This window comes from Bradyrhizobium viridifuturi (assembly GCF_001238275.1).
In the GTDB taxonomy this organism is placed as follows: domain Bacteria; phylum Pseudomonadota; class Alphaproteobacteria; order Rhizobiales; family Xanthobacteraceae; genus Bradyrhizobium; species Bradyrhizobium viridifuturi.
This window is the reverse complement of the sequence record NZ_LGTB01000038.1, coordinates 1-54592: the sequence shown is the minus strand read 5'-3', so window position 1 is coordinate 54592 and position 54592 is coordinate 1. Positions and strand designations below refer to the sequence as shown.

The window sequence follows — 54592 nt, the reverse complement described above, 5'->3', positions numbered from 1 at the left end:
ATTGGCAGCCTGGTCCCGAGACGGCGCCCCAAGCTCGCCTCGTCGCCGGGGCCTGAATTCCGGGAATAGCGGGGAAATTGCCCAAATAGCGGGCAAAACTCCCGCATAGGCCGCATTTTCGCCGTTTTTGGAGGGCGCCGCGGCCGCAATGTTGCCGGTGACGGTCGGCAGATTCGCTCGGATGTCGCGAGTGATTCGCTCGCGACCTGAGGGATTTAGACCATGAAACGGTGGTCCGGCACGGCAGGCTTCCATGGCCGCCCTGCCCCGGTGGCGTCATCCCGGCTGACCAACGCGATCGCCGCGTCGCTCGCGCTTGGCGCGCTGACGCTGTGCCTGGTCGTCGCCGTCACGGTGCTGTCGAGCAACATTGGCGTGGCAACATCGATCCCGGCGTAATCAAGCAAATTTTCTTTGGCACCTTCATCCGCGGCAAGGCGCGGGAAAGACAGCGGCACGACATGATGAAGACCCCCGTGGGACTTGTGACCGTGACGCTGTCGGCGGCGATCCTGCTGGCGGCTTCGCTCCTGATTGTGACCGGCACGCAGGGCGAAGACCGCGCGCACCCCGCGCAGGTGACGACGCCTGCCGCCAAACCGGCACCGCACCACTAGCGCAGATGCGCTAGCTCCATTTGTGGAAGATGAAGAACGCGCCGGCCGCGATGAAGGCAAATCCGAGCGCGTGATTCCAGCCCAGCGGCTCCTTCAGGTACAAGACCGAGAAGGCCGCGAACACCACCAGCGTGATCACCTCCTGCATGGTCTTGAGCTGCGCCGCGCTATAGACCTCGCTGCCCCAGCGATTGGCCGGCACCGCCAGCCAGTATTCGAAGAAGGCGATGCCCCAGCTCACCATGATGACCATAGGGAGCGAATGATCCTTGAACTTGAGATGGCCGTACCAGGCGAAGGTCATGAAGACGTTCGAGGCAAACAGCATCAGGATCGGCAGCAGTGACGGCGAAATGGCGGGCATCGATGTCCTCTTGCAAGCAAAGCACGCGGTAACCCGCGGGCCCGGAACCTGGTTCCATGCCGATCTGCATAACATTTGATTTGAAAGCAACGAAATCTGGTTCGGCACGCGCAAGGGCCGCTTAACGGTCGGCGCGGAAATCCCGGCATGGTTGCGGCTCTGTCGTCAAACTGCGGCTTTATCGTTTGTTTGATGGATAGCGAGAACGCCCATGCGGTTTGAATGGCGTGTCATTTCAGGTCCGGCTCTAACGGCGATCACGGGGCTTGCCGCCTTCCTGATCGATCGCCACATTGCCGCCGTCCCCAACCCCGCGCCGCTGTTCGTCTGCATCGTGGCGCTGGCGAGCTCGATCAGCGGCATCACCTCCGGGCTGATCTCCGCCGCGATCGCGGTGGCCGCATCGGCGCTGTTCTTTCTCGATCATCGCGCGCTGCCCGGCTACGACACGGCCGACGTCGCGCGGATGCTGATGCTGGCGGCGACCGCGGCCGGCACCGCCGTGATCACCGGCATGCTGCGGCAGAAATGGATCGACGCCTTTGCCGCGGACAAGCAGCATCACGCCACCTCCGAGCGGCTCGCCGCCGCGCTCGACCAGGTCGACATCGGCATCGTGCTGCTCGATGCCGACACCCGCGCCGAATTCATCAACCGCGCCTTCCGCGACTATTTCGCGCTCTCAGACGCACAGGCCGACAGCAAGCCGCCTTTCGTCGCGCTGATGTATCATGGCCGCGACACCGGCGCCTACGAGTTGCCGGAAGACGAGATGAGCGCGTTCGTCACCAAACGCATCGAGATGATGCGTGCAGGCGATTCCACGCCGATCAACCTCAATCTCGCCGACGGCCAGGTGCTGCGCTTCAGCTGCACGGCGCTGCCGGACGGCGGCCGCATGCTGAGCTACACGCCGGTCACCGACCTCGTTCGGCATACCGATGATCCCGCCCGCGCCGACGAATACCGGGCACAACGCGCCGGGCGCGAACGCCATCTCGCGAGGCTGCTGCGCGCCGCCGAGTGACGCGCGGCCTCCCGATTGATCCCCCACATTGACGACGCCTTCTTTGGCATGATCTCTTCGGAAAACCGCTTCACACTTTTCCGGATCATGCTCTAGAACGTTGCGAGGCGATGCGCAGACATCGCGCAACGCAGGATCATCCGGGGATCGCTCATGTCCGACGACGTCACCATCCGCTTCGTCACGCGCGACGATTACGCCCAGTGGCTGCCCTTGTGGGACGGCTACAATGCTTTCTACGAGCGGTCCGGTCCGACCGCGCTCGCGCCCGCGATCACGGCGATGACGTGGGAGCGCTTCTTCGACGCCTACGAGCCGGTGCATGCGCTGGTCGCCGATGCCGGCGGCAGGCTGGTCGGGCTGACGCATTATCTGTTTCACCGCTCGACCACGGCGATCGCGCCGACCTGCTATTTGCAGGATCTTTTCACCAGCGAGGCCGCGCGCGGCAAGGGCGTCGGCCGCGCCTTGATCAACGGCGTCTACGCGCAGGCGAAGCTCGTCGGATCGCCGCGCGTCTACTGGCAGACGCATGAGACCAACCGCACCGCAATGCAGCTTTATGACAAGGTCGCGGACAGGCCGGGCTTCGTCATCTATCGCAAGATTCTCTGAGCGCGCATTCGCAGCCTGTGGATTGCACAGAGGTGTCACCGGCGCGTTACAAAGCCCGGCTACGCTTCCGCTCGCGTAAGATCAGGCCCCCCGTCTCAGATCTTCGCCCCGAGCGGTCCCCGTCAGTCGCCGCGTCTGACCGGGACCGCTTTTTTTCGACATTGCTTTTTTGCGACATTGCCATGCGTGACCGGCGGTAGGGCGACACCTTGCCGGCCTGCGTCGTGCGCGTCACAATCCGCGGACTCCCTCGCCTATCCCACAGGATTGTCCCATGGAAATTCGTAATCTCGGCAGTTCCGGCCTGCGCGTGTCCGCGGTCGGCATCGGCTGCAACAATTTCGGCCAGCGCACCGATCTGGAAACCTCGCGCAAGGTGATCCACAAGGCGATCGATCTCGGCATCACGCTGTTCGACACCGCCGACATCTATGCGGGCATGGGCGGCTCGGAAACCGTGCTCGGCACCGTGCTGGGCGATCGCCGCAAGGACATCGTGCTCGCCACCAAATTCTCCAAGCCGATGGCGACCGACGGCACCAAGCAGGGCGCCTCGCGGCGCTACATCATGTCGGCCGTCGAGGCGAGCCTCACCCGCCTGAAGACGGACTACATCGATCTCTACCAGCAGCACGACTACGATCCGCTGACGCCAATCGACGAGACTCTGCGCGCGCTCGACGATCTCGTGCGCCAGGGCAAGGTGCGCTACATCGGCAACTCCAACTTCCCGGCATGGCGGATCACGGAAGCCGAATACGTCGCGCGTCAGATGAACGTGAACCGCTTCGTGTCCTGCCAGGACGAATACAGCCTCGTGGTGCGCGGCATCGAGAAGGATTTGTTGCCGGCAGCGCAGCAATACAATCTCGGCCTGCTGCCATTCTTTCCGCTCGCCAGCGGCCTCTTGACCGGCAAGTACCAGCGCGGCGCGGCTGCGCCCGCCGACAGTCGGTTCGCCAAGGCGCCGGCCTTGAAGGACCGCTACGTCACGCCACGCAACGAGGACATCGTCGAGCAGTTGCAAACGTTCGCGCGGGAGCGCGGCCACAGCATGCTCGAGCTCGCCTTCTCCTGGCTCGCCGCCCGCCCGCAAGTCGCAAGCGTCATCGCCGGCGCGACACGCGTCGAGCAGATCGAGCAGAACGTCAAGGCGATCAGCTGGAAGCTGACGGCGGAGGAGATGGCGGAGATCGACCGGATCACAAAGGGGTAATTACTTGCGTCGTCCCGGCGAAGGCCGGGACCCATAACCACAAGTCTTCGTGGTCGCGCAGCGCTGTGGCTCCAGCTCGTTCCAACAATGATCAGCGGTGGCAATGGGTCCCGGCCTTCGCCGGGACGACACCGTGGTTGGGACACTCGCTTTAAGTAATCAACCCCTTCATCGGCCTTGCCGGCGCGCTGTCCGGAAACACCGTCTCGGCCAGCACGCGCTCGCCGAGGCCGAACTGATCGTGCAGCACGCCCTTGATCACGGCGCGCAGGTCGGTGGTCGGGGCGAGGTCGCGGGCCTGGTAGAGGTTGGCGGGCTTGAGGCCCGGCCAGTCGGTGATCATGCGGCCGCCATTGACAGCGCCGCCGGCGAGCAGCGCGATGGTGCCGGTGCCGTGGTCGGTGCCTTCGGTGCCATTGATGCGCGCGGTGCGGCCGAATTCGGTCGCCACCACGATCACGGTGTCGCGCCAGCGCGCGCCGAGACCGCTCTGGAATTCCGCCAGCGCGCCGTCGAGACCGCCGAGCAGCTGCGCAAGGCGGCCGACCGCGCCGCCCTCATTGGCATGGGTATCCCAGCCTTCGAAGGCGAGCGCACCGATCCGCGGTCCGTCATCGGCGGCCATCAGCTTGGCGGCGCCGCGCGCCACCAACCGCATCGCCGCCACGCCGCCGCCGGGCTTCGGCTTCATCTCATCGCCCTGCGCCTGCTTATCGAGTTGCAAGCCTTGCGTTAGCGCGCTGGCCAGCGTCGGATCGCGATGCTGATAGAGATCTAGCAGCCGCATCGCGGTGTCGTCGGCAGCCTGCGGCAGCGCGGACGGGGCCCAGCCGACGGTCGGCGCTGCGCCGCGCAGCACCAGCGGCGTGGTCGGGCCGACCGCCAGCGCGCTCGTCACCCGCTCGCCCTTCGGCAATGCTTCGAGCGCGCGGTTGAGCCAGCCGGACTGCACGCGGCCGGGACCGGGGAAGCCGCTCTCCAGCACATCCTGGCCGTCAAAATGCGAGCGGTCGCGATAGGAAGTCGCCACCGCATGAACCACCGCGGCCTGTTTGGCGCGATACATCCGCGCGAATTCCGGCATCGCCGGATGCAGGCCGAAGAATTGATCCAGCATCAGAGCCGCGTTCGGTCCATCGGCCCTCAGCGCGATCGCGCCATGCAGGCCGGCATAATCGGGATCGCCGACCGGCGCGACAGTTGCAAGGCCGTCGAGCGCGCCGCGCAGGATGATGGTGACGAAGCGCGGATCGCGGCCATCCGCGGCGCGCGCGAATTTCGGCAAATAGGCCCAGGCGGCAAACGAGGCGCCGCCGAGCAGCAGCGCGCGCCGCGACGTCGCCTGCATCCTCAGGCTCTCGGAGCAATCCATCGTCATCTCCTCTGGAATTCCGGCGACATCAGCAGCAGCGCCAGCGCCTGCTGCCGCGATTCCGCACGCTCGATGGTGCGCCGCGTCTCCGGCGCGGCGGCATCCGCGGCAACCAGCTCGAGCAATTCGCGCGGGTCGAACCGGTCGGCGAGTTGCGAGGCAAGCTGCGCCGAGATGTCGAGCCTGAGCTTGAGGCCTTCGGGCGCCGCCCAGGCCGCAGTGGTATCCGGAAAACCGTTCGGCCCGGCCGGCGACCACAGCGGCTGGCCGAGCAAATTGAGGCCGTTGAGATAGCGGCCAGGGTCCTCGGGATTGCGCGCCAGCAGCCGGCCGGAGGCGAGCAGGAATTCGTAAGGAGAGCGCATTTTCGTCAACGTCGCCTGCCACGCCTCGCTGGAGCCGACCAGTGTCGTGGCGAGCGCCCTGAGATCACCGTCGGTCTTGGTAAAGCTATCCTGCAGCTTCGCTACCAACGCCGGCGGCGGATCGTCGGCGACGAAATGACGGGCGAATTTGGTCGCGATGAATTTCGCGGTCGAGGGATGCCGCGCGATATCGGACAGCACCGCCTCGCCCTGCGCAACGCCGGCCTGCGCATAGGTCTTGCCCAGCACCTGCTGCGGCCCCGGCTGATGCGCATTGGCGTTGAACACGAAGCTGCCGGGCGTGCCGAGCTGGCCGCGGCGGCCGGCAAAGGTCCAGCCCGTGATGACGCGCGCCAGCGCCGTCACGTCGTCCTGGGTGTAGCCACCGCCGACGCCGAGCGTGTGCAGCTCCATGATCTCGCGCGCGAGGTTCTCGTTCAGGCCGCGATTGCGGTTGATGCCGGCGCGCGACTCCGGCCCGAGCGATTGCTGGTTGTCGAGGAAGAACAGCATCGCCGGATGCTGCTCGACCGCCTTCAGCATGTCCGAGAAGCGGCCGAGCACGTGCGGGCGGATCGCCTCGCGCTCGAACGAGCCGGCCCACATCCGCGCCAGCGCGCCCTTGTTGGCGGAGATGCAGAAGTGGTTGGACCAGAACACCACGAGCCGCTCGACGAAGCCGCAATCGGCAACCACGCCGCGCTGCAGCCGCGCCAAGGCCTCGGCGCGGAACGTCTTCTGGATGATGTTGAGCGGCTGCGCCGGCGGCTTCGGCGGACCTGCCATCGTCTGCATCGTCGGAGGCTGCATCGTGGCGGACGGCGTCATCGCCGCGTTGGCGCTGTCGGGCGGCTGAATCGCCGGATCCTTGCCGGCGATTTCCTTCGCAGCAGTCGACAGCGACAGGTTGCGCCGCGGTTGCGGCTTCGCGTCCGAACCCTGCGGTGGCGTCTCGCTCGCACCTTGCTGCGCGGCCTTCGCGGCGTTGCGCGCCTGCTGGATCTCGAACTGATAGTCGAACACCTGCCTGCCGAGCTCCGGCGTCGAGAGCAGGCCCGGCACTTCGAGCAGCGCGCCGTTCGGACGCGCCAGTTCGGCCAGCACGAAACCGCGCGGATCGGAGGCCGCGTTGATGAAGTCGCCGGACGCCCCGCCACGCGCGCCGAATCCAAACCGGTTGAGCGCAATCAGCGCGGCTTGCGAATCACGGGCCATCGGAATTCCCTTAACGGCCTATCCCGGCTATATCGGTTGCGAGTATCATAGCGCGGTCGGGGATGAACCCGAGATTAATTCGCGCATTAAATCGCGGTTAGAAATGGACCTCTCGTCAAGCAATCGTTCCGAACAAGCTTCGCCACGCCGGCTCGCTTGCACGGCATGCGGCAGCGAATTCTCCTGCGCGCTCACGGGATCGTGCTGGTGCTTCGACGAGAGCTTTCGCCTGCCGATGCCGACCGACGGCGCCGACTGCCTGTGCCCCGCCTGCTTGCGGAAACTGGCGGAACAACAAGCCGCGACGAGCGGCAAGTGAACATACGAGTGAACACGCCCTGGACCGTCGACGCCGTCCTGCTCGACATGGACGGCACGCTGCTCGACACCGAGAAGGTTTACTTCGAGAGCCTGGTCACGGCGCTCAATGCATGCGGCTACACCGACGATGTCGTCGCGCTGTGCCATTCCATGGTCGGCCTTCCCGGCCCGGTCTGCGAGGCGATGCTGCGCGATCATTACGGCGCAGCGTTTCCGCTCGAGGCGGTCAATCGCGCCTTCATCGTCACCCGCGATCGCATGTTCGACGCCGGCCTGCCGCTCAAGCCCGGGACGCTCGCGCTGCTCGACGGCCTTGCCGACGCCGGCCGCCGGACCGCGATCGTGACCTCGTCGTCGCGCCGCACCGCCGAGCGCCATCTCACGCTCGCCGGAATCCGCAGCCGCTTCGACACGCTGCTGACGCTCGACGACGTGACCCACGGCAAGCCCGACCCGGCGCTCTATCTCAAGGCCGCCGCACGGCTCGGCGTGCCGCCTGCGGCCTGCATCGCGGTGGAGGATTCCAACCACGGCGTCGCCGCCGCGCACGCCGCCGGCGCTATCACGCTGATGGTGCCCGACATGGCGCCGCCGACCGAAGAGACGCGGGCGAAATGCGCGGCCGTGCTGCCGGACCTCAACGCGGTGCTGGCGCTGCTGCAGGAGCGCGGCGCGCTCTAAGCGTCGTTGCGGGCATTTCGAGGACCACGCCGGCGGGTTACGCCGGAGCCGTCATCGGACCGCGCTTTGCGCCATCCCGATGGGCGGACCCACCAGACGCACCATCGCGATCCCGCTCAGATCGTTCGCACCTTCGATGACTTCGCGGTCCTTGCGCGTTTCGCCGCGGCGTGACTGTCGCGCGCCGCGTGGCGGCTGCGCGTCTTCGCGTCCAGCGTCGCCTGTCGCGTTTCGCCGCCACCGCGGTGAGCGGCATATTCCTTGCCATCGATCGGCGCCAGATGGGGCGGGTCAAAACCGAGATAGGGGCGCGCGACGCCGAACTCCTTGCCGTGCGCGTCGACCCATTTCCAGAGCCTTTCCGACGATCTCCAACGGTCGTCGCGGGTCGCGCCGTCGGTGCTGACGATGTCGGCCGCGAGCCCATGGCCGTAGCCGCCACGGAAGCTGCCGCCGTGATACGATTTATTGCTGGCCGCCTTCAGCCCGCTTGCAATCGACTGGCGGTAGTCATCGCGGAAGGCGCTGGTGATGCCGGGCGACAGGCCGGCCTGTTCCGCCGCGAGAAGCGCATGAAAGAGCTTCAGCTTGAAGCTCCGATCGACACCTCCCATGACGTAGTCCATCATCGGCATGCCGGCTCTTTCGGCCGCCTTGGTATCCTTCCAGGCGAAATCCTCATCGACAAGCCGGGTGAAGGTTCTGGTGACCGTCACCATCTTCTTCTTTCTCTTGACCGTCACCTGCCTCTGCTCAGGCACCTTGATGGTGTCTTCCTTGGGCGTCCTTTGATAGAGCGCCCACAGATAGCGATCGATGCAGGCGTTGACGTCCCAGCACTCGTCGAGGATTTCGACGGAGTCCACCGCCGGCTTGGCCACGCGAGGCTCCGGATCCGGCGAGTTCGCTACCGGCGCCTGCAGCGGCTGAATGTCCACCGGCAGCGCCGGATCGCTCAACGCGGCCTCGACGACGGGTTCCGCCTCGTGCACGGTCGGCGCAGCCTTGGCGGTTGCCACCGCTTCCTGTTCGCTCATGGTCACGGCATGAGGGCCATCGACGGCAGCGCTCGACGTGGCGGTTGCCGACGATGTCGCCGATACGGCATCGGCGACGACAGCAACTGCGCGAGATTCATCAACCGACGCACCGGTGACTGACGCATCGGAGACTGACGCACCGATCATCTCGATGCCAGCCGAACCGGACGTCGCAAACCACGAGACAATGCAGCCTGACAGAACGACCGTCCCGCCCAACGCCGCCGCCCGTACCCGCCGCGAGTTCATCATCCCAGCCTCCACGGGCTCCTCGGGAGCCAGATTGCAAGCATGTGACGATGCGATCATCCGCCCGGGGCGTGGTCGCGCAATGGCGAAAAAAGGTTAACGACCCATCTTTCCGAACGATGTTGCCCGAATGCAACTCGCGCCCTACCCCCGTTTTCACCCCGGCTTCGTGAGTGCCGTCTCGATCCGCGTGCGCGCGGCCTCGTCAGCCGCATCGTGGCTTGCCGGCATATCCGCGGAGACGGTGGAGGAACTCGCCGCCCGCAGGCGCGTCGCAAAAATATCGAAAACAACCCCATGCAAAGGAGTTGGCGGCTGCCCCTCCGACACGGCAACTTGACACGACGGGCAAATCAAGTGCACATTTCTAATATTCAGAAATCATGCAAGCTCCACCCTCAATCGCGCCGCTTGCGCCCCTTCGTTGCCACCGCCGTCTCGATCAGCGTGCGCGCGGCCTCACCGGCGGTTTCCATGTAGCTCGCGTCGCGATGCAGCAGCACGACGGCGAAGGATCCGTCCAGCAGCAGCAGGATCTGCCGCGCCAGTTTCAGCGGATCGGCAATCCGCTGCTCCGCGAAGGTCGCGCGCAGCCAGTCCTCGAATTTCTTCTTGTGCGCGGCGCCGATCCTGATCGCGGGATGGCCGGGCATGTTGGCAAGCTCGGCCGAGGTGCGCAGGAAGCCGCAGCCCTTCCACTTGGGATGCCGGGCCGAACGCGCGAGGTTGCGAAAGATCGCCTCGACCTTCGCCGGCAAACCGCCCTCGGCCTCGGCGAACCATTTTCGGAACAACGCGAGGTTGGGCTGGTCGCGCGCGGCGAGATAGGCGGCGACCAGATCGTCCTTGCTCTTGAAGTGGTAATACAGCGTGCGCTTGGTGAGGCCGGCCTTGGCGGCGACCTCATCGACGCTGACGCGGCGGATGCCTTCATTGTAGAACAGCGCGCTCGCCGCCTGGACGATGCGCGCGCGGGTGGGCTCGGAAGGTCTGGGCATCCGTCGTATGTATACTAACCAGTGAATATACACAAATTGCGGCTCACCCTACATTCAACTCCGCCCCACCCGAATGCCGGAGACCGCATCATGTCCGAACCTATCCTGCTCGAGACCCAAGACGGGATCGCCCTGATCACGCTGAACCGTCCTGAGCAGCTCAACGCGCTGAACTACGCGCTGATCGATCAGCTGATGGCAGCGCTCGACCGCATCGAGGGCGACGCCGCGGTGCGCGCCGTGATCCTGACCGGCGCCGGCGAGCGCGCGTTCTCGGCGGGCGCCGACATCAAGGAATTCTCCGAAAGCGTCGAACAGGGCGCGGCGGTCGCGGTGCGCGACTTCGTCCGCCGTGGACAGGCCATGACCGCGCGGCTCGAGGCGTTCAAGAAGCCTGTGATTGCCGCGGTCAACGGGCTCGCCTTCGGCGGCGGCTGCGAGATCACCGAAGCGGTGCATCTCGCCATCGCCAGCGACCGCGCGCTGTTCGCAAAGCCCGAGATCAAGCTCGGCATGCCGCCGACCTTCGGCGGCACGCAGCGGCTGCCGCGGCTGGCGGGCCGCAAGCGCGGACTGGAATTACTGCTGGCCGGCGATCCCTTCCCGCCGGAGCACGCGCGCGAGATCGGGCTGATCAACCGCATCGTGCCGCACGATCAGTTGCTGAGTGCCGCGCGCGAACTCGCCGGCCGCATCACCAGGCACTCGCCCGGTGCCGTCGCCGGCACCATCACCGCGGTGACGCGCGGGCTCAACATGCCGATTGCCGAGGGCCTCTTGGTCGAGAGCGAGCAGTTCGCCGCGCTGGTGCCGAGCCACGATCTCGCCGAAGGCTCGCGGCGTGGAAGCAGCGGCGGCCGGCGACGTATGTGGGAGCGTAGTCGGCGGCCCGCCCTCGTCATTGCGAGCGAAGCGAAGCATCCATCGAACCGCATGCGCGGAAAGATGGATTGCTTCGTCGCTTCGCTCCTCGCAATGACGTAGGGAGAGAGTCGGGCCCTACCGCACCACCGCCGCGGTCTGCCCGAACAGCAGCTTGCGCTCCTCCTCGGTGCGGATCGCGGGCTGACCGAAGTTCGGGTTGACCTCCTTCGCCTTGGCATAGGCGCGCTCGGTCGCCGGGCGCTTGCCGATCGTCTCCAGCCAACGCTTCAGATGCGGGAAGTCGTCGATCTCCTGGCCCTGGTTCTTGTACGGCACGACCCAGGGATAGCTCGCCATGTCGGCGATCGAATAGTCGCCGGCGACGAATTCGCGGTCGGCGAGCCGCTTGTTGAGCACGCCGTAGAGTCGGTTGGTCTCGTTCACATAGCGATCAATCGCGTAAGGCAGTTTCTCGACCGCGTAGTTGCGGAAGTGATGGTTCTGCCCGGCCATCGGTCCGAGCCCGCCCATCTGCCAGAACACCCACTGGATCGCGTCATAGCGGCCGTAGAGATCCTGGGGCAGGAATTTTCCGGTCTTCTCGGCGAGATAGAGCAGGATCGCGCCGGACTCGAACAAGGAGATCGGCTTGCCGCCGCCCTTCGGGGCGTGATCGACGATGGCCGGAATGCGGTTGTTCGGCGCGACCTGCAGGAAGTCCGGCTTAAACTGATCGCCCTTGCCGATGTTCACCGGGAACACCTTGTATTCGAGGCCGGTCTCCTCGAGGAACATCGTGATCTTGTGACCGTTCGGCGTGGACCAATAGTGGAGATCGATCATGGGCGTGATCCTGCATTTTCCAGGGATTGCTGACGCATCGGTGAAAAAGATGCGAATGCATGAAGTTGGGCGCAAAGCGCCAGCCAAGTCAATGGCGGCGCATTGCACAGCGCGCGAATGTGATCTGCACACAACGCAAGCGCCCGATTGAGCCGCGCCACGATTGGACCTAGGCTCCGCGTACTTCGAATTGAAAAATTTTCAGAACAAGGGGGATTATCATGACACGTGATTTGGCACGACGCGATTTCCTGAAGGGCTCGGCGGCGATCGCAGGCGCGGCGGCCGCGGGCGCATTCTCCTGCGTCGAGATCGCGAGCGCGGCGCCGATCGAGGTGCCGACGGTCGACAAGCTGTCGATCCGCGTGCTGGTCGATTCCAGCTACGATCTTTTCTTCAAACCGAAACAGTCGGGCGGCGTCACCATCGCGCCGCCGCCGCGCGCCGCCGACTACCAGAAGTCGCTGCACAATGAATGGGGCCTGTCGCTGTGGCTGGAGTCCGAGGCCAAAGGCGCGCAGCGCACGCTGATGCTCGATTACGGCTACACACCTGATGTCCTGCTCAACAACATGGCGCTGGTCGGCGTCGATCCGTCGAAGCTCGACGCCCTGATCGTGAGCCACGGGCATTACGACCATTTCGGCGGCCTCAACGGCTTCCTCGACAAATTCCGCGACAAGCTGCCGGCCGACGTCAAGCTTTACGCCGGCGGCGAGGACAATTTCTGCCACCGCGTCAGCGCGACCCCGACCAAGGGCCAGTTCACCGATTTCGGCACGCTGGACCGCCGCCAGCTCGCCGCGCAGCGCGTCACCACCGTGCTGTGCGAGACCCCGACCGTGATCGCGGGCCACGCCTTCACGACAGGCAAGATCACCCGCCGCAGCGTCGAGCGCGTGCTGCCCAACACCTGGGTCGAGTTCAGCATGAAGGACGGACTCGGCTGCAACGCCAGCCACTATCTGCCGGCCGAGATGGAAGGCAAGATCGTGCCCGACGAGCACATCCACGAGCATGCGACCTGCTTCAACGTGCGCGACTTCGGCCTGGTCGTGATCTCGTCCTGCGGTCATGTCGGCATCGTCAATTCGGTGAAGCAGGCGCAGGAGGTCTCGGGCATCCAGAAGGTGCACGCGATCGTCGGCGGCTTCCATCTCGGACCGGCGCCGAAGGATTACCTGACCGAGGTCGTCGCTGAGATCAAGAAGCTCGACCCCGACGTATTGATCCCGATGCATTGCTCCGGGCTCAACTTCGTGCAGGAGGCGACCGCGCAGATGGGCGACAAGGTGCTGGTCACGACCACCGGCAGCCGCCTCTCCTTCGGCATATGAACCGACCTATCCTGCGCGTTGTTGCGCACGCCGGCGCCGGCCTGTGGCTGGCGCTGGCGCCCGCGCTGGCCGGTGACGCGCCACAGCAATCGGCGCGCTCGGCCGCCGAGATCATGGACATCCTGATGTGGAATCGGGAGCCGGTCGGCGGCCCGTTCGCGCTGACCGATCAGGCCGGCCATGAACGTACCGACCGCGACTTCCGCGGCAGGCTGATGCTGGTCTATTTCGGTTTCACTTATTGCCCGGACGTCTGCCCGACCGATCTGCAGGCGATCGGGCTCGCGCTCGACAAGCTCGGTCGTGACGGCGATCAGGTGCAGCCGATCTTCATCACGGTCGATCCCGCGCGCGACACCGCGGCTCACCTCGCAGAATACGTGTCGATGTTTCACCCGCGCCTGATCGGGCTGACCGGTAGCGATGATGCGATCCGCAAGGTCGCCGATGCCTACAAGGTCTATTACGCCAGGGTGCCGCAGGACGCCGGCGACTACACCGTCGATCACACCGCATACATCTATCTGATGGACCGCGACGGCAATTATCTCGGCTTCTTCCCGCCGGGCACCTCCGCCGATCGGATGGTCGAGATCATCCGGCCAAGGCTCGCCGCGCCGGGACGCTAAAGCTGCGCGCCCTCTCCCGCTTGCGGGGGAGGGTCGGGGTGGGGTCTCTCCACGAGTCATTTTGCGGAAAGAGCCCCCACCCGCCGCGCTACGCGCGTCGGCCTCCCCCGCAAGCGGGAGGGGCCAAGAAAGATACTCTCAGTGCATCCGCCCATGCGCGCGCAAAAAAGTCACGCCGGTTTCCGTCACCATCACCCGCATGCCCTCGACCGAGGGACGGCGCGCGACATAGCCGCGGTCGACCGCGTCTTCCCAGATCGTCAGCCGCGGGCATGAGGTGCGCCAGACCTCGAGCACCTCGCATAAGGCCGCGGCTCGCGGGCGACCCATTCGACGAGATCGAGCACCAGGGCGTCTATGGTCTCAGTCATTGGGTCCTCGCCGGGATCAGCAGGGATTGTCTGGCATATTTCTGCGCCGCTTGGCCTCGTCCCGCAAACTGAGTTATCTTGCCCTTGCATCAGTTTTCCTGAGGGTTCATGCGGCGGCTGCTCTTTCTCAACGGCATCAAGGCATTCGAGGCCGCGGCACGGACCGGCAGCTTCGCGGCCGCAGGCAGCGAGCTCAACGTCTCGGCCGCCGCGATCAGCCGGATGGTGCACCTTCTGGAAGAGCGGCTCGGCGTCGCGCTGTTCGAGCGCAAGGCGAACCGCCTCGTCACCACACCGGCCGGCCGCGCCTATCAAGGCGGGCTGACGCCGATCTTCGACGCGCTGGCGAGCCTCACCGCGCAGGTCACGGCGTCCGCGAGCGCGCGCGTGCTGACGGTCGGCGTCGGACCGACATTCGCGATGAAGTGGATGATCCCGCACCTCGCCGAGTTCCGCAAAGCCGAGCCTGACATCGAGGTGCGGATCACGACCGGCGGCATGGCCGTGCCGTTCGCCGATGATTGGAGCTGCGGCATCCAGCTCGGCGACGGCCAGTGGCCGGGCCTCGTCGCCGAGCCATTGTTCGCCGCCGACCTGATGCCGGTGTGCACGGCGCGGCTCGCCAACGGCTTGAAGCGCCCCGCCGACCTCAAGGGACCGAGCCTGATCCGCGTCGCGCATTCGCCCGACGACTGGCCATCCTGGCTGAAGGCGGCGGGCGTGCCGCGCCTGACCGCGCGCGGGCCGGAATTCCAGTTCTACGGCCAGGCGCTGCAGGCAGCCAGCGACGGGCTCGGGATCGCGATGGGGATCCGGCCCTATATCGATGACGATCTTGCCGCCGGCCGGCTGGTGGCGCCGTTTGCGCTCAGCGTGCCCAAGGGCATGCGCTGGTATCTCGTCTACCGCGGCTTCCATGCCGAGCAGCGCGATTTCGCCGCGTTCCGGCGCTGGATCATCCGCGCCGCGGCAGAACCGGCCGCTCGCCGCAAGGGAGCGCGCAATGGCTGACGAGACGGTCGATACGCTGGTGATCGGCGGCGGCCAGGCCGGGCTCACCATGAGCCATCGGCTGAAACAGCGCGGCATCGGCCATCTGGTGCTGGAGCGGCGGCGGATCGCCGAGCGCTGGCGCAGCGAACGCTGGGACGGATTGATGTTCCAGTTCCCGAACTGGTCGGTGCGGCTGCCGGAGTTCGCGTTTCCGCACAGCGATCCCGACGGCTTCTCCGACACCGCTGCCATCATCGCCTTCATCGAGGCCTACGCTGCCTTCGTCGCGCCGCCGCTCCGCTGCGGCGTCGAGGTCACCAGGCTGCGCCGCGATGCCGGCGGCTTCCTTGCCGAGTTCGCCGGCGGCAGCATCGCCGCCCGCAACGTCGTCATCGCCACCGGCCCGTATCAGCGGCCGCTGCGGCCCGACGTGCTGCGCGATCATCCCGGCCTGTTTCAGGTCCATGCCAGCGGCTACAAAAATCCCGCGCAATTGCCCGACGGCGCGGTGCTGGTGATCGGCGCCGGCGCCTCGGGCGCGCAGATCACCGAAGAGCTGATGCGCGCCGGCCGCCGCGTCTTGCTTTCGGTCGGCCGCCACAACCGCCTGCCGCGCCGTTATCGCGGCCGCGACCTGTTCTGGTGGCTGGCCGAGATGGGCGTCGACGAGACCCCGGTCGAGCAGCGCGGTCCGTCGCGTCTGCTGCCGGTGATCTCGGGCGCCCATGGCGGCCACACCATCGATTTCCGCCGCTTCGCCGCCGACGGCGTGACGCTGCTCGGCCGCGTTATCGCGGCGCACGACGGCATGCTCGAAATCGCGCCAGATCTCGCCACCAACATCGCCAACGGCGATGCCTACTACGCGACCTTCCTCGGGATCGTCGACGACTTCATCGCGGCACGCGGCCTCGATCAGCCCTGCGATCCTCTGGCGCGCGTCCGGCTGCCCGATCCGCCGTGCCTCACTGCGCCCTTCGAGACGATCGACCTCGGCGCCGAGCGAATCCGCAGCGTGATCTGGGCCACCGGGTATGGCCTCGATCTGGACTGGATCGAAATACCGGTGCTTGACGCCAACGGCGCACCGCGGCACCGCCACGGCGTTTCCGAGGTGCCGGGTCTCTATTTCCTCGGCCTGCAATGGCTGTCGAAGATGAAATCCTCGTTCCTGTCCGGGGTCGGCGACGACGCGGCCGTGCTTGCCGATCATATCGCGGCCCGCAGCCAGGGCTTTTCGCGCGGTTCGCCCTAGGAAACCCAGGCAAAACAAAAGGCTGGAACCGCATTGCACCGCGGAAATAAACCGCGCGACTTGTGATCTGGTTCACATAGGGCGCCGCGCGCTCGTGCTTCCTTTGAGAAGGGCATCCCGAGGTCGCCATGATCTACAGCGGTTTTGAGATCAAGTCGTTTGAAGTGGGGAAGGGGCAATGGCACGCCAGGATTCAACGGGTCGATCAAAGGCCGGTCGTCATCGATGGCATGCCGTTTCCGATGCTCGACATCGGCTTTGCGTGGTCCGATCCGGATGCGGCGATCGCCGACGCGAAGAAAGCCATCGACCGGTTCCCACAGCGCTATGGCATGACGATGCCGGCAACCGAAGCGTCGGCGTGACCGGCAACGTGGTGCTCGCCGTCGTCCCGCAATGCGAGCCGGACCCGGTCTGGCCGGCAGAGGTCCGAACCAGCTGCCCGGAATGTGCCGCCCGGCTGTCGCTGCTGCGCGTGATTCCCGGCCGCGCCGCCGAATACTGGACCCTGCGCTGCGACGGCTGCGGCGGGATCCATCTCGACATCGTCGACCTGCCGCGCGGCTGACGTCCGCGACCGCGCCGCCTGCTGACACCCTGCTGTCAGCAGCATCGCCGCTGCGCCGATCCGGGCGTCGATTGCCCTTTTCTCGCTGCCGGACTCGTCCCATATTCCGGCCATGGCGAAGACACCGAACACTCCGAAAAAGCCCGGCAAAACCCCAAAATCCAAAGCACACCGGCCCGAGGTCCAACCGATCGGCCCGGCGCTGGCTGAATTGCTCAATCCCGCGATCAATCGCGGCGATGCCGGCATGGGTTCGGGCACCGGGTTGCAGCCGCCGCCGGACAATTCCTGGGACCGCCGCGCCGGCGGCGAGGCCGCCGCGCATCGCGCGCGGGCGTCGACGCGCGAGACCAGCGAGGGTGTCGCCAGGCGCGATGCCACAGGCCTCGAGGAAGCCCCACAGGCCAATTACGGCACCTCGGCCACCATCCCGACGCTCGATCCGGAACTGGCGCGGCAGCTCGGCCTGCCGACCGCCGAGGACGATGACGAGGCCCTCGCCCGTCCGCCGCGCAGCAAAATGGAGGCACTCGGCGTCAAGGCGACCGCCGACGCGCTGGAAAACCTGATCCGCGATGGCCGCCCGGAGTTCCGCAAGGACGACGGCTCGATGCGGGTGTGGACCCCGCACCGGCCGCCGCGCCCGGAGAAATCCGAAGGCGGCGTGCGGTTCGAGATCAAATCGTCCTACGAGCCGAAGGGCGACCAGCCGACCGCGATCGCCGAACTGGTCGAAGGCATCGAGCGCAACGACCGCACCCAGGTGCTGCTCGGCGTCACCGGCTCTGGCAAGACCTACACCATGGCCAAGGTGATCGAGGCGACGCAGCGCCCGGCGCTGATCCTGGCACCGAACAAGACGCTGGCCGCGCAGCTCTACGGCGAGTTCAAGAGCTTCTTCCCCGACAACGCGGTCGAATACTTCGTCAGTTACTACGACTACTACCAGCCGGAAGCCTACGTCCCGCGCACCGACACCTATATCGAGAAGGATTCCTCGATCAACGAGCAGATCGACCGCATGCGCCACTCGGCGACGCGCGCGCTGCTCGAGCGCGACGACGTCATCATCGTCGCTTCGGTGTCCTGCATCTACGGTATCGGCTCGGTCGAGACTTACACCGCGATGACCTTCGCGCTGAAGAAGGGCGAGCGCATCGACCAGCGGCAATTGATCGCCGACCTGGTCGCCCTGCAATACAAGCGCACCCAGGCCGACTTCACCCGCGGCACCTTCCGCGTCCGCGGCGACGTCATCGACATCTTCCCGGCGCACTATGAGGACCGCGCCTGGCGCGTGAACCTGTTCGGCGACACCATCGAGACCATCGAGGAGTTCGATCCGCTCACCGGCCACAAGCAGGACGAGCTCGAATTCATCAAGATGTACGCCAATTCGCACTATGTGACGCCGCGCCCGACCTTGGTGCAGGCGATCAAGTCGATCAAATCGGAATTGAAGATGCGGCTCGACCAGCTCAACGACCAGGGCCGCCTGCTGGAAGCGCAGCGGCTGGAGCAGCGCACCACCTTCGATCTCGAGATGATGGAAGCGACCGGCAGCTGCGCCGGCATCGAGAACTATTCGCGCTACCTCACCGGCCGCCGCCCCGGCGAGCCGCCGCCGACGCTGTTCGAATACGTGCCGGACAATGCGCTGGTCTTCGCCGACGAAAGCCACGTCACCGTGCCGCAGATCGGCGGCATGTTCCGCGGCGACTTCCGCCGCAAGGCGACCTTGGCCGAATACGGCTTCCGCCTGCCCTCCTGCATGGACAACCGCCCGCTCCGCTTCGAGGAATGGGACATGATGCGGCCGCAGACCGTCGCGGTGTCGGCGACGCCGAGCGGCTGGGAGCTGAATGAAAGCGGCGGTGTGTTCGTCGAGCAGGTGATCCGTCCGACCGGGCTGATCGATCCGCCGGTGGACATCCGCCCCGCCCGCACCCAGGTCGACGACCTCGTCGGCGAGGTGCGCGCGGCGGCGGCGGCCGGCTATCGCTCGCTGATCACGGTGCTCACCAAGCGCATGGCCGAAGACCTCACCGAATATCTGCATGAGCAGGGCATCCGCGTCCGCTACATGCACAGCGATATCGACACTATCGAACGCATCGAGATCATCCGCGATCTCCGCCTCGGCGCATTCGACGCGCTGGTCGGCATCAACCTGCTGCGCGAAGGCCTCGACATTCCCGAATGCGCGCTGGTCGCGATCCTCGACGCCGACAAGGAGGGCTTCCTGCGCAGCGAGACCTCGCTGATCCAGACCATCGGCCGCGCCGCGCGCAACGTCGACGGCAAGGTGATCCTCTATGCCGACGGAATGACCGGCTCGATGGAGCGCGCGATGGCCGAGACCACGCGCCGCCGCGAGAAGCAGGTCGAGTACAACGAGGCCAACGGCATCACGCCGGAGAGCGTCAAGAAGTCGATCGGCGACATCCTCAACTCGGTCTACGAGCGCGACCACGTGCTGGTCGAGATCGGCGACGGCGGCATGGCCGACGACGTGATCTCGATCGGGCACAATTTCGAGGCCGTGCTGAGCGATCTTGAAACCCGGATGCGCGAGGCCGCGGCCGATCTGAACTTCGAGGAAGCCGCCCGCCTGCGCGACGAGGTCAAGCGGCTGCGCGCCACCGAGATGGCCGTGGTCGACGATCCCACCGCCAAGCAGCGCAATGTGCAGAAGCAGGCCGGCGCCTATGCCGGCACCAGGAAATACGGCGATGCCGCCAACCTGCCGGTCAGCGCACTGAAGAACAAGTCGGCGCAGACCTCGCTCAAGGCCAGCCGCGGCGGCAAGGCCGGCTCGCGCGTCCACAAGCCCGATCTCGACGAGATGCACGGCCCGGAATCGCTGCCGTTCCGCCCGGGCGGCGCGCTGCCGGCCAAGCCGTTCGGCACCACGAGCCGCATCATCCAGCCGACCGACTCAAGGCAGTCGGGGCCGGAGTTCGGGCCGTCGCCGCGGTCGAGCGGTGGTGCGCCGGGGAAACGGGGTGGGTGGAAGAAGCGGTAACGCATGACACGCGCCGCAGTGCCGGCGCGGATCGAGGGGATGCAGCTCGTTGAGCTGCCCCTCTCGCCTGGACGGCAAGCGCTACGGCTGGACGAAGAACACGACATAGATCGCGCAGCCAATCGTCAGGAACGACGCCACGACGGCGAACCAGTTGTATTTGATGCCGCGCGCCCAGATCGCGTTCTTCGCGAACAACAGCACGAGCCCAATAAAGATCGCCGCGAAGACCTTGCCCCAGAACAGCTTCAGAAGATGCAAATCTGCAAATGACATGCACGTGTCCAGGACGGTGCTGTGCTGAAGCCGCGCTACCGCTGATGCTGGCTGGTTTTTATCACGACAAAGGTCGTCGTGGAAACGGAGGCCGCCGCGGCACAGATTACGCCACGTCGAACGCCGGATGATAGCTGACATCCCCCTCGGGCGGATCGCCCTTCAGCACGCGGCGCTCGAAGTATCGGCTCGGCTCGCCGCCATAGGTCAGCGCGGGATCGCTGACGAAGCCAAAGCGTCCGTAATAGGCGGGATCGCCGAGCACGACGCAGCCCTCCGCGCCCAGTGCCGCAAGCCGGTCGAGACCCCTGCGGATCAGCGCGCCGCCGATGCCCTGGCGCTGCAATTCAGGCGTCACCGAGACCGGGCCAAGGCCATACCAGCGCCCGGCGACCCGATCGATCTTCACCGGCGAGAAAGCGGCGTGGCCGACGATGCGTCCGTCGTCGGACGTCGCCACCAGCGAGAGCGTCAGCGCGCCGGCCTCGCGCAGCGCTTCGACGATGCGGGCTTCGGTGCCGCTGCTGTGCGGCGCGTTGGCGAAGGCGACCGCTGTGAGTTTGCTAATCGCGGCGGCGTCTTCGGGGCGTTCGTCCCTAATCTGCATACGCGCAGATAAGGCCGATCGGCGGCGAAGTGCAAGCTCACCCCACACTCACCACCGCGACCGCCAGCAGCGACATCATGATCATCGTGGTCATGAGCTGCAGCGAAACATTCGGCTGGCTGCGCCATTGCGCGATCTTCTCGGAAAACGACAGGCTGGCATCGAAAAACACCGGCGCGTAGGCGTGCGCGAGACGGTTGGGAAATTTCGCGGCGAGCCATGGCGTGATCGCGGCATAGACCAGCGAGGCCAGCACGACGTAGATCACCGCGCCATAGCGTTCGCCGACGATTTCCGGGGCGTCCATGATCTTCAGCACCAGCACGGCGGCGGCGAAGATCGGCAGGCCCTGGAGCATGGCGGTGAGCGCAAAGCCTTCCAGCCGGTTCTGCGCGGGCGATTTCGGTGCAGCGATGGCGTTCATGGCGGCGTTTCCTTGGCGATCGGGTGATCCGATGCCGCCACGCTAGCTGTGCGCCATCGCCGGTGCCGTGATACGGGTCACGTTGCCGCGTGGCGAGGTGATGGGTATCGCTTCGCTCCAGCCATCCTACCGGCTGTCATCGCCCGGCTCGACCGGGCGATCCAGTACGCCGCGGCCTATCGGCTTAAGCACAACCGTCGCTGCAATACTGGATCACCCGCTTGCGCGGGTGATGACACCGAACAAACTGTTTGGCAGGCGAAACGGATCTCCACTGTCGTCCCGGCGAAGGCCAGGACCCATTACCCCAAACGCGCATTATTGCGCGGCGCTGGGGCCGCGATCCCGTTCACGATCGAATGCGGTGGTCATGGGTCCCTGCTTTCGCAGGGACGACACCGAGGATGTAGAGCCACGCCCTACCCCGAGCGCCGGTTGCTGGTGTTCTGGGTCAGATTGCCGTGCGCGGCCTGCTCGCGGATGTTGTGCTTCTCGTCGTCGCGATGGCCCTTGGTGGTGTCGAGAGGAACGCCGGGGGCGCTGCCGGGGCCCTTATGGCTCTTGTTGTCGTCGGGAACGGGCTGGATGGTCCTGGTTCTTGGTTTCGTCATCATCGTCTCCGTTACACGACAAGACAACGCCGCCCCTGCGGGCGGCGTTCCGGAAGTGCGACGTCACGACAGGCCGGGCCTTACAGCTTCTCCTGCTGCGAGGGCTGCGCCTGTTGCTGCTGGCGCTGACGTTCCTGCTCCTTGGCGTGATGACGGCCGTAGAGGCATCCGGCGGCCGCGCCGAGCACGCCGTGATGGCCGGCATAGTGGCCGGCGACACCGCCGACGACTGCGCCCTTGATGCAGCCCTTGGCGTCGGCGGGCGAAGTTGCCGCAAGCGCAGTGACGGCAATAATGGATGCGACAAAAATGGATTTCATGGTGCGGCTCCAATGGAATTGTCAGGCATCAACGGCCAAGCCGCCTTGCTGGTTCCCGCCGCTTCGCGGCAGAAATACGCTGCGCACAAGCCCCGATCATGCTCTAAATGCCGCCGCATTGCGGACAGTGTTTTGAAGATCATGCGGACATCACACGTTGCTTTCATCCTCGCCGTGCTCGCGCCGGCGCTCTACACGGCTATCCCATTCGTCTCGAGCCCTGCCCGCGCAGAGGATGGCGACCGCGCGCTGCTCGCGACGTTCTGCGCCGGCGTCAATATCAAGGGATCGACCTGCACGCGGGCGAAATCCTATCCCGGCGGCCGGGCCTGCGACGTCAAGCTGACCAAGGAGCGCTACGCCGGCCGTTTCCTCGCTGCCGGCAATGCGCTGCTGGTCGTGGACTATGAAAGCGAGTGCGAGCCGCACGCGACCGATTTCGGCGGCGTTGCGCTGTTCGAGCAGGACGGCAAGGCCACCCGCTTCATGCGCTTCCTGCCGGGCGCGCAGGGCCATGATTGCATCGTTGTGCCGAAGGACGCGCAGCAGGACGCGCTGGTCTGCACGATCGGTCACATGGGCCAGGGCATCCTCGAAAGCGCGGTGGCGCGGATGGAGTTTGCCAGCAAGTCCGGCAAGCGGATCGAGATCACGCCGGACTTTCTGCTCCGGGCCGAGGATGCGGTCAGCGCCTATGGCGCCAATGTCGTGATGTGCAACGAGGGCCCGAAATATTTCGGTCTCTCCAACCTCGCCGCCGGCCCGCGCCGCAACACCGTCGCGGTCGACGTCGACTATGCCGACGACGAGATCATCCGCACCGCCTGCGGCGAAGGCTTTCCGAAGCCGAAGGAGCTTTACCACGACCTCTTGCCCGGCGAGGCCTTTGTGCCGGAGGGCTCGGAGAAGACGAAGCGGTTCATCATCGACCTCGTGACCGGCAAGGCCGCGCCAGCGAATTAGAGGCCGCACCGGCGGATTAGCGCGCCGCGACAGCGAGCCGGCGCGATCTCGCCGGCAGGCCCCGGAGGAGCTCAAGGCCTCGACCGGCGCCAGCGCCGGCTCACCGTCGCGCGGCGCGCGCTCACATGACCGATGCCGAGATAGGAATGCCGGGCGTTCTCCCGATCGCGGATACGTCGTCCATGCCGGACCAACCGGACGCGCGCGGGGAGGTTTCATTAACTCGCGGCCACCTGGCGCCGCGCGCTTCGCCTCTTGAGCGCGACCGGTTCAATGCATCAGTTCACTTTCCTGCCAGATCATGTGCACTTTGTGCCACAATGCACGTGCTGGTTGCCGAACCTAATCCGCTTTCGCACGTCAAACATGTGTTTGATAGTGGGACGCACGGGTTCAGAATGTGGAACCAGGGCGAGTCGGATGGAACCGGCGGAGTCGATCATGGGCGAGGATTTGAACCGGCAGCGCGTCTTGAACTTCCTCGACGTCTATTACGCCGGCGGCATCGAGGGCGCGCTCGAACGCTGCAGCGACGATGTCGCGTTCCTCGCCAACGCCCCGATCGACATTCTCCCGCATATGGGCCAGCACCGCGGCAAGGCCGCGCTGCGCCAGATGTGGACCACGATCCACGAGCGCTATTCCGACATGCGCTATGAAGCGCCGATCGTGGTGGCCGAGGGCGACAGGGTCGCAGCGCAACTCCGCGTGTTCTTCCGCAAGCGCACCAACCGGCGCGTGGTGCAGTTCGACGTCGCAGTGTTCTACACGCTGCGCGACGGCCTGATCACCGAGATCCGCGAGATCATCGACACGTTCGACCTCGTCCAGCAGGTGCTGGAGCGTGACGTGGCGGCGGCGCTGACCGGGCAGCACGCGGACTAGCCCCCCAAATCTCGGCAACGCATCGCGGCGCCCCGCCCGGCAAATTCGCAACCGCGTTGAACCTCGAAGGCGCGCCACTGACCTATCACTGGGCTTGTTGCGGTCGGGGCTGAAATCACCATGAAAGTCGCATTGCTCGCTGTGCTTGGCCTTGCACTGGGCGCCCTCGGCGGCGCCGCGCTCGGCATCGGAGCCGGGCTCACCTGGATCGGAATGGCCAAAACCTCGGGTCTCGACAGCGGAACGCTGGTATTCTTCACCTTCATGCCGCTCGGCGCCGCGATCGGCGGCATCGGCGGGGCGCTGCTGTTCGCGGTGGTGGCGATCCGTGACGCCGAAATCGTGATCGAACGGCAGCCGGTGCGGCAGCGCGACCGCTGAATTGCGTGACCGGAGCGCTTCGAGCATCACATTCCGGTCAGATCCGGCGCAATTGTGCATTGCAAAAAAGTCATTTGCGTTTTGCCCGTTCCGGACTATTTGAGCCGGCAGTAACGATGTGCAGCAACCTGGCAAGGCGTCGGCGCTGACCGCCTGCCATTCGTTTGCTTTGAAAATCCAGTTTCAAGACGAGACCAAAATGACAGAGCATAGCCTCTGGCGTTTTTCGCGCGCATTGCATCGCGCGATCAATGAACGCCAGCTTGCAGACATCGAGCAGATGCTCGATGACGAGGTCGAATGGGCCATCTACGGGCCGATCGACTTGTTTTCCTTCTTCGGCTCGCGCCGCGGCAAGGCCGCCGTGCTCGAGGTGATCAGGCAGATCGGCGAGAACCTTCGGGTGCACCGCTTCGATCGGGAGTCCATCATGCTTGGCGTGGATTCCGCGGCCTCGATGCTGCGCTATTCGCTGACGGCCCTCGACTCCAACAAGCCGATCTCGCTCAGGGTTGCGCATTTCGTGCAGTTCAGGGCTGGCAAGCTCTCGAGCTTCCGCATGCTGGTCGACAGCTTCGACCTGGTCGAGCAGACCGTCGGCTATCCGATCCATCTGCCGCGCATCGCGGTCTGACGGCCCTCGGTTTCACGCCTTCGTCATGTCCGGGGCGCCTCGGGCGCGCAGCGCGCGTTCGGGGTCAAGCGCCCCGGCGGCGCGATGTTTTGACGCGTCATCTCCCCGCGAAGCGGCCTCCGCTTCGCGCCGCAAACGCTGCGGCGATCACGCGTCTATCACTTGCTTTCGCTATGTCCGTGCCACTAGTTTGCGCCACGGCAAATGCATGCTGCCGCTTTGGAATCTGCGGGCTGGGAATGACTTCCACATTGCGATTTGGCTGGGCGAGGCTGCCGGTGCTGGCGGCCGGCTTCAGCATGGCGATCACGCTTTCGGCCGTCGCCCAGAGCTCGCCATGGCAGATCGCTCCCGCCGTCCAGGAAACTGCGACGGACACCCCGAAAGACACCCCGGAAGACAACGACGAGGCGACGCCGGCGGCCGACGCCAATGACGCCGACATCCTGAAGGACATCGACCAGAGCAAGCTCGACTGGAGCCAGCTCGATACTGATTCCACCAGCCTCCCCACGCTGGCGCCGAAGGGCGCCGCCAGGCGCGGCAGCATCGCCGGCAACGATCCGTCCTGGACCACCAACAACAACGCCAACGGTTCGTCGGCGGTGTCGGTCAAGCAGTCGATCTCGCCGTTCCTCGACACCCGCGTCGGCGCCGACATGACGGTCGCCAAACCGGGCGCGACGACGACGTCGGAGCAATTGTCCGAGCGGCTCGCCAATGGCGGCAGCCAGCCGCAATCCGGCGGCTCGGCCTGGGCTTCGATGTCCGCGCCCGGCGTGGCGTCGATCTGGGACAAGACCTCGGTCGAGGCGCGGATCGACCCCGGCGCGACCAGAGCAAGGTCGGCACCTCCCTCAGCAAATCGATGCCGCTGTCGGAGCAATATTCGCTGACGTTGCAGGGCGGCTATAATTTGATCCAGCAGGGCGTGGTCCCGGTGCCCGGCATCATCGGCGCCCCCTCGCACAGCTACGACACCGATCAGTCAGCACGGCTGTCCGTTACCGACAGCGGCACCAGCATCACCGCGGGCCAGACTCTGTCGTCGACCTCCGACGAGCGGTGGCTGCGCCGGATCGGCGCCGAGCAGAAGCTACTCGACGGCGTCACCGTGTCGGGCTCGGTCGGCGAGACCGCCCAGGGCACGATCAACAAGAGCATCGGCGCCGGCTACAAGCACTCATGGTGAACGATCTGTTAGCCCTGTCGCGCTAATGATCAGGCATTGCCCCAACTTGGCCCAGATGCGGTCAAATTCGGCGGCACTGATAGGTCCGTAACTTCATCAATTCGTCGTGCGGGGGACAAGCCGCGCTTCGCTATTGCGAACCAGGGGAAAGCCGATGAACGCCACCAACCGTACCGAGGAAGCCACAGAGGCGACGTCCGAGGTCGATTCCAACCTTGCTGCGGTCTCGGAAGTCGAAGCCGGCATCCGCGACTTCGTGCGCAACGACATCGCCTATTTGCGCCGCCCGGTGGCGAGCCCGGAAACCGCCCCGACCGACACCAACACCGATGCCACCGTCAGCAACGTCAACTCGCTGATCCAGCGCGTCGCCGGCACCTCGCTTGCCGAGATCGAGAAGCTGATCGGCGAGCTCGAGAGCCTGCGCGACCTGCTGCATGCCGAAGGCCAGCGCGTCCAGCGCGAGATCTCCGGCTATGCCCAGCTCAGCCAGGCCGCGATGAAGTCGACGCGCATGATCGCCGACAACGTCTCGCAGTGGAAGCGCGCCGCCGACGGCCTGCGCAACAGCTGATCCCGATCAGTCTTTAAGCCGGCAAGCCGCCGCCTCCCGACCGGGAGGCGGCGGCTTCGTTTTGCATGCCCGATCTGGCATAGAACGTTTCGTTATTCAGCGCAGTGTAAACTGTGCGGCATCAATTGTTGCGAAGCCGATTTTGAACGTTCGATGCCGAGCCCGCGTCCAATCCGGAATTCGCGTCCGGACCTCGCCTGGTGCGGGCGTCCATTTGGAGAGATTTCATGCAGAGCGTCCGGCCGGATAACGCCGATCCGATTCCGCTGCGCCAGCCGCAGCAGGGCATCGGCACGATCATGATCCGGTTCATCGGCATCCTGGCAGCCGCGACCGTCGTGATGGTGCTGATCTGGAATCGCTAAGAGAGTCTCTGGAAGAAGTGTGACCAGTAAGCCGGCGGATCACATTGGAAAGCGCGAATACGCACCGGGCGCCGCCGAGAGCGCCCGCAGTTACAGACGGTCGATCAGCGATCGATGCTCGCGGTGGTCTCGAAGGAATAATTGCCGTCGGCAAAACCCTTCACGACCAAACCGGTCGCCAGCATCACGACAACCGTTACCGTCGCGAAGATAATTCCGACGAGTTTCAGTGCGCTGCGATCTGCCATTGTATCCCCAGTCGTGCTTGCCCGGATGTCCGTGCCCTCGAACTATAGGCAGGGACAAAGGTTCAAAATGCGTTAGCAAAAAATGAGTTCCACGCAACGCACAACTACGTCGCAGCAGACTTAGTCTGCCACCATGGCGCCCGGGCAACATCAGAGGCGCGAGGGCAACATCAGGAACCGGGATTCCGGCGCGGCACGAAGGCGGTCGCGAGGAAGGAGAACACCACCTCATTGCGCTGATTGACGCCGGTGTTGCGCGCCTGAAGGATGCCCCATTCGGGCCGCTTTTCGGACGTGCGCTTGGTCTCGACCTGGTTGGTGAAGCTGATCGTATCGCCCGCCAGCACCGGTCGGATCCAGCGCAGCTCGCGGAAGCCCGGCGAGGGTCCCCAGACCGCGACCGTCTCACCGCGCGCAGCGGCTTCCGCGGCGAGCCGCTTGCCGTCGGCGACCAGCAGCTTCATGCAGACGCTGGCGACGTGCCAGCCTGATGCGGCGAGCCCGCCGAACAGCGAGTTGCGCCCCTCCTCCTCGTCGAGATGGAAGCGCTGCGGATCGAACTGCGCGGCAAAGCGCTTGATGTCCTCGGCGGTGAAGGTGAAGGAGCCGAACGCGCGCCGGGCACCGATCTCGATATCTTCAAAGAAACGCATCTTAGTTACCCGCGCTGTCTCGGCGGCTGACGATGATTGGCGACTCCATCTCGCACAGCATCTCGCCGCGCGCATTGCGGATCGTGCCCTTGAAGGTGACGATGCCGGTTTCGGGCCGGCTCTTCGAGACCCGCGCCTCGACGACGTCGACGTCCAGCGTCAAATCGTCGCCGGGACGCAGCGGCGCCACCCAGCGCATCTCGTTGACCCCGGGCGAGCCGAGCGAGGCGGTGCGGCCGATGAAGCCGTCGAACAGCATCCGCATCATCAGCGAGCGAGATGCCAGCCGGAGCCCGACAGGCCGCGGAGCATGGATTTCTTCGCCGCCTCCTCGTCGAGATGCATCGGCTGCGGGTCGAATTCGGCGGCAAAGGCGAGGATTTCCTCGCGCGAAACATGGCGCGGGCCGAACGTGCCGAAGCGGCCGGGCTTGAAGTCTTCGAAGGTCAGCGTGGTCATTGGGTGAGGATATGCCGGAGGGAAGCCCGATTGTGGCCGTTATTTGCAGCAATCACAACCGGCCCACTCGCATAGCTCGCCCCTGGACTGCCGGCGCCCGGTCCGGGGCCAGGCTTGGCGAGACCGATTGGGCTCCTGCGGTATCGATCCCACAGGTCGCGGAGGCGCTTTGGCGCCGTTCGCTCCCTTGGCCGGCGGAACGCCTCGTCCCGACGGACGCCTCTCCGAAGGCTCCCGGGACGAAGTGATCACGCCGGGGGTGACGCAGTAGGATGAACGAGACGCGAATCATATTTCGGACTGCCGGGAGAACCACGATGTTCGATTTCCAGGATCTGTTTCAGTGGGACCGCTTCATCACGCCCACGATCATCAAGACGTTCTACTGGCTGGTGATCGCGGTCATCGTGCTGTTCGGGATCTCCGGCATCCTGTGGAGCCTCACGGCGATGGCGATCAGCCCGTTCGTCGGCTTCATCCAGTTGCTTGCGTCGATCGCCAGCATGTTCGTCGGCATCGTGTTCTCACGCATCATCGCCGAGTTCATCCTGATCGTATTCCGGATCAACGAGCATCTCGGCGCGATCCGCGACCGCGACGGGGGCATGCACTGAGGCCTTCGGTCGCCGCGCAAGAGGCCGCCGCCCATGCCGTGGTTAATCCGAAGTAGTGCCCGCGCGCAAATGCCGGCGAAATTCCGACCGGGATCTTAAATCCGCTCGCGTATCACACCCTGCATTGCCGAGACCAACGCGGGGGCGTCGTGACTTCGAGGAATGGTTTTATTGCCGTGAGGCCGGGCACCGCGCCGGGCTTCACGACCGAGGATATTCTATGGGCTGTCGGCATCTGGTCGGTGATCCTGACCCTGGCGCCGGTGATCGTGTTCTATCTGCTGATGGTGGCTTAGCGCCGTCCATCGCGTCATTGCGAGGAGTTCGCGACAAAATTGCAAAGCAATTTTGCGCTGAAGCGACGAAGCAATCCATTGGTCCGCACGCGCGGATAAATGGATTGCGGCGTGCGTTCGCGCGACCCGTTGGTTCGCAATGACCATCACGCAAAAACGCGCGGGCACCGCGCGTTCTTTCCGGCTCGAACAAAGCGGTGTTGTTACGCCGCCTGCTTGTGCATTGTGCCCGACGCCGACGCCGTGCCGCGGATCGCCTTGATCGAGCGTTCGATCGCAGCCCACAGACGGTTGATCTCGGCGGCAGCGCGGCCCTCCGCGTAATATTCGCGAGCGCCTTCACCCTGGCCGAGCGCCATCAGAAGATCGGCGCGGTTGGTGATCTGGCCGCTCCACACCGGTGCGCGGAATTTCGCCAGCGCCTCGCGCGCGATCGCGACGATGCGGCTTTCGGCGCCGTCACGCTGCGCGGGTGCGCCGTTGATCACGACGGCATAGGGCTTGCGCATCGAGCGGCAGGTCTGGATGGTTTCCTGCACCGCGTTGACGTCGAACACGCCTGGCCGCGCCGGAATGATCACCATGGTGGCGTTCTTGATAGAGTCGTCGACCACGGCCGACAGGTTCGGCGGCGTGTCGATGAACACCCACTCGATGCCGTCGCGCTTGGCTTGAGCGATGATTCCGCTGACCGAGTTCACCGCCGTCTTGATCGCCGGCTCGTTGGTGCCGCGCAGCTTGTGCCAGAGCGTCAGCGAGCCCTGCGGATCGGCATCGATCAGCAGACAGGGCTTCGTTGCCTTGTGCACTTGCGCGGCAAGGTGAGCAGCCAGGGTACTTTTTCCCGAGCCCCCTTTACGCGAAGCGAAAACAATCACGTTCATACGTTGGCCTCCAGATTGACCCCAGGAGGCGAAAATGAATCAGCACGCTGATTCGCGAAAGAAAAAACTTCTTGCAATCCGCAAAGCGGCCAAGATTACCGGTGCATTCTGCTTTTTGAGTCACACCCAACTTATGACACAACTGAAAATGGAAGCGCTAAGCGCTTGATTTGACTCACGGCTGACGCTTTTCGGCAGTTTTCGCGCGCTCACGCGCGATCCACTTGCGCTCGATCCAGCCGAGCAATTGCGCGGTGGGTTTCTGCAACAACGGAACATCCTGCGCGAACAAAAGGAGTCCGAGCGGCAGCATCCAGAGCCCCAGCACCGGCAGGAAGCTGAAGATGCCGCCGATGATCAGGAGGATCGCGAGCGGAATCCGCACATAGCGCGACGACGGCTTGCGCAGCCACGCCACGAAGCGCGCCGGCTTCTCCGGAAGCTTGGCCTCGAACCAGGCGAAGTGCCGATCGATCTCTTGCTTGTCGTATTCGCTCACGCATCTCACTCCATCCGTTCCGTCGCGAAACGGATCCTGCAAACAACACAAGCCCCAGAGATGATGATGCGTGACAGCGTCACAAGGCGTCAGTCTGTCGCGCATCGCAGCCTTGAAATCGAAGCCAGGCGATCCGGGCGCGTTCGCGCGCGAAGTGACGTCAGTTCGCGTGAAGACAGCGCAGCAAGCGGGCGACGTTTGCATGCGCGCGATGGGAACCGGATCCGTGCGCTGACCTCAGTGGGTGGACTTCTTCGCCTTGTGCGGCCTGTGGACCTTGCGCTTGGCGGGCCGTCGGTCCTCGCGCTCGCTCGCCTCACGCGGCTCGGGGCCGCCGCGGAAGAAGACGCGGCAGGCCGGCGACAGCTGCGCCTTGTTCCTGATCATGCAGGCCGTGATGCGATCGACGTCGGGAATCTCGGGGCCGCAGAGCCGGAACGCATCCGGCGTGCAGGCCTGCTGCTGGTCGGGCGTGTAGGCCTCGCCTCGGGCCGGCAGCAACAACGTCGCAACGGCGACGGCAGATATCAACGCAAACGAAAAACTCCTTGAACCGGCGGTCCCCATGCGTCCCCCCAAGGTGGCACTAAGGTGTCGTTAAGGCGTCGTTGCGCCGAGTTTGGGTGATGCGACGAAGAAGTGCAAGCGGACGCGATGACACGCCGGCGGCGATCAAGGCGATGGCAAGCGATCTTGCGAACGCCCGAGTTGGCGATGTCACGCTGGAGATCTTGTGGATGGTACAGTTGGGTGGGCTCGAACCACCGACCTCCTGTTCCACAGACACAGCGAGGGCTCCGCCGGTACCACGCCATTGCCGCCGGAAGAACGAAAATCGTAATACTATCAGCTAATAAGCCCGCCGGTCCCCGCCTTACCTGCGCTGCAATTGGCGCTATGGTGGTAGCTACGTGGTAGCTACCGAGGCGATAGATGGCTGTTTCGAGTATAACGATCCGAGCAGTGCAAGCACTCAAGCCGGGCGAGACCATTTGGGATGGGGAGCACCGCGAAGCGGTGCGGGGCTTTGGCGTTCGGCGCCAACGCGATCAGGCGACCTACGTCCTCAAGTACCGCGTATTCGGTCGGCAGCGCTTCGTCACGATAGGCCCTCACGGCGCGCGTGGACACCCGAACTGGCACGCAAGGAAGCCAAGCGGCTTTTGGGCCTGGTCGCCAACGGCAAAGACCCCGCGGACGAGAAAGCCAAGGCGCGCCTGCAGGCGGCCGACACGCTTTTGGTAATCGCGGATCAATATCTCCGCAACGCCAAACAGAGATTAAAGCCTCGGACCTACTCGGAAATCGAACGCTACTTGTTGGCCAGCTGGAAACCGCTGCATCCGGTCTCGGTTTTCCAAATCACCCGCCGTCATATCTCGGCTCGGATCGCTGAAATCGCATCAGCTCATGGATCGGTCTCAGCGGCCCGCGCCCGGACAGCCCTGTCCTCTATGTTCAACTGGGCAATACGCGAGGGCCTCGACATTGCTGCGAACCCGGTTCTCGGCACAAACCGGCCCGCGCAGCCGGGAAGCCGGGAGCGGGTCCTCACGGAAACGGAGCTCTCAGCCATTTGGCGGGCCTGTGGCGACGACGATTACGGACGCATCGTCCGCCTGTTGCTACTTACAGCCCAACGCCGTGATGAAGTAGGCAGTCTGCAATGGGCCGAACTTGATACCGGTTTGGAACTCTGGACGCTGCCAGCCGCCCGGACCAAGAACCACCGCGAGCATTTGCTACCCTTGGTTCCCGCTGCCTTGGCCCTGCTCCCGCCCCGCCGAGTTGGCCGAGACTTCCTCTTCGGTGACGGACCCCGACGCAGCGGCGACCCGCACCGCGGTTTCTCGGGCTGGTCAAAGTCGAAGGCGGCGCTTGATGCCCGGATTGCGGAAGCCGCGGGCGAACCGCTGCCCCATTGGACAGTTCACGATCTTCGGAGATCCGCCTCCACGCTGATGGCCGACAAGTTAGGTGTCTTGCCGCACATCGTGGAGGCGATCCTAAACCATGTCAGCGGTCACCGAGCCGGTGTTGCCGGGGTGTATAACCGCGCCCGGTATGCGACCGAGATGCGCGAGGCGCTTCAACGCTGGGCGTGGCACGTTGAGGTCCTGTCAACCCACAAGCTGGGAAAGGCTGCAGCGTGATTGCGGGCTTTCGGCCCTCTGGTGGGCTCTGGGGGCTCTCCTTGGTCAAGGAGCTAGCCTACCAACGGTCAGGATCGCCGATCGGCGGCTTGCTACCGTAGCCGGTCACGCACCGGATCAGCCGCTCGAGTACCACTCCATTCACCGATCCCACGACGACATCGCTCGCTCAGTGCGCAAGCAAGAACACGCGGGTCGATATCAGACAGGCCCGAGCGCGCGGACCATTCGACGCTCGCCTGGGGGAAGTCGGCTCGCGGCCGAGCCGATGGCGCCGACCTGAATGGCGTGGCCGGACGCAAACGCATCCTTCGCCCTGCCCGATATCGGAATGCCATGAAGGTGCCCAACAACGGTGAGCCGGTCGGGCCGCTCCTGGTCGAAAGCCGATTTCAGCAGATGCGGAACAAGCGACGCGGCCAACGCCGTGACCAGAAGGTGGTCGCTCGCCAGGCGCTGAGGCTCGGATTTGCGGCGGCACCATAACCACCACCCCAATGTCGCGGCACAGACGACGTGCTCGTCAGCCACCCATGTCAGGATCGAGGCCGCGCGCTCGGTTGGCGGTGTCGTGTTGCGCGAGATGGTGCGCGCAATGGCAATATCGGGCGTTGTCGGCCGGACCGTGATCGGCATGGAAATCCGTGGTTAGGGGCGATGACAACATCCTCCAACGCTGGGCATCAGCCGCCGTTCCAGACCGCACAAGGCAAGGGCCCCGTCAAAGGCGGGGCCCTTCGAGTACAGCCTCATTCACCATTTTTGGCGGCCGTACCAGTCGTTCACTTCCTTGGTGGCCTGGTCCTTGGCATAGCCGTAGCGCTGCTGGAGGCGGCCTTCGAGCTGGTCCTGCTTGCCGGCGATCACGTCGAGATCGTCATCGGTGAGCTTGCCCCACTGCTCCTTGACCTTGCCCTTCATCTGCTTCCAGTTGCCTTCGACACGATTCCAATCCATCGCTGTCCTCCGTTGAAAGATGAGCCCCTCCAACGGCTGCGCCGAGGCTTCGTTCCTTGACGGCCTTGCGGCAAAGCTACGCGATCGCCGATGACGGATGCGCCGGCGCAGATAGGAACGAGGTCCCGGAGCGCCGGTTGTGGGTGCATATCAACCCGCAGACACGGAGCAGACCCATGCCGGAGAAAGACCTCAGCGCCCTCTTCCTCGATACCCTCAAGGACATTTATTACGCCGAGAAGCAAATCCTCAAGGCGCTCCCGCGCATGGCCAAGGCCGCTGGCTCCGACCAGCTGCGCGCCGCGTTCGAGAAGCATCGTGACGAGACCGAAGGACAGATCGATCGGCTCGAACAAATCTTTGATCTGATGGGTAAGCCCGCACGCGGCAAGAAGTGCGATGCCATCGAGGGCATCCTCGACGAAGGCAAGGAGATTATGGAGGAGTACGCCGACACGCCGGCACTCGATCCGGGTCTGGTCTCCGCGGCTCAGGCGGTCGAGCATTACGAGATCGCCCGCTACGGCACCCTAAAGGCCTGGGCGGCCAAGCTCAGCATGAAGGACGCCGTCAAGCTGATCGACCAGACCTTGGCCGAGGAAAAGAAGACGGATGAAGCCCTCACCAAGCTCGCGGTCAGCGCCATCAATGCCGAAGCAGCTTGAGGAGACGCGCTATGAAGCGAACCATCATGGCGATTGCCATCGGCTGTGGGTAGCCCTCGCGGCAAGACAGTTGAAGTCCGGTTAGGCTCCGAGATCGGACATAAGAGCCGGACGAACGCAATGCCCGCGAAGGGCCACGTGCAGAAATTCGCGACCTCGGCCGCGTCGACGCAGCCGGCGAGCTTGATGGGTTGGTTTGCCGAATTCAAAGGCGTGGCCTTCGGTTGATCGAAACAATGTTCGACAAAGGTTGCGTGAAGACCTGACGAAAATCGCAGCTCTAATTTGCTTCCCCGAGTGATCGGTGGAACCAACTCTTGGCAAGGCATTTCGTTCAATAGGCCACCCGTTATACAGATTTTAGTCTTGAGGTTGGTCCGATAGCAGTACGAACATCGAGCGGACGAAGTCGGCAGATGGTGGCGAGAATTTTAGCAAATAGTGCGCCGCCAGCGGCTATCACGTCAGACCTGTGCGGTCTGGGAGCGAGCGGCCATTGCGACACAATTTTCGGTGGCCAGTTAGGGCCGCGCTGCGAAAAACTTAAAGTCTCCCTGCTGTGTATACTTTTGCACAAGGGCGGACCCAAACGGCTGGGACGTGGCCAGGCGCGCCCGAGAACTCGACCCCGAATCCCTGTTGTTTACATGACTGGAGACCCAGCAGATCAGTGACCGTCTCTCGGCGTGCCTCACAGCGTGCTATTAAATATGCCTTTCGCGCCAGCTCAGATCGTTACTGCGGTAGCGCAACTCCCCAATGCACAGCCGCCCGGCGCTTACATGACAAGATTCGCCGCTTTAACCCAGTTGCTTTACTGGGAATATCCACCAAAGCAAAGAATCCTCGCGCGTGCACCGCTTGCGCGCTGCTTTCCATGCGTGTCTCCTCCTCGTTCCTCCGTACGGACACTCAAGTTCTGCAAGCCCTCACACCTCTGAATCGCGGATTGATTCGGCCGGCATGATTTCTCCGTCTATCGAGATAAGGCACTTCTCGACCTCTTTGATATGGCGCTCGACAATCTTGTCCGGATCATCCTGCAAGGAAGTCCGGACCATCGAATCGATGTCCATGAAGGCCGAGGCGACGGATCCAGACGGAAGTTCATCGATCTCCTTTCGGCGGTCCTGCCGGCGATCGAGTTCGTGCGGATCCGCCTTTTCCAGAATTGCGAGCATCTTGTCGTAAAGTACGCCGTAGCGATCCGAGTTTCGGAAGTATGGTTCGACTACCTGCTGATCGAGGTAGTCCTGGACCGTGCCTGCGTTGCCGTACACGCCCTCCGTCTGCGGGTGCGGCGCCAGGTGCCCGAACGACTCCTCGCCTTCGGCCGAAACCCAGCGGGCGAGCGGATATATCCTGCACGCGAGCGGACGATCCGGATGCACGGAACAGCCTTGTTCGTTCAGGAAGACACAGTTGCCGTCTTCCGCCGAGCGCAAGACGGTGCCACCGGCTTCCGTCTTGCGCTCAATGAACTCGGTCGTCGAGAGTCCCAAGCGGCGCGCCAGCCGCAGGACCTCATATGGATTGACCCGGATGGCCTTGTTCCTGCAGCAGCGCTTGCAAGCGTGACAATTGTAAGAGAAGGAAGACGCGCGGGTCATATCGAAATCGACGCGCGCGACGAGGTCGCCATAAGCCATGTCGCGCTCCTCAAGCTACTTCGGTGCCTTGATCCGATCAATGATGTCGCGCGTGATGTCGGCGCAGCTCCGCATGGATTCATCGGCGGCGCAGCGCACGTCGACGGCAGTCGTGCCGTCGCTCGCGACGTCGACCTTATGCGGCCAGCCTTGCCGTCCCAGCGCACCTCCTTGCCGCCGAACTTGCCTTCACCTTTACCTTCTCCCTTTCCCTCGCCTTTGCCTTCTCCCTTGCCCTCGCCTTTGCCTTCACCTTTACCTTCGGCCTTTCCTTCGCCCTTGGCGTCAGCCTTGCCTTCGATCTTTGCATCCGCCTTGCCTTCGCCCTTGCCGTCGGCTTTGCCCTGCGCGAACGCGGTCGAGCGCATGCCGAGCGCGACGCCTAACGCGGCGACGCCGGTGGCCAGAGCAAGAGTACGCCGAGACAGGCCGGTCCGATCGCCACGGTTTGATTCACTGGTCATGTTTTCCTCCAAATTGCACCGATCGGCCGATCGGCTCTGGTTGCTAGTCCTCGCTCCGACGAGTGAGAACGGGTGTTGCTGGAGCGTCATCGAGGCGCCACCAGCGAAAGCGAAAAAAGCGAAAGCACAAGACTCGGCGGCATCACCAGGAGGCCGAGCTTCAGAAAACGCACGGCGCTGACGTTCTCTCCTTCGCGGCGGAGCGCGATGAGCCAGAGGATCGTGGCAAGCGAACCGGTCACGGAGAGATTTGGTCCGAGGTCCACGCCGATAAGGATGGCCGCCGTTATTTCATGCGAGGCCTGAGCCGCGTGAGACGTAGTGGCCGCGATTAGGCCCATCGGGAGATTGTTGATAAGATTGGAGGCAAACGCCGAGATGATGCCACTGCCCCACGCCGTCGCCTTCGGCGCATCGGCGGCCGCCTGCTTCAACATGTCGGCAAGGGCCGGAAGCACGCCGGTATGGTTCAGCCCTTCGACGAGAATGAAGAGCCCGGCGACCAGCGGCAGAACGGACCAGGCGACATCCCGAAGAACCGGCAATGGAGATTTCCGCCCGAGCACCAGAGCGATCGCGGTGACGATCGCGCCACAAACGAACGTCGGCAGTCCGAGATCGCGGCCGAGTGCCGATGCGACCAAAAGCGCGACCGCCGTCGCGCCGATGCCGAGCGCGACGATCGCAGCAGTGCGCGTCAGCACAACACTCTTCGCCTCGCTTTCGACGCTGCCTCGGAGACTGTCACGCTGGCTGAAGCGGAGCAGCAGAAACGTCGCAGCAATCGCGACCACCGACGGCAGGCCGAAGTAGCGCAGCCATTCGATAAGTGTCGGCATCCGCTCGCCGAAGACGACGAGATTGGCCGGATTTGAGATTGGCAGCACGAAGCTGGCCGCATTGGCGATGAAAGCGCAGACAAATAGATATGGCAACGGCTCGACTTTGGCCGTACGGGTCGCCGCGTAGACCGCGGGCGTCAGGACCACCGCCGTGGCGTCGTTCGACAGGAAGATCGTGACCACCGTACCGACCGCATACACGATCGCGAACAGCCGGGATGCCGAATGGCGGGATTGCCGCACGGCCTGCACGGCAAGCCAGTCGAACAGACCCTCCTTGCGTGCGACCTCGGCGAGCAGCATCATCCCAACAAGGAAGAAATAGACGTCGACGCCCTTGCCGGCTGCTGTCAAGGCTTCGCGCCACGGCAGCAGGTCGAAGGCGACGAGCAGCACCGCACCCGTCACTGCCCAGATGAATTCGGGCAAATTCCACGGCCGAGCGACCACGCCGAGAGTGGCGAGTCCTGCGATGCCCCATGTCGCGGTGGCTGCGTTGAACATCAACCTGCCCCTGCGACCGCAAGTTCGGGTGTCGTGCGGCCCGGCCTCCCGGCACAGGCCGGCTTGAGCAGCGAGCCGAAAGCCAGCCAGAGCCCGACCGACACGGCGGCGAATGAGCCCAGAATGAGGAACATCGATCCGTAGCCCATCTCCTGCGCGATCCACCCGCCGATCGCCGGGCTGCTCGAGGCGCCGATGCCCTGGACGGTCATAACCGCGCCCTGGCCCGCATTGACGCGGCCGGTGCCGTCGAGAATCCGAGCCACCAGTCCGGGAACGGCGACGCTCTGCAGACCGGCTCCGATGCCGTCGAGGATCTGCACCGGGTAGACGCCCCATTTGCTCAGCAGCCAAGCCGCGATGACGCCCCGGATCGGGAGGGCGACGAAGGAGACCAGCAACACCAACCAGTAGCCTTCCTTCTCTGCCATCCGCATCGCGGCCAATGATGTCAGGATCATCACCCCCTGGGCGATCACGATCGTCATGGCGACGAAGCTTGCGGGATCCGCATGCTTGTCGGCGACCACCGCAAGTCCGTAGAGAGGCAGCATCGCGGCGTTGCCGAGGTGGAAGAACAGCAGAGCGGCCGAGAGGATCAGCAGCGGCTTAGATTCGACGAGGACCTGCAGCCCACTGACGTGGCCTTGCTGGCTGTCCTTCTGCTCGAGACCACGGGCGGCGTCATCGTCGATGGCATCGCCGGGGATCATCAGCACGGATATGATCGAGAGCACGCCGAACGCCGCCGACAGCCAGAACACGGCCGTGAAACCGTATAGCCATCCGAGCAGGCCGGACAATGCCGCGCCGACCATGTTGCCCGCGTGATTGTAGGCCTGGTTCTCTCCGTTCTGACGGTTGAAGCCGGCTTGGCGCACGATACCGAGCGTGATGCCGGCTACCGCAGGGCCGATCGCGGCGCCGGCGATCGCGGTCGCCACCTGGGATGCCGCCACCAGCCAGAATTCCTGCGACAGCAGCACGATGCCGGATGCGATGACGGTGCAGACGCCCGGAATGATCACGTACAGGCGCTTGCTGCGCGTCGAGTCGATCAACGCTCCTGCCGGCGTGGTCATCAGCATGCCGGCGACGCCGCCCGCGGTCATCACGGTTCCTATCCATCCGCTCTGCCAGCCGTGGGCGAGGAGGAAGACGCCGAGGAAGGGGCCGATGCCCGCCTGCATGTCAGCCATGAAGAAGTTCAAGGCGAGCAGTGGTGCGAGGGCTCGTTGTTGGGATTGCGCGAGCGTCATTCGGACCTCCCCTCAGAACCTCGAGATGAGGGCGATGCCGGCCACCATGAGGATGGCGCCAGCAATGCGGCCCAAGCTGAGCTCGTGGACCGTCATTCCGAACAATCCGTACTTGTCGATGATCAGCGACATCAGGATGTTCGCCGTGATGGTCAGGCCGCCGAACGTGCCGGCGCCGACCTGGCCGACGAATATGAGGCCCGCCACGACTGCGAACGCTCCGATCAGCCCTCCGAGCGGGGCCCACCATGGCATCGCAGCGATGCTTTCACGTGTCGGAAACGGATGCGGTTGGCACATCCACAAGACGGAGAGAAAGGCGACGACCGGCAGGAACGAGATGATGCTCGACAGCCAGGGGTTCTCCATCGAATTGCGCAACGCGTTGTTCATCGGCGGTCCCCACGCCTGCAGCGCGCCGCAAACGAGAATGATCGGGTAAAGCCAGGCCGGACTAATGTTCTGCATGACGTCAAATTCCACCGAGAAAATGGTTGTGGGCGATCACCACTTCCGCCCGTTTCGATTGGGACCAAGCTGCGTTCCAAATAAATGGCGTTCTGGCCATGCACCAATCGAGTTCGTATCGCTGCCGCTCGACGCGCGATCACGATTGCCGTCTGGGTCCCACTCGATAACGTCGCGTTCCTGTGAGCCGTTTTGGTCAGTTGCTCTCACTTCGAGGCGACATGGCGTGTCCGAACGGAGCGGCGCGTTGAATTGGCCGCCTTCGATGCTCGACATCCGAAGCCAGGGACCGTCGTCGATACGGAGATCCGCATGCGCTGTCGTAGCCGCGCCCCAGACCGTAGCTCTCACCTCGGCCGGGGTCGGTTGGCCATCGCCGTGGATCGAAAGGCGGCGGTCCGCCGGCGACGTGATCATCACGAACGGCCACGGCGACTCGAGCGGCTTGAACCGCCAGCTTACCGCGTTGCCATCAACGGCCATGAACGCCAAGCCGACTGGACCTTCTTCGATCTGTCCCGTCGACCTCGTCGCCGCATAGACGGTCCGGCCATCGTGCGAAATCTCGTTGTAGTGGGTATGGCCCATGGCGACGAGCAGCGTATTGCTCTCGTCGAGCACCCGCGTCAGTTCTTCCGCCTCGTCGCCGAGATCGGCGGGATAGGCGTGCATCAAGACGACGCAAGTCTTGCCCTCTTGTTTAGCGGCAGCGAGCCGAAACTTGAGCCACGTGAACTGTTGCTGACCCAGCCTGAAATCGGGGCCACCGGTTCCTTGCGAGACCACGTCGAGGAACAGACAGACGCAGCCCTTGATCTCCTCGGCGAAAGGCAGCTTCGGGACGTACAGGCCGTCGTAGAATCTGGTCAGCGACCTCGGCTTGAAGTCGTGATCGCCGGGGATCGCGCGCCACGGGAGCCGGAGCCTCTTGAGGCCGTCGCGCACCAGCGCGAACTGTTCGCTGGTCCCGTCCTCGGCATTGTCACCGGGCAGATAGACGAAGTCGATCTTGCCGCCGACATTGTCGTTGAGCTCGTCGACGATCCGCAGAAAATCCCGATGGTTCTGCAGGCCATGATCCGTGGCGTGCAGATCTCCGATCTGCACGAAACGTAACGGTCGGGCGTTCGAGATGTTTTCCATTTTCAGCGCTCAAGCGTGATGGCCGGGACGATGATGCTTTTCGTGATGCTTGGGCTTCTTGTGGCCCGGGCCGTGCTTGGGCTGCTTCGGGCCGCCGACGGCCTTGAGTTCGTCCGAGGAAGGACCGATCTCCCTGGCTTCAACCACAGTTCCGAAAGATGTGGTCGCTCCTTCGCCTTTCGCCGCGATCTTGCGACCCGCGAAGAACAGGTCGGAAAACCGCTCGGCTTCGTGCGGCGGGAGACGGATGATACGACCATCCTCCAGCACCGCGCCTCTGGTCTCACCCTTCGGTCCGTGGATTGGCTGGCGAACGACACCCTGGACGTTCATGGGTCCGTGCTTGGCTTTCTCGAATTCGTCCTCGTCGGGCCGATGATCCGGACCCTCGTCCAGCAGGCGGCCCTCGGGCGTGTCGATAGCGACGGCCGCGATCATTTCGACGGCGCGCGGGCTCACGCCACGGACGCGCACCTTGCTGCCTGGGCGGACGTCGCGCAGCAGGCGTGGCGACAGATGTGGGGGGACATGAACCTCGCGGCCGTCGGTCATGAGAAAGCCGTCGGCTTCGCCGTGTTTGTTCACGAGGAATAGATCGACGGTTCCGACGACTTCCGGCAGATGATCGGGATCGATCCAATGCATGAGACGCTCCTTGCTATCGATGATGGCGTACTAGCTTCGCAAGCCGCGTGCCAACGGCCGAGGCCTTGAAATCACTTCGCAAATTCTCACTTCGTCAGTTCCGGATCGTCGGCTTTGAAGACACCCCGTCCGCAATCACGACGCCGGTCGCGGGGTATGCGCTGGGACGGATTTCCGTTGAGGAACCGCATTTGCGCCGGGAGAAGCCAATTGGCGATGCTCCTGGTTGAAGGTTCGCCCACGGCCAGGATCCAACGATGCGCGCTACGCAGCTGCTGACACGACGACGAATGATCGCTTCCCTCCCGGTCGTGGTCGCGATCGTCATGAGCGGCGCGATCTCGTTCGGGTACAACCAGCTTCTGAAAAGCTATCGCGCCGACGTGGAGCACACGTTTCGCATCATCACGGCTATCGATCAGTTGCAGATGAAGCTGCAGGACGCGGAGACCGGGCAACGCGGGTTCATCATCACCGGAGACGAAAGCTATCTAGGCCCGTTCGCGGAAGGTAGCGTGTCCATAATGGATACCGTGGCTGAAATCAGAAGGTTGGCGGAGGACAACGCCACGCAGATCGCACGGCTGTCCCGGCTGGAAGAACTTACGACGGCTATGCGTTCCTATTTCTGCGTGCGCTGACGTTGCTCAACGCCATCGCGCCGGCAGACAGCCGCGGCAGAGTTCTCTCAGCCGTCTATCTGGTCGGATACGTCTGCATGGGCATTTGCGCGCTCGCGTTAGGCGTGGTCGCGCGCAAATGGGGATTGGCCACAGCAAACGCGGCGTCGGTCGTGCTCGCTTCGCCAGGAAGTGCAATGTTCTTTTTTGGTCGCGACGCGCTGTCCGACAATGGCCGAATGATTGCCGGCCCACTATTCGCCCAACGCCAGCTGCGCTGCCGCACAAACTCGCGCGATAGGCAACTGCGTCTGTCGTATCAAAATTACTGGCTTAATGAGCAAGCGGCCCAGCTAGAAACCAGGTATTTCGACGATGCTAGTTTCCCCCTCAGCAACCGTTGCCCACCTGATCAAGTCCGTACTTGGTCATCTTCGAATGAAGCAGTTGGCGATGAATACCCAGCTTCCGAGCCGCCTCGGCCCGGTTACCCTGACTTTGCGCAAGCGCGTTGGAGATCATCTTTCGCTCGAGCTCTTCGAGAGCGGCAGGCAACTCCGTCGTTCCAACCGTTGCATCACCGTGGGCAATGGGCATGGGCGTATCGAGGAAACCGAAATCATCGACGTCGAGGACGTCGCTATGGCTGAAGATGGCGGCGCGCTCCATGGCATTGCGCAATTCGCGGACGTTGCCCGGCCACGGATGGTCGATCAACCGCTTTTCTGCTTGGGGGGACAGCACAAGTGACCGCGCGCTCGCGAGGCGCAGGAAGTGCTTGGCCAGCGGAAGGATGTCCTCCGTCCGCGCGCGAAGCGGCTGAAGCACGATCGGGACCACGTTCAGCCGATAGAACAGGTCTTCTCGAAACCTGCCCTGAGTGACCCATTGCGCAAGGTCGCGATGCGTGGCGGCGACGATGCGCACATCGACGGGCTGCGACCGTCCTCCGACCGGCGTCACGACGCGCTCCTGGATCGCACGAAGGATTTTCGCCTGCATCGCCAGATCCATGTCGCCTATCTCGTCAAGAAAGAGCGTGCCTCCGCTTGCCTCCCGGAACGCTCCCTTGCGCTCGCTGACGGCGCCGGTGAACGCGCCCTTGACGTGTCCGAACAATTCGCTTTCCAGAAGGTCGGCCGGTATCGCTGCGCAATTGAGCGGGACGAACGGTCCGGTCGAGCGCGCCCCCGCGCGGTGGATGGTTCTGGCCACCACCTCCTTGCCGGTCCCGGTCTCGCCCGTGATCAGCACCGTTGTATCGTTGTCCGCAACGAGACCAATGGTCTTCTGCACCGTCCGCATGCCAGCGCTGGATCCGATGAGATCGCCATCCGAGGAGTCGGCTTCGACAACGCGCGCCGGCTCTCGGATGGAAGAACGAGCTCGGGTCATACGGCGCAACAGGGAGGCAAGATCGTCGCGGCCGACCGGCTTGGTCATGTGATCGAAAGCGCCGAGACGCATCGCTTCGATCGTGTTTGCTGCGGTCGCATAGGCGGTCATGATCGCGACCGGCGGCTTGGCGCTCTCCGCCCGATAGTGGCGGAGGACATCGAGGCCATTCATGTCGGGCATTCGCAAATCGAGCAGTATCGCGTCAGGTCGGCACGTGGCCGCAAGACTGATCGCCTCGCGCCCGTTGGACGCGGCGCTCGCCTCGTAACCGAGGTCTCTGATGGTTTCGCAGAGGGCCCCGCGCAGCGCCTCGTCGTCGTCGACGATCAACACTCGGGTCATCAGGACGCTCCGCCCGGCAGTTCGATGAGAAACGTGGTCCCGTCCCCTCGATGCTCAACCGTCGCGCGGCCCCCATGGGCCTCCGCTATTTCGCGGACGATCGCAAGGCCGAGGCCTGTACCGTCGGCACGCCCCGTAGTGAAGGGTTCGAACAGGTGATCACGGATTTCTGCGGCGACGCCGTTGCCGTGATCGGCTACCGCGATCTCCAAACCGGTCACCGTTGACTTGGCAAAGACCCTGATCGGCGCGCCCTCCGGGGAGTTCTGGATGGCATTCAGGATCAGATTGTCCAATGCACGCCCGATCTGCGATGGGTCTAGATGGGCCGGAGGATCGAGCGCATCAGGGGCTTCCACCGAAATCGGCCTGCGACCAGCCTGCTCGGAGAACAGTTCGGCGTGCTCCTCCAGCAGACCTTTGACATCGGAGATCGCCTCGCGACGAACGGCGGAACGTTGGACAGAGCGCAAGAGATTCTGCATCAACTGCTCCATCCGGGCGACCTGGTCGACCACCACGCGCAAGGCATCCTTCGCGCGCAACGGATCGGCATTTTCGGCCAGCGCGTTCTCAGCCTTTAACCGCATGGCAGCCATTGGGTTCCGTATCTCATGGGCGACCCCTGCAGCTACCCGACCGAGCGCGGCGAGGCGCTCGCCTTCGGCGACCCTTTGCCGGAGTTCTTCGGAGCGTTGCCGCGCCTCCGCGGCCGCGATACCGGCCCCATTGATGGCTCCGACGATGCGATCGAGGTCGCGCTGGCCCGTGAGCGCTAGGACTGGCAGATCCGCCGATCCGCTCGCAAGTGCCCGCTCGATCGAACGGAGGCGCAGCGACCACCTCCACAACACGCGGGCGAGCAGAGCGGCTGAGCCCAGCAATACGACCAGCAGCAGAGCAAGGCCCGTCGTCGCCAACAGGAATGGCCGACCACCGACCGTAACGACCCGGGTCATGGCCCACGCAGCAAGATCGGGCTTGCCCGGGATGGGACAGCCCTGCAGCATCAAAACCTGCGAGGGCGCATCTCGCTTCCAGGCGACCGGCCGATCGGCGGCAACCGTACTCTCGGCAACTTGACGGATCGTCCGCTCCTCCGCTTGCGGGAGATCCGTCTTGACGCCAGTGCCTTCGTAGGAAGGAAACGCATAGGCTATCGACCCAACGCCGGCGCGCCATATCCCACCTTCCACTCCCGCAAATGCTTCGAGCGCGTGAGACGCGCTGCGGCTCGGATCATCCGCTGAAACAGTCACGGCCGATCCGGCGGCCTCCCTCGCGACCGCGTCGCAGGCTCTCACCAGGACGGTCTCCGCACGATCTATGCGCTGGCTGTTCGTCTCTTTGTAAAGGGCGATCAACATCGCCCCGACCACGACGGCCGCGATCAGGAAAAGGCCCCAGCAAAGGACGAACCATCCGACGATCGAGTGGGGAAAGGGCAGTCTGCGATCGGTAATCTGGCGCCTCCACGACTGGCGAGGGGTCTCAAAAAGTGTCGACGTAGGATCGGCACCTCTCACGCACGTCCGGATCCATCTTCTACGCGTTCGAGGAGATGTTTGCGACCATGCATCGAGGTGCTTAAGACAGATTTTGCCGGCACCGACTGCGGGAGCGCGTCGGTCGGGCTTCCGGAGATCGGATAGATCGCTCCGTGTCATGTCGCGATTCCGGACTGATGGTGTGCATTGACGACGCAATTTCCCGGGCCGTGAGGTTTATGGGAGAATATTCACATGTCGGCAGCGTTGTTGCCGAGCGTCGATGAGATGATGGCCATGTTGCCCCAGTCCTGCGCGACGGCGGCGCCTGCCACCGAGGCCAGCAAGCGTCCGAGCAACGCAGAACTCATACACTGACAATAAAACTAAGCCGCTGAACTGTGTTGCTGGCTGTCTGCTTTCGCATCAGTGGCGCAGGAGTTCGTTCCTGCTCGGGAACGGTATTCCTTAGTTCGGATGGCAACTTCCTCTGGCGCGTATTTGCCGGGTTCGAGAAACCGACCAAGTGGCATGTACATTCCCGGCCATTCGCCGGTGAAGAGATTGCAACCATCGTCGGCGCTCCAGCAGAGTCGTTCGGCAACAAGGTCACGGTCGTCGAAGTACTTGCAGACGACACAAAGACGACGCAGATCTGGATTGCGCGAGCCAGGGCGCGTCAGGCGATAACCTTGATACTCGCTTCCGTTCCGGAAGGTCGGACTGCCGAGGTTCTGGATATCAGCTTGACGTCAGAGCAGGGAAGACGCTCGAAGAACTCGATCTTCAGTACGGAGATGTCCACAAAATCAGCTGACCGGATACCCGCCCGAAGCTTTCCCGCATTAATAGCAAAATAACTCAGGTTGGCCGACCAGCATCCGAGGAGCCAACGATGGTCCACAAGTGCAGCAGCGGCCTCAGAATCCCGCAGCCTTGTTAGAGCGCTTCCTGGATCCTCGATGCAGACCCCCGTTGAGGGACCGGCCGATCCACTCGCCAAATCATAACCGCCCACTGGAATCGAAAGGGGCCGCTTCACGCGCGGCCCCTTGCCGGTTTGGGTATCGGTTCGTGATGAAATCTAGCCCCGGCAAGAGCTAAATTAAAGTTTTCAACAACCCTGTTGGATTCCGGGAAAATACGGTGTTTCGTGCCGACAGTCCGCCAACTACAGGCCGCGATAGGAACAATTCATTGTCGGGAAAATTAGGCAATTGGCGACGGCGCAATCCCGCCCCCACGGCCCGCCCTCGCCATCAGTCCCAGCGCTCCTCCCCAGGGCGCTGGGACTTATTGTTTGCGGCTCACTTCGGCCGCCTTCGATTACCGTGAACCAGAATGAAGGAGGCCGCCTCTGTTGGCGGCCTTACTTTCTCGGCAGCCGCCTGTCTTCCTTCACCAGTTCGGAAATGAAATTGGCCAGCGCTTTCGTTCCTGCGAATTGAGCGGCGGAGTCGGACTGGTAACCGTCTGCGGTCATTCTAATGCCCAGCGGTCGGCTTCTCCGGCATATCTCCCAACCCCACCGCTCGGGACTATTACCCGTCCGGAAGGTGGTGAGGTAATAGTCGTCGGGATTGATCGTCATACCCCCATACTAGACTAGGCTACCGCGCCGCAGAAAGCCGAGGATTAAGGCAAACTCCGTTCACCCACGGAGAACGCCGGCAATCCAACTTGGCGGTGGACTGAGAACGAATCGGGGATCGTGGAATATGCCGTTCAGTAGGACTACTGAGAACAGGCCCGCTGGATGGTTTCCGTCCGCCCAACTCTAATTAGGACGGTCCAAATTTCAAATTCGGACACTGGGGCTTAAATACGGAGCACCGCCCATAGGTTCGCGTAGGCTCCACGCTGACCCTCGCGGCCCGTTCGCCGCCACCCCGTAGCCATCAGAGCGCCAACGCGTGAAGCCCAGCGCGGCTGGTGGGATGTCGGTTCAATCTGGAAAGGCTGCGGAAAATTTTTAGAATTGGACGGCGCGACCATCAGTGTTCTCCGGCGTGCGATGCTGCCTTGAAAGAGGAGCAGAGGCCGGGATCGCTATGAAGCTCAAGCGGGGATCGCATACGGCGATCTACTTTTTTGCGCGCTTTGCGGCGCCAGAGCTTGAAGGGTGGTGCTGGAGGGGATTTAGACGCCAGGGAAGAATTGGCATTTTTAGACTTTTGAGCCGTTTTCAAATCGTTCCGGCTTGATACGAAAGTTAATTGTCGCGCGGGCGTTACTGAGCTGACAAACTAGAACCATCACCGCACGGCCCTAGGTATCTATCGGTGATGAGATCGCTGTCACCGCGCTCCCGCCCTCTCCAACGCAGTGGAGCGCGCAAATGTTCGAACAGCCACGCCTCGAATCTTATTCAATGCCAGGGCGCATCTGCCTTGGTGTTGCAGCTTTCAGCAGCGCAATATTCATCTTCATTATTACGCTTGTGGCGTTTGCGCCATAATCTGGATCATCGTGACTTCGTGCTTTCGGGGCGACCGTAGAACCGCGGCGCGACGCCTTCCTTCATGGCTCATAGCGCCGCACGTGTTCGATCTGCGGTATGTTCGCGAGATAGACTTTGCACACTCCCGCTCTGACAGTCCCTGCAAGTCGAGCGCCACCTGGTCTCGGACAAGCGGTTTCATTGAGCCAATGAGGTGCAAAGCCACTCGAGCCACCACGGGCAACCCCGCGCCGCAGCTTATTTGCTGGCGGGCGCATATCCCGGATGAGACAGCGGTCCCGATGGACCGCTATTTCGAAAAGGTAAATGGTGGCCTCCGGCGCCGAGCCGGGACATGCATCCGACATGTCGTTAGTCAAAGCCGGTAGCTCCCCGCTCCTCTCAATCCTCGTCTTGCCACCGCCGCAGGTTCGTTTGATCGTGGTAGGCCATGCGGTCAGGCGTGGTGATGAACTCAATCGTCGTGCCCCATGGCATGCGGCAATAGCAGACCCTGTTTCCGGGACCTTTTTCGGTTGCGTAGGGAATAGCGCGGGGCGCGGTAAGGACTGCGCCACCGGCCTTCTCGAAGCGCTCAACCGAAGCGTCGATGTCGTCAGTGTAGACGCCGACGTGCGTAATGCCGAAGTCGCTTGCCCGAACCGGCTGAGCTTGTTCGGGGCCGTGCATTTCAAAGAGCTCGATGTCCGGTCCGGTTCCGACCTTGACCATCGCCTGCGCCCGCACGACCGTTCCAGGAAAAGCACCAGTGGCCCGCTCGAATTCGGGTCCTTGTCGCGGAGGGTCCTGCGGTCCGAAGGACTGATAGATCACCTGGCCGCCGAAAGCTTCCACCAGGAACGATTTGGCTGCTTCGATGTCGGGCACCGTGATGCCGATATGATTGACGCCGCGAATGACAGGTGCGGTCATGATAGTCTTCCTTTCTCGTTTGATTGATCGAACGCGATGGGTGCGGGCGCAACTCGCCCGCAATGTCGTGATCCGCCCGGCCCACGACGGCGCGGGCGCAGAGTTTCAATAGGCCTTGAGGAAATCGATCAGAGCGGCTGCGACTTCATTCGGCCGCTCGTCAGCGACATAGTGACTGCACCGCGCAATCGAGCCGCCCGTCACGTTGGTGGCAAACTCCTTGAGCATCGGCACCATCTGCGCACCGAAGCGCTGGTCGCCACCCATGCCAAGCACGGGTATCGCGAGAGGTTGCTTCTTATATTCGAGCGCGGCGGCGTGGTCGGCCGCGAGGGCTCGATACCATTCCATGGCCCCGCGCGTGCGGCCAGGAAGGGCCATCGCTTTCGCGTAGATCTCGATGTCCGCGGGATTGAAGGTGCTGTGATCGTAGAACCGCTCAGCCATGAAGGTCGAAACATAGTCATACTCGCGGCCATGGATCAGGCGCTCGGGTAGGTCCCGGTTCATATGAAAACTGAAGTGCCAGATCCTTGCCGTCGTCGACTCCCATTGCGTCCAGCCAGGAAGTGGAACGTCGAGGACAGCAAGATGCGTGACAGCCTCTCGATAGAGTGCCGCCTGGCGCACCGCCACCATTCCGCCGATGTCATGACCGCACACAGCATAGCGTTCGTGCCCAAGGGCAAGCATCACTTCATGCGCATCGCGTGCCATCGTCGCCTTGTCATAGCCGCCCTGCGGGCAGTCGGAAAAACCCGCGCCGCGCAGATCAATAGCCACCACGCCGAAGTGCTCGGCCAGCAGCGGCATCACATGGTGCCATTCCCACCATGTTTCCGGCCAGCCGTGAAGCAGAAGGATCGGCGGGCCTGAGCCTCCCGTCACGGCGTTGATCTTGATGCCGTTCACCGGCACCAGCTGCTGGGTAAACCCGTTCAAAGCTGCGATCATGATCGCTTTCCAGTCAGATGGAGGTGTCAGATAGAGCGCGTGTACAGCGCTCAGGGCTGGTCGAAATCGGTGGCGATCGTGATGTCACGCCAGGCGTCGATGTCGCTGCGGAAGGCCGCCAGTTTTCTTTCGGCGACCGCGTGCGCGGCCGGGCCGAGCGGCAGATGGAGCGGGGGGTTCTCGGCGTCGACCGCTTGCAGGATCACTGTGATCGCCTTGTCGGGATCGCCTGCCTGATTGCCGTTGCTGGTTTCGCGATAGTGTTTGCGTGAGCTTGCGGCATATTCGGGCATCTCGTTGGCCGCCATCATGATCGATCGGCCAAGGAAATCGGTGCGAAACGGCCCGGGTTCGACGACCAGCACGCGAACTCCGAACGGCTTCAGCTCGCCGGCGAGCGCTTCGGAAATTCCTTCCACAGCAAACTTGGCGGCGTGGTAATAGCCTCCGCCGCCGCGGCCCTCTATACCCGCACCGGACGACATGTTGACGATCGTTCCGCCCGAACGTCGTAGGACGGGTAGCGCGGCTTTGGTGGTTTCGATCAGACCGAAGACGTTACATCGAACATCGGCCGATATTCTTCGGGCATGCCTTCCTCGATCGCGCCGAACAGCGCGTAGCCGGCATTGTTCACGAGCACGTCAAACCCGCCAAATGTCTCGACCGCCTTCGCGACCGCTGCCTTGGCTGCCGCCGCATCGGTCACATCGAGTGGCAAGGTGATCATGCGGCCACCGAAAGGCTCAGCCATTGCCCCGATCGATCTGACATTGCGGGCCGTCGCGATAACCCGATCGCCGCGTTGTGCCGAAGCGAGCGCGAGCCGCTGGCCGAAGCCGCTCGAACAGCCTGTGATAAGCCAGGTTTTCATAACTTCTTCTCCGAGTTGTTTCACCCACGCAGCCGCCCTCATGGATGGAGTGGCGGAATCCCCAGAAGGACGCGCCTTCAGACGATGGCGGAAATCTAGGTGCGTAGATTTGTTCGTTAAGTGATGTTCCTGTACTCTCGGCGTTCAGTTTTGTGCGGGGGGGGGGCGCGATGGAATGGAGTGACGTAAGGATCTTCCTCGCAGTTGTGCGGTCCGGCACGCTCGGCGGTGCCGCGCGATCGCTTCGGACAAGCCATCCGACCGTCGGCAGGCGCCTTCGCGCACTCGAGCAGGCAATCGGTCATACGCTCTTCCAGCGCACAGCGGACGGTCTTGTTCTGACCGATGAGGGCCACGGAATCATCGCGCTGGCCGAACAAATGGAAGAAGGCGCGCTGGCCATGGAGCGCCGGCTCGCGGGGCGGGAGCAGAATCTCAAAGGCAGTCTGCGCATTTCATCAACGGACTGGTTCGGGGCCTATGTCCTCCCTCCCATCCTGGCGGATTTCTCGAACGCATACCCGAATGTCGACGTTGAAATCCTGACCGGCACGCGCCGGTTCAGCCTCGCCCAGCGGGAGGCCGAAGTCGCTTTTCGTGCCGTTCCGTTCGACACTGCCGATGTCATTCAGCGGCGGCTCTTCAGGCTCGAATACGGCGCCTACATCGCGGAGGAGGCGGCTGATCCCAAATATGGCGATGGGACTGGTTGCCGGCTGATCACGCCATCCACGCCCCACTTCCCCGACATCGCGTGGCTGATCGAGAGTTTCCCCAACGCAAGACCGGTCCTGCGATCGAACAACCGCAACGTCCAGGGACGCATGTGCAGAGAAGGCGTCGGCATCGCTGTCCTGCCCTGCGTGGTCGGCAATCAGATCAATGGTATCCGTAGACTGGACCTGCCGACGCTGCCGCCAGCGCGAGACATTTGGATGGGATACCACCGAGACCTACGGCGTCTTGGGCGTCTTCGCGCGTTCATTTCGACGGTATCGGACCATCTCGTGAACGCGACCGCCTGATGTGCGGCCTGGAAATGACTCAAGGCTCCCGGAGAAAACCAAGATTGCTGCAGTCGTCTCGGCCGGTCGCTCCTCGACCGTCCCGCGCCCAATTTGCTCGAATTCGATCATCGTCGCATCCTGCGCAGCTATCGAGGAAGGCCCTAAGAAACGGTGTGTGCTAATCCCGCTGAGGTTAGGTGATCCTCTGAACTTCCGCTAATGGGATGGACCGGCTGCTTCCCCCGCGGGGATAGTCTGCAAAGACTACCCTTCAGCATCCGGAGAAGCAGCCCATGATCACCACACCCTTGGCCTCGATCGGCATCGACATCGGTAAGGAAGTCTTCCACGTCGTCGGTTTTGACACTGACAGCAAGATCGCTTTCCGGCGCAAGATCAAGAGGCTGGCCCTCGTTGAGACCTTTAAACGACTGCCTCCCAGCATTGTCGGCATGGAGCTTGTCTCAGCGCTCACTTTGTCAGCCGCGCTCTGCGTCAACTTGGCCATCAGCCAAGGATCATCCCTGCGATCTATGTAAAGCCGTTCGTGAAGGGACAGAAGAACGACTACAACGACGCGTAAGCCATTGCGGAGGCCGCCCTGAGGCCGAACCTGCGCGTCGTGCACGAGAAGACGCAAGACCAGCTCGACCTCCAGGCCCTGCATCGAGTTCGCTCCCGCCTGGTCTCGCGGCGAACGGCGACCATCAATCAGATCCGCGCTTTTCTGATCGAGCAAGGCATCGCGGTCAGGACCGGGGCGACGGCTCTGCGTAACTCGCTTCTGACGATCCTGAAGGATCGGCAGAACGAGATATCGCCACGAATGCGCGATCTGATCGTCGGTCTCTACGAAGACTGGATGCATCTCGATGAGCGGATCGAGACCCTAGCCGGTGAGATCGACCAGATCGGCGAGAAAGAAGCCAACTGCCAGCGCCTCATGAGCGTCCCCGGCATCGGTCCTCTGATCTCTACCGGCGTCGTGGGAGCTATCGGCACCGGTGAGGCATTCGAGCGCGGACGAGACTTTGGTGCATGGCTTGGCCTCGTGCCACGTCAGTACAGCACGGGTGGCCGATCTATCCTGGGGCGCATCTCCAAGCGCGGAAGCAAGTATCTCAGGACCCTGTTTATCCAGGCTGCAAACGTCATACTGATGCGCCCGCACAATTGGGATCGCTTCAGCTTCGGAGCATGGCTGCAGAACGCAGCTCCACGGCTGCATCGCAACAAGCTTGCAACGGCCTTGGCCAACAAGCTGGCGCGGATAGCATGGAGCATCTTGCGGAGCGAGAAAGCCTTCCATGCACCCCATTACGAAGTGATCGCAATCTAAATCTCGCCCCGAGTTCGCGACAGAGAAAATGCATGGAACGGATCGATGAACGCATCCAGAGTCTGGTGACCCAAATGGCTGCTTGGCAACCTGTCCGCTACGCTAGCATAATGAAAGCCATCATCCGAGAGCTGTGGTCTAGGCGATAAGTAAGGGGCGTTGCCCTAAACCATTTCTGGCAGAGTCGCGACCAGCGGCACATGCCGCGAAGGCGCTTCTCTCACTTCGGAAGAATTGATAGACTGGGCATCATTACGAAATCGCGTGGCGACAGGGCTGCGAGGCGGTGCTCCACAGCTTTGCGACGCTCTCGCCTCGGCAGGTCGAGCTGAGTTCTTACCAAAACTGTCCGCCGTGTTGGCCTAATTGCGGGGTAGCACATGAAAACGGTTTTCAGTTTGATCATCGTCGCGGCCGCTCTCGTGAACAATTCGGCCAGTGCGCAATATACGGATAACACCATCAAGATCGGCATATTGACGGATATGTCGGGCATTTACTCGGACATTGGTGGGCCTGGAAGCCTCGTCGCCGCAAAGATCGCGGTCGAAGATTTTGGTGCGGCTGCCAAGGGCATGAAAGTAGAAGTCGTCGGAGCCGACATGCAGAATAAACCTGACATCGGCGCCAGCATCGCCACGAGATGGTTCGATGTCGAGCAGGTCGATGTGATCGTGGATGGCATGAATTCCGGCGTTTCGCTCGCTGTAAGTGAAATTGCCCGGCAGAAGAACAAGCTGTTCCTGGTGACGGGCGCGGCGACGTCGGACCTCACCGGTCCAAAGTGCAATGCCAACACAATTCATTGGGTGTACGACACGTGGGCGCTCGCCAACAGTACGGGTAAGGCGACCGTACAGACAGGTGGCGATACGTGGTTCTTCGTCACCGCCGATTATGCTTTCGGTTATGCTCTTGAACGCGATGCCGGGGCGGTCGTGGAAGCCAATGGCGGGAAAGTGCTCGGTAAGGTCCGGGTGCCAATTAACACCAGCGATTTTTCGTCATTTCTGCTTCAGGCCCAAGCCTCAAAGGCTAAGGTGGTCGGCCTCGCCAACGCCGGCGGCGATGCCACGAACGCTATCAAGCAAGCGGCCGAATTCGGAATTGTCAAAGGCGGTCAGAACATCGCAGGTCTCCTGTTGTGGGTGAGCGACGTCGCAGCACTTGGCCTACCCATAACGCAGGGCGTCGTTTTAACCGAAGCTTGGTACTGGGATTTGAACGATAATAACCGGGCCTGGACAAAGCGCTGGCAGGTTGAGCGCCCTGGAAAAATTCCCACCTCGGCCCATGCAGGGGTCTATTCGGCTGTCACCCACTATCTCAAGGCGGTCGAGGCGCTCAAGTCAGATGCCGATGGCCGCGCCGTCGCCTCCAAGATGAAGGAGATTCCGACCGACGACCGCCTTTACGGCAAAGGGAAGATTCGGGCCGACGGACGCAAGATCCACGACATGTATCTCTTCGAGGTAAAAACGCCCGCTGAATCGAGATATTTCGGCGACTTTTACAAACTGCGCGCCACCATTCCGGCACCGGAAGCCTTTCGTCCACTCAAGGATGGCGGTTGTCCGTTAGTGAACGACTAATTGTCGT

General features: G+C 63.4%; 60 protein-coding genes and 6 pseudogenes (1 of these 66 cut by a window edge). 33 read left to right on the top strand and 33 right to left on the bottom strand.

The window, feature by feature from the left end; all coding sequences use genetic code 11:
- The 3 genes from ALC15_RS29875 to ALC15_RS44595 form a co-directional block, all read left to right on the top strand.
- On the top strand, window positions 1-56 hold the 3' end of the coding sequence (locus ALC15_RS29875) for a glutathione S-transferase family protein (RefSeq protein WP_050630383.1). The gene continues 598 nt to the left of window position 1, outside the view; 56 of the gene's 654 nt are visible here — the last part of the coding sequence; its start codon lies beyond the left edge, outside the window; it ends in the stop codon at window positions 54-56.
- A gap of 166 nt (window positions 57-222) precedes the next feature.
- Window positions 223-399 (top strand): hypothetical protein, encoded by a 177-nt coding sequence (locus ALC15_RS44935; protein ID WP_167350179.1) that lies wholly within the window; start codon window positions 223-225, stop codon window positions 397-399.
- 62 nt (window positions 400-461) lie between these two features.
- Window positions 462-617: a hypothetical protein gene (locus ALC15_RS44595; protein WP_198961139.1), complete on the top strand. Its 156-nt coding sequence runs from the start codon at window positions 462-464 to the stop codon at window positions 615-617.
- 10 nt (window positions 618-627) lie between these two features.
- Here the strand turns inward: ALC15_RS44595 and ALC15_RS29870 are convergent, their stop codons facing one another.
- Window positions 628-981, bottom strand: a complete 354-nt coding sequence (locus tag ALC15_RS29870) for a DMT family protein (RefSeq protein ID WP_050630382.1) — start codon at window positions 979-981, stop codon at window positions 628-630.
- 211 nt (window positions 982-1192) lie between these two features.
- Here ALC15_RS29870 and ALC15_RS29865 point away from each other — a divergent pair, with 211 nt between their 5' ends.
- From ALC15_RS29865 to ALC15_RS29855, 3 genes are all read left to right on the top strand, one after another.
- Window positions 1193-2008 carry a PAS-domain containing protein gene (locus ALC15_RS29865; protein WP_050630381.1) on the top strand — a complete coding sequence of 272 codons (816 nt, stop codon included), beginning with the start codon at window positions 1193-1195 and terminating at the stop codon, window positions 2006-2008.
- A gap of 153 nt (window positions 2009-2161) precedes the next feature.
- The gene (locus tag ALC15_RS29860) at window positions 2162-2623 is read left to right on the top strand and encodes a GNAT family N-acetyltransferase (RefSeq protein ID WP_050630380.1); all 462 of its coding nucleotides are present in this window, start codon (window positions 2162-2164) and stop codon (window positions 2621-2623) included.
- 274 nt (window positions 2624-2897) lie between these two features.
- The gene (locus tag ALC15_RS29855; RefSeq protein WP_050630379.1) at window positions 2898-3839 is read left to right on the top strand and encodes an aldo/keto reductase; all 942 of its coding nucleotides are present in this window, start codon (window positions 2898-2900) and stop codon (window positions 3837-3839) included.
- Between the two features lie 151 nt (window positions 3840-3990).
- Here ALC15_RS29855 and ALC15_RS29850 read toward each other — a convergent pair whose 3' ends face one another.
- Both ALC15_RS29850 and ALC15_RS29845 read right to left on the bottom strand, forming a co-directional pair.
- Window positions 3991-5217: a DUF1501 domain-containing protein gene (locus tag ALC15_RS29850; RefSeq protein WP_050630378.1), complete on the bottom strand. Its 1227-nt coding sequence runs from the start codon at window positions 5215-5217 to the stop codon at window positions 3991-3993.
- Window positions 5214-6791 (bottom strand): DUF1800 domain-containing protein, encoded by a 1578-nt coding sequence (locus ALC15_RS29845; protein ID WP_050630377.1) that lies wholly within the window; start codon window positions 6789-6791, stop codon window positions 5214-5216. The genes ALC15_RS29850 and ALC15_RS29845 overlap by 4 nt, the downstream gene beginning before the upstream one ends.
- 327 nt (window positions 6792-7118) lie before the next feature.
- Between ALC15_RS29845 and ALC15_RS29840 the strand changes: the two genes are divergently transcribed.
- Complete coding sequence (locus ALC15_RS29840; protein WP_050630376.1) at window positions 7119-7793, top strand: HAD family hydrolase; 675 nt, start codon at window positions 7119-7121, stop codon at window positions 7791-7793.
- Window positions 7794-7909: 116 nt separating this feature from the next.
- Here ALC15_RS29840 and ALC15_RS29835 read toward each other — a convergent pair whose 3' ends face one another.
- A complete protein-coding gene (locus ALC15_RS29835; protein ID WP_347336331.1) occupies window positions 7910-8830 on the bottom strand; it encodes a hypothetical protein in 921 nt (306 codons plus the stop codon).
- A gap of 650 nt (window positions 8831-9480) precedes the next feature.
- Window positions 9481-10080 (bottom strand): TetR/AcrR family transcriptional regulator, encoded by a 600-nt coding sequence (locus ALC15_RS29830; protein ID WP_050630375.1) that lies wholly within the window; start codon window positions 10078-10080, stop codon window positions 9481-9483.
- A 90-nt stretch (window positions 10081-10170) separates the two neighbouring features.
- Here ALC15_RS29830 and ALC15_RS29825 point away from each other — a divergent pair.
- Window positions 10171-10961: pseudogene (locus tag ALC15_RS29825) on the top strand (crotonase/enoyl-CoA hydratase family protein).
- Window positions 10962-11079: 118 nt separating this feature from the next.
- Here the strand turns inward: ALC15_RS29825 and ALC15_RS29820 are convergent.
- The gene (locus tag ALC15_RS29820) at window positions 11080-11787 is read right to left on the bottom strand and encodes a glutathione S-transferase N-terminal domain-containing protein (RefSeq protein ID WP_050630374.1); all 708 of its coding nucleotides are present in this window, start codon (window positions 11785-11787) and stop codon (window positions 11080-11082) included.
- Between ALC15_RS29820 and ALC15_RS44590 the strand changes: the two genes are divergently transcribed.
- The 3 genes from ALC15_RS44590 (at window position 11786) to ALC15_RS29810 (ending at window position 13753) form a co-directional block, all read left to right on the top strand.
- Window positions 11786-11938, top strand: coding sequence for a hypothetical protein (locus tag ALC15_RS44590; RefSeq protein WP_162240522.1), 153 nt, complete (start codon window positions 11786-11788; stop codon window positions 11936-11938). The two genes, ALC15_RS29820 and ALC15_RS44590, sit on opposite strands and share 2 nt — an antisense overlap.
- 70 nt (window positions 11939-12008) lie before the next feature.
- Window positions 12009-13124, top strand: a complete 1116-nt coding sequence (locus tag ALC15_RS29815) for an MBL fold metallo-hydrolase (RefSeq protein ID WP_050630373.1) — start codon at window positions 12009-12011, stop codon at window positions 13122-13124.
- The gene (locus ALC15_RS29810; protein ID WP_050630372.1) at window positions 13121-13753 is read left to right on the top strand and encodes an SCO family protein; all 633 of its coding nucleotides are present in this window, start codon (window positions 13121-13123) and stop codon (window positions 13751-13753) included. The genes ALC15_RS29815 and ALC15_RS29810 overlap by 4 nt, the downstream gene beginning before the upstream one ends.
- 138 nt (window positions 13754-13891) lie before the next feature.
- Here the strand turns inward: ALC15_RS29810 and ALC15_RS29805 are convergent.
- Window positions 13892-14124 (bottom strand): annotated as a pseudogene (locus ALC15_RS29805) (hypothetical protein).
- Window positions 14125-14232: 108 nt separating this feature from the next.
- On the opposite strand from ALC15_RS29805, the gene ALC15_RS29800 reads away from it, so the two are divergent.
- The 5 genes from ALC15_RS29800 (at window position 14233) to uvrB (ending at window position 19965) form a co-directional block, all read left to right on the top strand.
- Entirely contained in the window at window positions 14233-15135 is a 903-nt protein-coding gene (locus ALC15_RS29800; RefSeq protein ID WP_050630371.1) for a LysR substrate-binding domain-containing protein, read from the top strand.
- Window positions 15128-16372, top strand: a complete 1245-nt coding sequence (locus tag ALC15_RS29795) for an NAD(P)-binding domain-containing protein (RefSeq protein ID WP_050630370.1) — start codon at window positions 15128-15130, stop codon at window positions 16370-16372. Before ALC15_RS29800 ends, ALC15_RS29795 begins: the two co-directional genes overlap by 8 nt.
- 128 nt (window positions 16373-16500) lie before the next feature.
- Entirely contained in the window at window positions 16501-16737 is a 237-nt protein-coding gene (locus ALC15_RS29790; protein WP_050630369.1) for a hypothetical protein, read from the top strand.
- On the top strand, window positions 16734-16940 hold the full coding sequence (locus tag ALC15_RS29785) for a hypothetical protein (protein WP_430649204.1): 207 nt from the start codon (window positions 16734-16736) through the stop codon (window positions 16938-16940). The genes ALC15_RS29790 and ALC15_RS29785 overlap by 4 nt, the downstream gene beginning before the upstream one ends.
- A 112-nt stretch (window positions 16941-17052) precedes the next feature.
- On the top strand, window positions 17053-19965 hold the full coding sequence (gene uvrB, locus ALC15_RS29780; RefSeq protein ID WP_094194196.1) for an excinuclease ABC subunit UvrB: 2913 nt from the start codon (window positions 17053-17055) through the stop codon (window positions 19963-19965).
- 81 nt (window positions 19966-20046) lie between these two features.
- Here uvrB and ALC15_RS29775 read toward each other — a convergent pair whose 3' ends face one another.
- The 5 genes from ALC15_RS29775 to ALC15_RS29755 all read right to left on the bottom strand — a co-directional run bounded on the left by ALC15_RS29775 (window position 20047) and on the right by ALC15_RS29755 (window position 22203).
- Window positions 20047-20241 carry a hypothetical protein gene (locus ALC15_RS29775; protein ID WP_128089628.1) on the bottom strand — a complete coding sequence of 65 codons (195 nt, stop codon included), beginning with the start codon at window positions 20239-20241 and terminating at the stop codon, window positions 20047-20049.
- A 106-nt stretch (window positions 20242-20347) separates the two neighbouring features.
- On the bottom strand, window positions 20348-20848 hold the full coding sequence (locus tag ALC15_RS29770) for a GNAT family N-acetyltransferase (RefSeq protein WP_050630367.1): 501 nt from the start codon (window positions 20846-20848) through the stop codon (window positions 20348-20350).
- A gap of 37 nt (window positions 20849-20885) precedes the next feature.
- Window positions 20886-21272, bottom strand: a complete 387-nt coding sequence (locus tag ALC15_RS29765; protein ID WP_050630366.1) for a hypothetical protein — start codon at window positions 21270-21272, stop codon at window positions 20886-20888.
- Window positions 21273-21691: 419 nt separating this feature from the next.
- Complete coding sequence (locus tag ALC15_RS29760) at window positions 21692-21883, bottom strand: hypothetical protein (protein WP_244486325.1); 192 nt, start codon at window positions 21881-21883, stop codon at window positions 21692-21694.
- 80 nt (window positions 21884-21963) lie between these two features.
- Window positions 21964-22203, bottom strand: a complete 240-nt coding sequence (locus ALC15_RS29755; RefSeq protein ID WP_050630364.1) for a hypothetical protein — start codon at window positions 22201-22203, stop codon at window positions 21964-21966.
- 141 nt (window positions 22204-22344) lie between these two features.
- On the opposite strand from ALC15_RS29755, the gene ALC15_RS29750 reads away from it, so the two are divergent.
- The 7 genes and pseudogenes from ALC15_RS29750 (at window position 22345) to ALC15_RS44930 (ending at window position 27197) form a co-directional block, all read left to right on the top strand.
- Window positions 22345-23166, top strand: a complete 822-nt coding sequence (locus ALC15_RS29750) for a hypothetical protein (protein ID WP_063781893.1) — start codon at window positions 22345-22347, stop codon at window positions 23164-23166.
- 441 nt (window positions 23167-23607) lie between these two features.
- The gene (locus ALC15_RS29745; RefSeq protein WP_050630421.1) at window positions 23608-24051 is read left to right on the top strand and encodes a nuclear transport factor 2 family protein; all 444 of its coding nucleotides are present in this window, start codon (window positions 23608-23610) and stop codon (window positions 24049-24051) included.
- A 120-nt stretch (window positions 24052-24171) separates the two neighbouring features.
- Window positions 24172-24432 carry a hypothetical protein gene (locus tag ALC15_RS29740; protein ID WP_050630362.1) on the top strand — a complete coding sequence of 87 codons (261 nt, stop codon included), beginning with the start codon at window positions 24172-24174 and terminating at the stop codon, window positions 24430-24432.
- Between the two features lie 199 nt (window positions 24433-24631).
- Window positions 24632-25066, top strand: a complete 435-nt coding sequence (locus tag ALC15_RS29735; RefSeq protein ID WP_050630420.1) for a nuclear transport factor 2 family protein — start codon at window positions 24632-24634, stop codon at window positions 25064-25066.
- Between the two features lie 239 nt (window positions 25067-25305).
- Window positions 25306-26258, top strand: a pseudogene (locus ALC15_RS29730) (hypothetical protein).
- Window positions 26259-26412: 154 nt separating this feature from the next.
- The gene (locus ALC15_RS29725; RefSeq protein ID WP_050630361.1) at window positions 26413-26832 is read left to right on the top strand and encodes a hypothetical protein; all 420 of its coding nucleotides are present in this window, start codon (window positions 26413-26415) and stop codon (window positions 26830-26832) included.
- 227 nt (window positions 26833-27059) lie between these two features.
- Window positions 27060-27197, top strand: coding sequence for a hypothetical protein (locus ALC15_RS44930; protein ID WP_167350178.1), 138 nt, complete (start codon window positions 27060-27062; stop codon window positions 27195-27197).
- Between the two features lie 104 nt (window positions 27198-27301).
- Here the strand turns inward: ALC15_RS44930 and ALC15_RS44925 are convergent, their stop codons facing one another.
- The 3 genes and pseudogenes from ALC15_RS44925 to ALC15_RS29715 all read right to left on the bottom strand — a co-directional run bounded on the left by ALC15_RS44925 (window position 27302) and on the right by ALC15_RS29715 (window position 28557).
- The gene (locus tag ALC15_RS44925) at window positions 27302-27445 is read right to left on the bottom strand and encodes a hypothetical protein (RefSeq protein ID WP_167350177.1); all 144 of its coding nucleotides are present in this window, start codon (window positions 27443-27445) and stop codon (window positions 27302-27304) included.
- Window positions 27446-27615: 170 nt separating this feature from the next.
- Window positions 27616-28098, bottom strand: coding sequence for a MaoC family dehydratase (locus ALC15_RS29720; RefSeq protein WP_050630360.1), 483 nt, complete (start codon window positions 28096-28098; stop codon window positions 27616-27618).
- A gap of 1 nt (window position 28099) precedes the next feature.
- Window positions 28100-28557 (bottom strand): annotated as a pseudogene (locus ALC15_RS29715) (MaoC family dehydratase).
- Between the two features lie 317 nt (window positions 28558-28874).
- On the opposite strand from ALC15_RS29715, the gene ALC15_RS29710 reads away from it, so the two are divergent.
- The gene (locus ALC15_RS29710) at window positions 28875-29171 is read left to right on the top strand and encodes a DUF4282 domain-containing protein (protein WP_050630359.1); all 297 of its coding nucleotides are present in this window, start codon (window positions 28875-28877) and stop codon (window positions 29169-29171) included.
- A 499-nt stretch (window positions 29172-29670) separates the two neighbouring features.
- Here ALC15_RS29710 and ALC15_RS29705 read toward each other — a convergent pair whose 3' ends face one another.
- Entirely contained in the window at window positions 29671-30351 is a 681-nt protein-coding gene (locus tag ALC15_RS29705; RefSeq protein ID WP_028336032.1) for a ParA family protein, read from the bottom strand.
- 34 nt (window positions 30352-30385) lie between these two features.
- Here ALC15_RS29705 and ALC15_RS47330 point away from each other — a divergent pair, with 34 nt between their 5' ends.
- Window positions 30386-30520, top strand: coding sequence for a hypothetical protein (locus ALC15_RS47330; RefSeq protein ID WP_283806308.1), 135 nt, complete (start codon window positions 30386-30388; stop codon window positions 30518-30520).
- Between the two features lie 6 nt (window positions 30521-30526).
- On the opposite strand, the gene ALC15_RS29700 is transcribed toward ALC15_RS47330, so the two are convergent.
- Both ALC15_RS29700 and ALC15_RS29695 read right to left on the bottom strand, forming a co-directional pair.
- On the bottom strand, window positions 30527-30850 hold the full coding sequence (locus tag ALC15_RS29700) for a hypothetical protein (protein ID WP_050630358.1): 324 nt from the start codon (window positions 30848-30850) through the stop codon (window positions 30527-30529).
- Window positions 30851-31087: 237 nt separating this feature from the next.
- The gene (locus ALC15_RS29695; protein WP_430649203.1) at window positions 31088-31351 is read right to left on the bottom strand and encodes a hypothetical protein; all 264 of its coding nucleotides are present in this window, start codon (window positions 31349-31351) and stop codon (window positions 31088-31090) included.
- A 662-nt stretch (window positions 31352-32013) separates the two neighbouring features.
- Between ALC15_RS29695 and ALC15_RS29690 the strand changes: the two genes are divergently transcribed.
- Window positions 32014-33003: a tyrosine-type recombinase/integrase gene (locus ALC15_RS29690; protein ID WP_244486323.1), complete on the top strand. Its 990-nt coding sequence runs from the start codon at window positions 32014-32016 to the stop codon at window positions 33001-33003.
- A gap of 201 nt (window positions 33004-33204) precedes the next feature.
- On the opposite strand, the gene ALC15_RS29685 is transcribed toward ALC15_RS29690, so the two are convergent.
- Window positions 33205-33639, bottom strand: coding sequence for a phosphatase PAP2 family protein (locus ALC15_RS29685; RefSeq protein WP_063781891.1), 435 nt, complete (start codon window positions 33637-33639; stop codon window positions 33205-33207).
- A gap of 117 nt (window positions 33640-33756) precedes the next feature.
- Window positions 33757-33960 (bottom strand): CsbD family protein, encoded by a 204-nt coding sequence (locus ALC15_RS29680; RefSeq protein WP_050630357.1) that lies wholly within the window; start codon window positions 33958-33960, stop codon window positions 33757-33759.
- 176 nt (window positions 33961-34136) lie between these two features.
- Here ALC15_RS29680 and ALC15_RS29675 point away from each other — a divergent pair, with 176 nt between their 5' ends.
- The gene (locus tag ALC15_RS29675) at window positions 34137-34625 is read left to right on the top strand and encodes a YciE/YciF ferroxidase family protein (RefSeq protein WP_050630356.1); all 489 of its coding nucleotides are present in this window, start codon (window positions 34137-34139) and stop codon (window positions 34623-34625) included.
- A 929-nt stretch (window positions 34626-35554) separates the two neighbouring features.
- On the opposite strand, the gene ALC15_RS29670 is transcribed toward ALC15_RS29675, so the two are convergent.
- From ALC15_RS29670 to ALC15_RS29645, 7 genes are all read right to left on the bottom strand, one after another.
- Window positions 35555-36274 carry a YkgJ family cysteine cluster protein gene (locus tag ALC15_RS29670; RefSeq protein ID WP_050630355.1) on the bottom strand — a complete coding sequence of 240 codons (720 nt, stop codon included), beginning with the start codon at window positions 36272-36274 and terminating at the stop codon, window positions 35555-35557.
- Window positions 36232-36738, bottom strand: coding sequence for a hypothetical protein (locus ALC15_RS44280; protein WP_157860954.1), 507 nt, complete (start codon window positions 36736-36738; stop codon window positions 36232-36234). Before ALC15_RS44280 ends, ALC15_RS29670 begins: the two co-directional genes overlap by 43 nt.
- 86 nt (window positions 36739-36824) lie before the next feature.
- A complete protein-coding gene (locus tag ALC15_RS29665) occupies window positions 36825-38084 on the bottom strand; it encodes an arsenic transporter (protein ID WP_050630354.1) in 1260 nt (419 codons plus the stop codon).
- Entirely contained in the window at window positions 38084-39343 is a 1260-nt protein-coding gene (locus tag ALC15_RS29660; RefSeq protein WP_050630353.1) for an MFS transporter, read from the bottom strand. The genes ALC15_RS29665 and ALC15_RS29660 overlap by 1 nt, the downstream gene beginning before the upstream one ends.
- Window positions 39344-39355: 12 nt before the next feature.
- Window positions 39356-39811, bottom strand: coding sequence for a DMT family transporter (locus tag ALC15_RS29655; RefSeq protein ID WP_094194201.1), 456 nt, complete (start codon window positions 39809-39811; stop codon window positions 39356-39358).
- Window positions 39812-39847: 36 nt separating this feature from the next.
- On the bottom strand, window positions 39848-40954 hold the full coding sequence (locus tag ALC15_RS29650; protein ID WP_050630352.1) for a metallophosphoesterase family protein: 1107 nt from the start codon (window positions 40952-40954) through the stop codon (window positions 39848-39850).
- 9 nt (window positions 40955-40963) lie between these two features.
- Window positions 40964-41599 carry a hypothetical protein gene (locus tag ALC15_RS29645; protein ID WP_050630351.1) on the bottom strand — a complete coding sequence of 212 codons (636 nt, stop codon included), beginning with the start codon at window positions 41597-41599 and terminating at the stop codon, window positions 40964-40966.
- A gap of 65 nt (window positions 41600-41664) precedes the next feature.
- Between ALC15_RS29645 and ALC15_RS45565 the strand changes: the two genes are divergently transcribed.
- The gene (locus ALC15_RS45565) at window positions 41665-41829 is read left to right on the top strand and encodes a hypothetical protein (protein WP_210168608.1); all 165 of its coding nucleotides are present in this window, start codon (window positions 41665-41667) and stop codon (window positions 41827-41829) included.
- Window positions 41830-41856: 27 nt separating this feature from the next.
- On the top strand, window positions 41857-42240 hold the full coding sequence (locus tag ALC15_RS29640) for a CHASE3 domain-containing protein (protein ID WP_050630350.1): 384 nt from the start codon (window positions 41857-41859) through the stop codon (window positions 42238-42240).
- Between the two features lie 369 nt (window positions 42241-42609).
- Here ALC15_RS29640 and ALC15_RS29635 read toward each other — a convergent pair whose 3' ends face one another.
- Both ALC15_RS29635 and ALC15_RS29630 read right to left on the bottom strand, forming a co-directional pair.
- On the bottom strand, window positions 42610-43959 hold the full coding sequence (locus tag ALC15_RS29635; RefSeq protein WP_050630349.1) for a sigma-54-dependent transcriptional regulator: 1350 nt from the start codon (window positions 43957-43959) through the stop codon (window positions 42610-42612).
- Window positions 43959-45326 carry a sensor histidine kinase gene (locus tag ALC15_RS29630; RefSeq protein WP_162240524.1) on the bottom strand — a complete coding sequence of 456 codons (1368 nt, stop codon included), beginning with the start codon at window positions 45324-45326 and terminating at the stop codon, window positions 43959-43961. The genes ALC15_RS29635 and ALC15_RS29630 overlap by 1 nt, the downstream gene beginning before the upstream one ends.
- A gap of 524 nt (window positions 45327-45850) precedes the next feature.
- Here ALC15_RS29630 and ALC15_RS43585 point away from each other — a divergent pair.
- Window positions 45851-46306, top strand: a complete 456-nt coding sequence (locus ALC15_RS43585; RefSeq protein ID WP_128089626.1) for a hypothetical protein — start codon at window positions 45851-45853, stop codon at window positions 46304-46306.
- A 509-nt stretch (window positions 46307-46815) separates the two neighbouring features.
- Here the strand turns inward: ALC15_RS43585 and ALC15_RS45560 are convergent.
- The 4 genes and pseudogenes from ALC15_RS45560 to ALC15_RS29610 all read right to left on the bottom strand — a co-directional run bounded on the left by ALC15_RS45560 (window position 46816) and on the right by ALC15_RS29610 (window position 50647).
- Window positions 46816-47037: a hypothetical protein gene (locus tag ALC15_RS45560; RefSeq protein ID WP_050630347.1), complete on the bottom strand. Its 222-nt coding sequence runs from the start codon at window positions 47035-47037 to the stop codon at window positions 46816-46818.
- 1251 nt (window positions 47038-48288) lie between these two features.
- On the bottom strand, window positions 48289-48819 hold the full coding sequence (locus ALC15_RS29620) for a VOC family protein (RefSeq protein WP_050630346.1): 531 nt from the start codon (window positions 48817-48819) through the stop codon (window positions 48289-48291).
- Window positions 48820-48924: 105 nt separating this feature from the next.
- A complete protein-coding gene (locus ALC15_RS29615; protein ID WP_050630345.1) occupies window positions 48925-49773 on the bottom strand; it encodes an alpha/beta fold hydrolase in 849 nt (282 codons plus the stop codon).
- A gap of 50 nt (window positions 49774-49823) precedes the next feature.
- Window positions 49824-50647: pseudogene (locus ALC15_RS29610) on the bottom strand (oxidoreductase).
- Between the two features lie 170 nt (window positions 50648-50817).
- On the opposite strand from ALC15_RS29610, the gene ALC15_RS29605 reads away from it, so the two are divergent.
- The 3 genes and pseudogenes from ALC15_RS29605 to ALC15_RS29595 all read left to right on the top strand — a co-directional run bounded on the left by ALC15_RS29605 (window position 50818) and on the right by ALC15_RS29595 (window position 54585).
- A complete protein-coding gene (locus ALC15_RS29605) occupies window positions 50818-51672 on the top strand; it encodes a LysR family transcriptional regulator (RefSeq protein ID WP_050630344.1) in 855 nt (284 codons plus the stop codon).
- A 275-nt stretch (window positions 51673-51947) separates the two neighbouring features.
- Window positions 51948-52993: pseudogene (locus ALC15_RS29600) on the top strand (IS110 family RNA-guided transposase).
- Between the two features lie 380 nt (window positions 52994-53373).
- Window positions 53374-54585: an ABC transporter substrate-binding protein gene (locus tag ALC15_RS29595; protein ID WP_050630343.1), complete on the top strand. Its 1212-nt coding sequence runs from the start codon at window positions 53374-53376 to the stop codon at window positions 54583-54585.
- Window positions 54586-54592 lie beyond the last annotated feature (7 nt).

Coding starts and splice junctions, on each gene's coding strand:
- ALC15_RS29655 (WP_094194201.1), bottom strand. CDS start 39,811: ATGCAGAACATTAGTCCGGCCTGGCTTTACCCGATCATTCTCGTTTGC.
- ALC15_RS44280 (WP_157860954.1), bottom strand. CDS start 36,738: ATGACCAGTGAATCAAACCGTGGCGATCGGACCGGCCTGTCTCGGCGT.
- ALC15_RS29680 (WP_050630357.1), bottom strand. CDS start 33,960: ATGGATTGGAATCGTGTCGAAGGCAACTGGAAGCAGATGAAGGGCAAG.
- ALC15_RS29870 (WP_050630382.1), bottom strand. CDS start 981: ATGCCCGCCATTTCGCCGTCACTGCTGCCGATCCTGATGCTGTTTGCC.
- ALC15_RS29660 (WP_050630353.1), bottom strand. CDS start 39,343: ATGACGCTCGCGCAATCCCAACAACGAGCCCTCGCACCACTGCTCGCC.
- ALC15_RS29815 (WP_050630373.1), top strand. CDS start 12,009: ATGACACGTGATTTGGCACGACGCGATTTCCTGAAGGGCTCGGCGGCG.
- ALC15_RS29775 (WP_128089628.1), bottom strand. CDS start 20,241: ATGTCATTTGCAGATTTGCATCTTCTGAAGCTGTTCTGGGGCAAGGTC.
- ALC15_RS29635 (WP_050630349.1), bottom strand. CDS start 43,959: ATGACCCGAGTGTTGATCGTCGACGACGACGAGGCGCTGCGCGGGGCC.
- ALC15_RS29800 (WP_050630371.1), top strand. CDS start 14,233: ATGCGGCGGCTGCTCTTTCTCAACGGCATCAAGGCATTCGAGGCCGCG.
- ALC15_RS44590 (WP_162240522.1), top strand. CDS start 11,786: ATGGGCGTGATCCTGCATTTTCCAGGGATTGCTGACGCATCGGTGAAA.
- ALC15_RS29595 (WP_050630343.1), top strand. CDS start 53,374: ATGAAAACGGTTTTCAGTTTGATCATCGTCGCGGCCGCTCTCGTGAAC.
- ALC15_RS29830 (WP_050630375.1), bottom strand. CDS start 10,080: ATGCCCAGACCTTCCGAGCCCACCCGCGCGCGCATCGTCCAGGCGGCG.
- ALC15_RS29790 (WP_050630369.1), top strand. CDS start 16,501: ATGATCTACAGCGGTTTTGAGATCAAGTCGTTTGAAGTGGGGAAGGGG.
- ALC15_RS29855 (WP_050630379.1), top strand. CDS start 2,898: ATGGAAATTCGTAATCTCGGCAGTTCCGGCCTGCGCGTGTCCGCGGTC.
- ALC15_RS29755 (WP_050630364.1), bottom strand. CDS start 22,203: ATGAAATCCATTTTTGTCGCATCCATTATTGCCGTCACTGCGCTTGCG.
- ALC15_RS29710 (WP_050630359.1), top strand. CDS start 28,875: ATGTTCGATTTCCAGGATCTGTTTCAGTGGGACCGCTTCATCACGCCC.
- ALC15_RS29725 (WP_050630361.1), top strand. CDS start 26,413: ATGAACGCCACCAACCGTACCGAGGAAGCCACAGAGGCGACGTCCGAG.
- ALC15_RS44925 (WP_167350177.1), bottom strand. CDS start 27,445: ATGGCAGATCGCAGCGCACTGAAACTCGTCGGAATTATCTTCGCGACG.
- ALC15_RS29765 (WP_050630366.1), bottom strand. CDS start 21,272: ATGAACGCCATCGCTGCACCGAAATCGCCCGCGCAGAACCGGCTGGAA.
- ALC15_RS29745 (WP_050630421.1), top strand. CDS start 23,608: ATGGGCGAGGATTTGAACCGGCAGCGCGTCTTGAACTTCCTCGACGTC.
- ALC15_RS29845 (WP_050630377.1), bottom strand. CDS start 6,791: ATGGCCCGTGATTCGCAAGCCGCGCTGATTGCGCTCAACCGGTTTGGA.
- ALC15_RS29720 (WP_050630360.1), bottom strand. CDS start 28,098: ATGCGTTTCTTTGAAGATATCGAGATCGGTGCCCGGCGCGCGTTCGGC.
- ALC15_RS29685 (WP_063781891.1), bottom strand. CDS start 33,639: ATGCCGATCACGGTCCGGCCGACAACGCCCGATATTGCCATTGCGCGC.
- ALC15_RS29770 (WP_050630367.1), bottom strand. CDS start 20,848: ATGCAGATTAGGGACGAACGCCCCGAAGACGCCGCCGCGATTAGCAAA.
- ALC15_RS44930 (WP_167350178.1), top strand. CDS start 27,060: ATGCAGAGCGTCCGGCCGGATAACGCCGATCCGATTCCGCTGCGCCAG.
- ALC15_RS29630 (WP_162240524.1), bottom strand. CDS start 45,326: ATGTTGATCGCCCTTTACAAAGAGACGAACAGCCAGCGCATAGATCGT.
- ALC15_RS29705 (WP_028336032.1), bottom strand. CDS start 30,351: ATGAACGTGATTGTTTTCGCTTCGCGTAAAGGGGGCTCGGGAAAAAGT.
- ALC15_RS29645 (WP_050630351.1), bottom strand. CDS start 41,599: ATGCATTGGATCGATCCCGATCATCTGCCGGAAGTCGTCGGAACCGTC.
- ALC15_RS29810 (WP_050630372.1), top strand. CDS start 13,121: ATGAACCGACCTATCCTGCGCGTTGTTGCGCACGCCGGCGCCGGCCTG.
- ALC15_RS29760 (WP_244486325.1), bottom strand. CDS start 21,883: ATGACGAAACCAAGAACCAGGACCATCCAGCCCGTTCCCGACGACAAC.
- ALC15_RS29670 (WP_050630355.1), bottom strand. CDS start 36,274: ATGGCTTATGGCGACCTCGTCGCGCGCGTCGATTTCGATATGACCCGC.
- ALC15_RS29860 (WP_050630380.1), top strand. CDS start 2,162: ATGTCCGACGACGTCACCATCCGCTTCGTCACGCGCGACGATTACGCC.
- ALC15_RS29615 (WP_050630345.1), bottom strand. CDS start 49,773: ATGATCGCAGCTTTGAACGGGTTTACCCAGCAGCTGGTGCCGGTGAAC.
- ALC15_RS45560 (WP_050630347.1), bottom strand. CDS start 47,037: ATGACGATCAATCCCGACGACTATTACCTCACCACCTTCCGGACGGGT.
- ALC15_RS47330 (WP_283806308.1), top strand. CDS start 30,386: ATGAATCAGCACGCTGATTCGCGAAAGAAAAAACTTCTTGCAATCCGC.
- ALC15_RS29750 (WP_063781893.1), top strand. CDS start 22,345: ATGCGGACATCACACGTTGCTTTCATCCTCGCCGTGCTCGCGCCGGCG.
- ALC15_RS29605 (WP_050630344.1), top strand. CDS start 50,818: ATGGAATGGAGTGACGTAAGGATCTTCCTCGCAGTTGTGCGGTCCGGC.
- ALC15_RS29795 (WP_050630370.1), top strand. CDS start 15,128: ATGGCTGACGAGACGGTCGATACGCTGGTGATCGGCGGCGGCCAGGCC.
- ALC15_RS29620 (WP_050630346.1), bottom strand. CDS start 48,819: ATGACCGCACCTGTCATTCGCGGCGTCAATCATATCGGCATCACGGTG.
- ALC15_RS29650 (WP_050630352.1), bottom strand. CDS start 40,954: ATGGAAAACATCTCGAACGCCCGACCGTTACGTTTCGTGCAGATCGGA.
- ALC15_RS44595 (WP_198961139.1), top strand. CDS start 462: ATGATGAAGACCCCCGTGGGACTTGTGACCGTGACGCTGTCGGCGGCG.
- ALC15_RS29865 (WP_050630381.1), top strand. CDS start 1,193: ATGCGGTTTGAATGGCGTGTCATTTCAGGTCCGGCTCTAACGGCGATC.
- ALC15_RS44935 (WP_167350179.1), top strand. CDS start 223: ATGAAACGGTGGTCCGGCACGGCAGGCTTCCATGGCCGCCCTGCCCCG.
- ALC15_RS29675 (WP_050630356.1), top strand. CDS start 34,137: ATGCCGGAGAAAGACCTCAGCGCCCTCTTCCTCGATACCCTCAAGGAC.
- ALC15_RS29740 (WP_050630362.1), top strand. CDS start 24,172: ATGAAAGTCGCATTGCTCGCTGTGCTTGGCCTTGCACTGGGCGCCCTC.
- ALC15_RS29735 (WP_050630420.1), top strand. CDS start 24,632: ATGACAGAGCATAGCCTCTGGCGTTTTTCGCGCGCATTGCATCGCGCG.
- uvrB (WP_094194196.1), top strand. CDS start 17,053: ATGGCGAAGACACCGAACACTCCGAAAAAGCCCGGCAAAACCCCAAAA.
- ALC15_RS29640 (WP_050630350.1), top strand. CDS start 41,857: ATGCGCGCTACGCAGCTGCTGACACGACGACGAATGATCGCTTCCCTC.
- ALC15_RS29820 (WP_050630374.1), bottom strand. CDS start 11,787: ATGATCGATCTCCACTATTGGTCCACGCCGAACGGTCACAAGATCACG.
- ALC15_RS29835 (WP_347336331.1), bottom strand. CDS start 8,830: ATGAGCGAACAGGAAGCGGTGGCAACCGCCAAGGCTGCGCCGACCGTG.
- ALC15_RS29850 (WP_050630378.1), bottom strand. CDS start 5,217: ATGACGATGGATTGCTCCGAGAGCCTGAGGATGCAGGCGACGTCGCGG.
- ALC15_RS29665 (WP_050630354.1), bottom strand. CDS start 38,084: ATGTTCAACGCAGCCACCGCGACATGGGGCATCGCAGGACTCGCCACT.